Source organism: Erysipelatoclostridium sp. AM42-17 (genome assembly GCF_003480255.1).
In the GTDB taxonomy this organism is placed as follows: Bacteria; Bacillota_I; Bacilli_A; order Erysipelotrichales; family Coprobacillaceae; genus Faecalibacillus.
The window spans coordinates 1-57,671 of sequence record NZ_QUIN01000012.1; the positions used below are offsets into that span (position 1 = coordinate 1).

Here is a 57,671-nt window from a genome sequence, read left to right on the forward strand (position 1 = left end):
CTTAATTGACGTTGTGTTTTATTCGTTTACTGTTTAGTTTTCAATGATCTCTCACTCATACGTCTCTCGCTGAGTGCTTATTTATACTATCACGGTTTTTATGCTTTGTCTACTCTTTTTTGTTATTTTTTTAATTTTTTTGTAAAAAAAAAGAGGTTCTAACGTTCAAAAACTTCTTTTTTAATCACTTGCAATACACCTTGTTCGTCATTGCTAGGCGCAATTCCGTATGATATTTCTTTAATCTTTAAAACCGCATTAGCCATAGCATAGCTATATTTCACCGATTTTAATAGTGTATAATCATTCATTTGATCACCAAAAGCCATACATTCTTCTGGTTTTATGTTTAATTCATTTTGTAAAAAACGGATGCCTACACCTTTATTAATGTCTGCATTTTGAATATCAATCCATTCATTGCCAGATGTTGTTGCCTTTAAACTTGTATCAATCCCTTTAGCAATCTGATCAGCATACTGAATAATCTTCCCTTCAGGATCAAAGATAGCAATTTTCATAATCTCATCATTAATATCATGATAACTTTCTACAAATTGATAATTACAATAATATGTAGCCACCTGCTTTTCTAATTCTTTATATTTATTCAGACAGTATGCATTTTTTACTCCAGCAAGAATGATTCTCAGTTCAGGCATCGTCTCAATCATAGAAATTACTTTATCTACTTTATTTTGTTCTATTACATTTTTTGACAGTAATTGACACCCTTTTGCTATATAACTTCCGTTTTCTCCAATAAAATACATACTATTTGACATAGGTAAGAATTTTTGATAAAGGCGATAATATTGATTACCTGAAGCAATAACAAAATGAATTTGTCTCTTTCTAAGTTCATAAAACATATCAATAAATTCTGGTGAAAACCTTTTTTGTGAATCAAGAAAAGTTCCGTCCATGTCTGTCGCGATTAATTTAATCATGATTTTCCTCCTTTATAATCATATAGAGAATAGATCCTAATATTAAAATAGAACCTATGATTTTTAATATTGTCAGTTGTTCTTTTAAAATAAAACAGCCAAAAATAACACTTGTTACCGGTTCAAACATACTAATGATAGAAGCACGACTCCCACCTATATATTTAATTCCCTGCTGTAAACATATAATAGCAATAATAGATGTTAAAATGGCAATCACTAATGCATAACCATATACTTTCAAAGGCAAGACCCATTGAATTTGTCTTGTTAAACCTCCTATTAATAGGATACAGCCCGCAATAGATATAGCAAAATAAAAATTGAGTACATAGGGATTAAGTGAGCCTAATCTTTTTTTATCTACTCCTACAAGATAATAAGCAAAGAACACTCCTGAAGTTAATGCCATAATCATCCCCAAAAAACTACTTTGATTAAACTCAATAAAAAAAGTAATACCTACGGTTGCTAATAAAAGGCACAAAAGTGTGGCCTTACCAAGTGGTTGATGATAATAAAAATAATATATTAAACAAACAAATAAAGGGTACATAAAGTGTAAAACTGTTGCACTCCCGACTCCTATATAACTATAAGATGTATAAAGTAAAATCACAGTCAATGCATTACCAATAATGCCAACACATAAAATATCTTTTAATTGTTTTCTGGTTATCTTTAATGAATAGCCTTTTATTTTAATCATTATCCATAAAATTGGAATAACAATAAGATGTCTTAAAAATGCCATCGTTATACCGTTATTACCTAGTTGATAAGTTATTTTAGCCAAAGTTGGTGTTAAACCAAAAATCACTGCAGATAATAATGTTAAAAAATAGCCTTGTTTTTTCATTAAATAAGAATTCCTTTACAATGATCGATTTCGTGTTGAATAATTTGGGCAGTAAATCCTTCAAATGTTTTTATTTTCTTTTTAAATTGAACATCTAAATAAGATACTTTTATTTTATGATATCTTTGAGTTTGCTTTGCACCAGTGTGTGACAAGCAAGATTCCTCACATTGATAAGTTCCTGTTTCTTTTTCAATAACAGGATTAATTAAAATGAGATATTCATTTTGATTCTCAACTACAATTATATTTTTTAAATATCCGATCATATTAGCAGCCATTCCAACACAATGAGTTTGATGAAACTTGATTGTATCTAGTAAATCATCAACAATATAAAGATCTTCCTTTGTTGCATCTTGGCATACTTGTGACAATATAAAATTATCTTTTACTATTTCTTTTATCATGATTTTTTCCTCACTAAAAAAGATTTCTTATAAAAATCTTTATTTTAAAAATACACGATCAGTATACTCTTTTGTTGAAGAAGAATAAAGATGTATTAATTGTTCTACCGTCATCTTTTTTCTTTCTTCGCCTTCTATTAAAGCAATAATTTGACCATCTTTCATAATCATTGTTTTATTGCCATACTTCAAAGCATCTTCCATATTATGAGTAATCATCATTGTTGTAATATGATGTTCTTTAACTATTTTATCAGACAATTGTAATACTTTTTGAGCCGTTTTAGGATCTAATGCGGCAGTATGTTCATCCAATAATAGTAAATCAGGTGTCACTAATGTTGCCATCAATAAAGTCAAGGCTTGCCTTTGTCCCCCTGAAAGTAAACCCACTTTCATATCTAAACGATTTTCTAATCCCAAATCTAATTCTTTTAAAGATTCTTGAAAAAGAGTGCGATATTTATGTGACATTAAAGACAATGAAAAATGTTTTCCTCTTTGATTAGATAAATGTAAGTTTTCTTCTATTGTCATATGTGGTGCTGTTCCTTTTAAAGGATCCTGAAAAAGTCTTCCTATATGACGAGCTCTTTTATATTCAGGTTCAAAAGTGATATCTTTTCCATTTAATAAAATTTGACCACTATCACTTTCTACTGCTCCTGATATTGTTTGAAATAAAGTTGATTTACCGGCACCATTACTACCAATAATTGTAACAAAGTCTCCTGCTTCCAACTTTAAATTCACATGTGATAGAGCAACTTTTTCATTCACAGTTCCTTTATAAAATACAACTGACAAATCTTTAAGTTCTAACATGACTTTCTCCCTCTTTTCTTACTTTTTAAAGAGCCATTAGTCATAGCTAAAGCAATTACTACTAATACTGCTGATAACAATTTTAAATAACCAGAAGGTAACCCAAATTGTAAGGCAATACTTAAAATACAACGATAAAAAATAGCCCCAAAAACGACTGCAATCAATTGCATTAAAATCTTTTCTTTTTTAATAAATGTCATTCCTACAATAATACTAGCAAGACCAATAACCATCATTCCGGTTCCATTAGTAATATCAGCAAAACTTTGATGTTGAGCAAAGATAGCGCCAGATAAAGAAACTAAACCATTAGCTAACGCTAAACCTAATACTTTCATTTTATCACTATCAATTGAACTTGCTTTTACCATTGCTTCATTATCACCACATGCTCTTAATGATAAGCCTAATTGAGTTCTTAAGAATAAATCAAGTAAAACAACCAAAGCAATAACAAGAGCATAAATAATGATAATTTTAGCATAAGGTGTAATTGTTTCTAATTGACTAAACACTGTTTTATATCCAAATAAAGAGAGATTAGGTGTTTCATTCATAATCATCAAATTAACAGAATATAAACCAGACATTGTTAAAATACCGGCAAGTAATGGCATAATTTTTAATTTTGTGATTAATAAACCTGTTACAATTCCAGCCATAACCCCAGCAATAAAAGATAACACTAACCCCAAATAAGGAGAAGCGTGTAAGGTAACCACAGCACTTACAGCACTTCCTAGAGTAAAACTTCCATCTACTGTTAAATCTGGTAAATCTAACACTTTATAACTGATATATAAACCAAGTGATAAAACTGCAAAAATACCACCTAATTCTAACGCTCCTAATACAACCGTCTGACTCATCATATAACCCCTACATTTCTACATAAGCTTTATCATTTTTAATTGAATCAGGTAATGTAATTCCTAATTCATTTAACACTTTTTTATTAACATAAATATTTAAATTATCTTTAAATACTTTAACTGGAATAGAACTTACTTTTTTACCTTTTAAAACTTGATCAACAATCTTAGCTGTTTCTTTCCCTAAATTTTCATAATTAATTCCTACTGATAAAAATCCACCATCTTGTACCATTGAATCAGCACCTACATATAATGGCTTTTTAGCTTTAGCACATGCTGGTCCAACAATATTCATTGCACTAGCAATCATATTATCATTTGGAGCAAAAACAGCATCACATTTTGTATTTAATACATCAATTGCACTTTGAACTTCATTAACACCTGTTACTGTTGCTTCTTCCATAACAATACCATGACTATCACAGAAAGCTTTCGCTTTTTTAATATTAGTTACTGAATTTACTTCACCTTTATTATAAATTACACCTAATGTTTTTAAATTTGGATTCACTTCAAGTGCTTTATCTAAGATTTGATCGACTTGAATTTCATCACTTGTTCCTGTGATATTTTTATCAGGTTTTTCTAAAGAACTTGTTAATCCTGCTGATACTGGATCAGTTACAGCTGCAAAAACAACAGGTGTATCTTTAGCCATTGTTGCTGCTGACATCGCTACTGGTGTAGCAATAGCGACAACACAATCTTTTTCACTTGATTGGAAACCTTGAATAATAGAAGGTGCTGTATTCATATCTCCTTGAGCATTTTTAAATGTATAGTGAATATTTTCTCCTTCTTTATATCCTAATTTATCCATTTCTTTATCAAATGATTTTTTAATTGTATCTAATGAAGTATGTTCAACATATTGAACAATTGCAACTTCTTTTACATCCTCTTTACTACTTGAACATCCTGTTAATAATCCTACTGTTAAGGCTACTGCCATTGATAATTTTAATAATCTTTTTGCTTTCATTATTTTTCCCCTTTTCTTTGTTTTGATTTTTTTAGTTTTTAACCAAACACCATCGTTTCAATTTCATAAATTAACCCCTTTCTATGAAATCGCATTTTCAAAACAAAAAACACCTGTCCCAAAAGGACAGATGTTATATCTGCTATGCCACCTTAAGTTTTAAAATGCTATCACATTCTTGCCCTGTAACGTAGGCTTACGTCAAAAGATACTCGTTACCTTTCCCCTTTGCCTTCATGGGTCCATTTACCAAGTTGCTTACTATCTAGATTTCACCATCCTAGACTCTCTTTGAGGGCTTTCCTTGTTTTATCTCCCAATCACAAGTTTATGTATGTATATAAATTATCACATTGATACGAACTTGTCAATAATGTCGACATCATTTCCTAGGAAATAACATTAATCTTCAAATAAACAAGCACCGTTTGTTTCAATAACATGTTTATACCAATCAAATGATTTTTTCTTATATCTATTATATGTTCCATTTCCTAAATCATCTGCATCTACATAAATAAAGCCATAACGTTTAGACATTTGTTTTGTTGATTCACTTACAATGTCGATACATCCCCAAGATGTATATCCCATTAAATCAACACCATCTATTTCAATCGCATTTAACATTTCTCTAAAATGAGCATCAAAATAGTCAATACGATATTGATCATCTACAGTACCATTGATTAATTCATCCTTAGCTCCTAAACCATTTTCTACAACAAATAATGGTTTACGATAACGATCATATAAATCTACTAACGAAATTCTTAAACCAATCGGATCTATTTGCCATCCCCAATCAGAACTTGGAATATATGGGTTTTTAATGGCTACATTCGTATTAGCTGCTGTTTTCTTTAAACCTTGGTCATCTTTAGCAACACAACTTGAAGAATAATAGCTAAATGAAACAAAATCTACCGGATATTTTTTCATAATTTCCAAATCGCCATCTTCCATTTTAATATGAAGACCTTCATTTTTAAATTTAGCTAACAAATAAGCAGGATATTCACCAAACACTTGCGTATCGCTATAACAATAAGTGCTTCTCATATCTTGTTGAGCTTGAAGGACATCTTCTGGTTTACATGTATAAGGATAATAAGTCAATTTTGTAAGCATACATCCTACTTTTGATCCCGGTATCTTTTCATGACAGATTTTTGTAGCTAAGGCACTGGCTACAAATTGATGATGCATTGCTTGGAAAATCACTTCTTGGAAATTTCTATTTGGAAAACGATCTTCTATTAATCCACCAGTAGTATAAGGATGACGAATCATAGAGTCTACTTCGTTAAAAGTTAACCAATATTTGACTTTATCTTTATAACGTTCACAAATTGTTTCTACATATCGTACAAACATATCTACAACTTCTCTTGAAGCCCAACCATCATAATTTAATACTAAATTAATAGGTGGTTCATAATGTGACATTGTTACTAAAGGTTCAATGCCATATTTTAAACATTCATCAAAAACATCATCATAAAACTTTAGTCCTTCTTCATTAGGTTGTAAATCATCACCATTAGGGAAAATACGTGACCAGGCAATAGACATACGATATACTTTAAAGCCCATTTCTGCAAACAATTTAATATCTTCTTTATAATGATGATAACCATCCGCACCATGTCTTTTAGGATAAAGAGAATCATCATTTGATTTTAAAGCATCTTCAATATCTTTTGAAGTAACAGCATTTTGTGCTTTATAATCTTGAACATCAACATCTAAATGATGTCTAGCACAATCAGATACTGAAATTCCTTTTCCTCCTTCATTCCATCCACCTTCATATTGATTGGCAGCAGTGGCACCACCCCATAAAAATCCTTTTGGAAATTGTCTTACCATTTTTTATATCTCCTCTTCATTTTTTCTACCCTTCTATTTAAAGCCAATAAAGCTGATTTGACTAGCGATTTTCAAAAAATGCAAAAAAAGAATATCTCTTTCAAGATATCCTTATTTTTAAATTAATTTTTATTTAATTGTTTTCTTAAGTTTTGTGCTGCCGTTATCATGTTGATTAAACTTGCTACTGTTTCATTTTCACCACGTGTTTTCAAACCACAATCTGGGTTGACCCATAAAGATTCAACCGATATCTTTTCTAGCATCACTTTTAATGCCGCTTCAATTTCTGTAACACTTGGAATTCTTGGTGAATGGATATCATACACACCTGGACCTACTTCTGTTTCAAAATCATTTTTCTTCAGTTCATCTAGAATTGTTAATTTTGAACGGGCGGCTTCAAAAGTAATCACATCTGCATCCATATCATCAATTTCTTTAATAATATCTTCAAATTCACTATAACACATATGAGTATGAATTTGAGTCTCTGGATTGACTTTACTATGACATAAACGAAATGCTTTAATCGCAAAGTCTAAATAATCATGATGCCAATCCGCCTTGCGTAATGGAAGTTTTTCTCTTAATGCTGCCTCATCTATTTGAATAATATGAATTCCTGCCGCTTGTAAATCTAACACTTCTTCTTTAATTGCAAGGGCAATTTGATACATCATTTCTTTTAATGAAATATCAACTCTAGGAAATGACCAGTTTAATATTGTAACAGGACCTGTAAGCATTCCTTTTACTTCCTTTTTAGATAATGATTGGGCATACTTGATGACATCAACCGTCATTGGTTTAACTCTTTTAATATCACTAAAAATAATAGGTGGTTTTAAACCCCTTGTTCCATATGACTGTACCCAACCATTTTCTGTAAAGACATACCCTTGTAATTGTTGTCCAAAATATTCAACCATATCATTTCTTTCAAATTCTCCATGAACAAGTACATCCAAACCTATTTTTTCTTGTAATTCAATACATTCTTTAATATGACGTTGCATTTCATGACAATAATCATCATAGCTTATTTTACCTTTTTTATACTTAAACCTTGTTTGTTTGACTTCTTTAGTTTGTGGAAATGAGCCAATTGTAGTTGTTGGTAATAATGGTAAATTCAGTTTCTCTTTTTGTACTAAGCGTCTTTGACTTCTAGGAACTTGTCGAATAAAGTCATCTTCTTTTAATGCTTTTAAGGCATCTTGGACTTGTTGATTTGTTCTTAATACACTTTCTTTAAATAAATTTTGATTTTGAATATAAAGTTCATTTTCTTGATAATGTTCATCTTCAAATAATTGACATATTTCATCCATCTCTTTTAATTTTTCATAAGCAAATGAAAAATGCTTTTTAATATTTGAATCCATCTGTGTTTCATTTTCAATTGTATAAGGAACATGTAATAAAGAACATGATGCATTTAAAATCACATTTTGATTTTCACTTAATTGTTTTAATTGTCTTAAAATATCTTGATAATTTGCTTTCCAAATATTTTTACCATTAATTAATCCTGCAAATAAAATCTTATCTTTTGGTAAAGGTGTCTGTTTAACTAAATCATATGTTTGTTTTCCTTCAACAAAGTCAAGACCTACCCCATCAAAATTGAGTCCACAAATTTCATGATAACAATCTCTTACATCCCCAAAATAAGTTTGTAATAAAACCTTAGTTGTTCCTTTATATTTTAATATTTCCTGATAGAAATCAACGAATAACGCTACATCATTTTGATCCATATCTTTAACTAAAGAAGGCTCATCAATTTGTAACCATGCCACCCCTGCTTGATGACACTGTTCAATAATATCAATATAAGCTTTCTTTAAATCTGTAACATAATCTTTTTTATCTTTAGTTCCATTTACTTTAGCTAAATCTAAAAATGTATAAGGTCCAATAATAACTGGTTTTGTTTCAATACCTATTGATTTAGCCTGTTTATATCCTTGTAGAAAATCAAGATTTCTTAATTTAATACATGTATCATCTTCTAGTTCAGGAACCATATAATGATAATTAGTATTAAACCATTTTTTCATTGTATGTGCCTTAACATCACCTTCTTTTCCTTGATAACCTCTAGCCATAGAAAAATAAGTCTTTAAATCATCTACATTTAAATCTAAATAACGCTTTTCAATTGCATTTAACATCACGGTCGTATCAAGCATACCATCATATAAAGAATAATCATTGGATGGTATAAAAGATACATGATGTTCTAATTGCTTATTCCATTGTAATGCTCTTTGTTCTCTAACAAATTCAAGATATTGAATTTGTGTAATTTCGTTTCTAAAATATTTTTCAGTTTCAAATTTTAATTCTCTATGAATTCCAATACGTGGAAATCCAATAATTGAATATTTCATATTTTCCCCTCATCTTTCTTTGATAACTCAAGTATAAAATGCTTCTTTATCAACGTAAAATATAAAATAAAAGCGGTTGATTATAGTTTAAAACTATAATCACCGCTTATTTTGTATATTCAATAAGTGTTTCTATATAATGCTTACCAAACTGGTCTAAAACGACTTTATTATGCGTAATGTAACCTATTTCCATATAATCATCCACCTCTAAAGGTATCGCTACAATATTCTTTCCATTCAATTGTTCATTAATAATACCACTACATATTGTATAACCATTTAACCCAATCAACAAATTAAAAAGCGTAGCTCGATCACACACCATAATATCTTTTTTACTATCTAAAGTACTTAATATTTCTTCAGAAAAATAAAATGAATTATGCTCACCCTGTTCATAAGATAAACGAGGATAAGGCTCTAAATCTTCTAATGTAACTAGGTTTTGTTTAGCTAATGGGTTATCCTTACCTACAAAAACATGAGGTTTAGCTACAAACAGTGAATGAAACTGTAAATCATTTTCCTTTAACGTCTTTTTGATGACTGTCTCATTAAAACGATTTAAATATAAAATACCAATTTCACTTTTTAATCTAGCAACATCTTCAATAATTTCATACGTCTGTGTTTCTCTAATTCTAAAGTCATATTCTTGACCCCCATATTTTTTAATTAAAGAAACAAATGCTTCTACGGCAAAAGAATAATGTTGTGTAGAAATACAAAACTGATGCTTAACTGGTGCTTGACCAAAATATTTTTCTTCTATCAAATTCGTCTGATCAATCACCTGTCTGGCATAACCTAAAAATTCTTCACCTTGACTTGATAAAATCACACCGCGGTTAGTTCTAATAAAAATGGTTATTCCCAACTCATTTTCTAATTCTTTAATTGCTGTAGTTAAGCTTGGCTGAGCAATATAAAGCTGCTTGGCTGCTTCACTAATCGTTCCCGCATTCGCTACGGCAATTACATACTTTAACTGTAATAATGTCATCTTCATCCCCCTGTTTTATTACCAAACAAGGAAACATACATCTGCATGCTTCCGGTTCCGGCAGAAACATCATTTTCTTTTCACGTATCTGACTTATCCTTCATGGCTTCACAGTGACCGACTCGCAGGGAATTACACCCTATTCCGTGTTCTATCAATGATAGATAAAAGAAAATGTTTAATTTTCTCTAACATTATAACACATTATTTTTGTTAAGATTGTGTAATTTTAAGCATAATACTTTAGAATGTTGCTATAATGTTAGTAATGAGGGAGTAGTCTCACAGCTGTGTGATGTTGCCAACAATCGCGAATCTATATTCTGGTGCATCTTAAAGACAAGACTCGTTAAGGCTTATGTTTTAACGATCTTGTCTTTTTTGTAAAATTGTAGGAGGAAATATTATGTACTATCAAAAAACAGTGAATGAAACATTAAAATTATGTCATAGTTCTATTTATGGCTTATCAAGCCAAGATGTGAAATTACATCAAGAAAAGTATGGTAAAAATGTCTTGCTTAAGCAAAAAAATGAATCACCCATCAAAATATTCATTGACCAATTCAAAGACTTACTTGTTATCATTTTAATTATTTCAGCTATTATATCTGGATTAAGTGGTCAATTTGAAAGTACCATTGTTATTATTGTTGTCATTGTCATGAATGCCATTTTAGGTACTCATCAAACCATCAAAGCCCAAAAATCCCTAGATAGTTTAAAAAAACTATCTTTACCTCAAGTTAAAGTCTTAAGAGATCAAACATTACAAATGATCCCCGGAGATGAGTTGACCATTGGCGATATTGTTCAAATTGAAGCTGGCGATGTTATCAGTGGAGATGGTAGAATTATCGAAGCTTCATCCTTGCAAACCAATGAAAGTGCCTTGACTGGCGAAACAGAAAGTATTGATAAACAATGTCACCCTCTATCTAAAGAAACCATGATATCTAATCAAAACAATATGGTCTTTTCTGGCAGTCTAGTGACAAACGGTACTGGTCGCTATGTTGTAACAAGTATCGGTATGAACAGCGAACTTGGTAAAATTGCCCAGTTGCTAAACGATACTCAAGAACGTAAAACCCCACTTCAACAAAATCTAGATCAATTTAGTGGTCAATTATCCATTATTATCATCATTATCAGTATTCTGGTTCTTTTTCTTAATATCTTTTTAGCTAAACAAAAACCGCTTGATGCTTTTATGATTGCTGTAGCTTTAGCTGTTGCTGCAATTCCTGAAGCATTAAGTTCTATCGTCACAATTGTTTTATCACTTTCTACCCAAAAAATGGCAAAAGAACATGCCATTATTAAAAACTTAAGTGCCGTAGAAAGTTTAGGTTGTATTTCTGTTATTTGCAGTGATAAAACTGGAACTTTAACGCAAAATAAAATGACAGTTCAAAATATTTACTTCTATGACCAACTTTACCACTATCAAGATTTAAACAAAGAAAAACATGATCATCTCACTTTATTAAAAACATGTTCACTCTGTAATAATGCTTCCATAAATAACCAACAAAGAATTGGCGATCCTACCGAACTTGCCTTACTTGATCTTGTAAACTATCATCATTTTCCTACTTTATCTCATTTAAATGAACTTCCTTTTGATTCAACCAGAAAAATGATGTCTGTTCTTTCTAAAAACCATCTATATAGTAAAGGCGCTCCTGATGTTATCTTACAAAAATGCCAAACCATTTTAATTCATGGCAAAAAAGAAAAACTCACTCATTTCCATAAACAAACTATTTTAAAACAAAACCAAACGCTTGCCAGCCAAGGTTTACGTGTCTTAGCCTTTGCTTATAGGCCATGTACATCTTTTGGTTTAACAGTAGAAGATGAAAATCAACTTACTTTCATTGGCTTAGTTTCACTTATGGATCCTCCTCGCCATGAAAGTCCACTAGCTGTAAAAGCATGCCGTCAAGCATCCATTAAACCTGTTATGATTACTGGTGATCACATTGTGACCGCTAAAAGTATTGCCTTACAAATCGGAATTTGTGGAGAGATTTCCTGAACTTTCCTTATTTTTCAAGGCTTACAGCCTCTTAGATAGTGAAATGATATGTATTTTCCCTTATTTTTGCCCTTATGCGGAATCCGCAAGGGAAATAAGGGAAATTTTTAGTTAAGCATTGCTCACTACTTTATCAAGAAGTCTTGCGGAATCCCGCTTTGCTTTTCTTGTTGAGTGAGCGTAAATATTCATTGTGGTACTGACATCAGAGTGTCCTAACAGTTCCTGTACATCTTTCGGTGCAGCCCCATTGGAAAGCAGATTGCTGGTGTAGGTGTGACGTAACTGGTGGAAATGGAAATCTTCAAATCCTTCCAGTTTTTTTGACACTGATCTGCATACAATGCTGAGTGTACTCGGCAGTTCCAAAGAGCCATCCGGTCTTAAGCAGACAAAGGAGATTTCTTTGTAATCTGCCGGGACTTCCTGTGTTCCGGCAAGATGATAGTATTCATAATAGACTCTGTTTTTCACATGAACTTCTTTGTAGTAATTGCGGTGATATAATTCGCCATACTGCATCCGGTTTTTGAGTTGTTCCTTTCTGGCAGCTTTTAATATTTCAGTCAGAGTATCGCCAAAATCAACAATCCTTACTTTCTTCCGTTTCGTTGGTCCGATAATGTTTTTGTGTTTTATGCCGTCGTAGCGGATACTGCGTTTTATGGTCAGGCATTGTTCCTCAAGGTTAATGTCCTGCCATGTAAGACCACAGGTTTCTCCGATACGGAGCCCGGCATAATACGCAATCTGAATCGGCAGAATGGCAGGTGGGTTTTTCTTTTCCAGATACTTGATAAGTCGCTCGTAATCCTCGTGTGAAATCGGCTGTGTGCCTTCTTCCACTTCATCATCGGAAAAGAGGTCAACTTCCTCTGCCTGTCGTTTCAGTTTGATATATTGCATCGGATTGAAACTGATTAGTTGTTTTGGAAATACTGCAAAACGGAATGACTGCTGTAACACTGCGGAAAAAGAATGTATATAATCTTTGCTGTATCCCTTTCTTACTTTCCCGTCTGGAAACTCACCACCGAATGTAAGCAGATCAAGAAATGCCTGTAAATGTTCGGCAGTAACTGTTTTCAGTTTGCGGTCTGCAATCGGGTGTTTTTTGATACAGCGGATTGCACCAAGATAATTTTCCACTGTGCCGTTGCTGAGTGTCCCGGTTTTCAGTTCTTCTTCCGCCCACATATCCAGAAGCTCTCCTACCGTAAGGCTGTCTGCCTTTGCGACAAACTTCTTATTTTCGTAATCTTCCAGTGCTTTGCGGAGAAGTTTTTCCGTCTCACTTTTACTTTCGGTTCCAGCATATTCTTTCTGAACCATTTTACCGCTTGCATCTTCTACATAGAAGCGATAGTACCATTTTTTTCCTTTTTTTCTAACAGATCCTTTTGCCATAATCGTATGTCTCCTTTCGATATCAGACAATCGGAACTGTTGAAATGCTTCTTGCGTGTAAGTATATCACAACTCCGGTTGTCTTACTATACCGATTCAGAATCCTCATACATAACTTCGGATAAAAGATTGGCAAGTCTTTGTTCTGCTGTTTCCGGTTTCTTAGAATAGAGTCTTATCACATCTGCCATATCGTTAAATGCGTTGACAGTATGTGTGATCTCCCTGAGAAACATGATCTCGTTATATTCATCTTTCGATTCAAAGCCCATTACTTTGGCAATGTCCGCATCTTTGGTACTGCCCTTGTAATTTTTACAGGCGAACTGAAACGAATCCAGAAACAGTTCATATTGCTTTAACATTAACAGCAGTAAGTCTTTGGAAAATGCGTCTTCTGTTTTATTGAGGTCGAGCGGTAACTGTTTGAGAATATCACTCATCGCATCACGAATCAGTAATTCTTTCTTATCCGTAATATCAGTTTCATATTCATCGGTTTCCCCTTTGAGCCATTCAATCGATACATGAAGTGCTTCCGAAAGACCTTCCAGTACCATCTTTTTGGTATTGTCAATCGAACCATTCTCATAACGCAGGATTGTGGAAGCGGTAACTCCCATCTTCTCTGCGACATAAGGCTGTGTCAGATTTAATTCGAGACGGCGCTGTTTTGCCCTGCTGCCGATCAGCTTGCGTAGTTCTTTATCTTTCATGCTGATGTGCCTCCTTTTTCGGTATGTCATTACTATACCACGCAACAAAATATATTGCAATATGCAATTTAAGAAAAAGAAACATAATTTCATAATGCTTGACAAAGCAATATAAACACGCTATACTGACAGCACAAATGAAATTGCATAATGCAACTAAAGAGGAGGTGGTCATATGACACAAAGAAAGATTGCCTTATCTATTGAGGAAGCTGCTGATTATACGGGAATCGGCAGGAACACCCTGAGAAAACTGGTGGAATGGAAGAAACTTCCGGTATTAAAGGTCGGGAGAAAAGTCCTGATCAAAACGGATATGCTGGAACTTTTTATGGAAGCCAACGAGGGCAGAGACTTGAGGGATAAGGGAAATGTGAAAGCAGTCACAAGAAACGGTTCAACTTAAAAAAGCGGTTCCCGAAGAAACCGCCAAAGGTTCTATCAGACCGGAGTCATGATATACCTACACGCAAACAGATTATACCATGTACTTCGTCTGACAGACAACAGGAAACTTATGTTTGGAAGAAAAAGAAAGGACGATGATATTTATGGCAAGATCAACAAAGAGTTATGAGGAGCGTATGCTCCAGTTGGAAAAGAAAGAACAGGAAAGCCTTGAGAAAGCAAAACAGTATGCAGTACAGAAACGGGAACTGAAGAAACGTCAGAAAGATGTGGAAACCAAAAAGCGGACACACAGGCTCTGCCAGATTGGTGGTGCGGTGGAATCGGTGCTGGGTTCTGCGATTGAGGAAGATGATATCCCAAAGCTGATCGGCTTCTTAAAAAGGCAGGAAGCAAATGGGAAATTCTTCTCAAAGGCAATGCAGAAAGAGCCAGTTGCGAATACGGAGGAAGTGTAATGCCGGAGGGAGTGGATTTTCCATTCCCTTCATTGCTTTTTCATGAAGGGCGCACTTATGGACAACCAGAGGTCGTCCGTATAAGTTTGCCACAGGTGGCAACCGGTCTGCGCTTACGCTTGCCGGGCTCGTTCCGTCGGCGGGCATTTCATGCAGACCTGCTCATGCCGCAGGAGGCACTCTTCGCCAGAGGGGCGCATTCCATGCAGGCTGTTATGCACAGGGCACTCTTACGCAGAGGGCGTTCCGGCAGATACCATTTTCTTTTTGGGAAAACGTTACCTGCCGGAAATCAAAGCCGGATACGGCAGAAAGGGGGAAACGGATCATGGCGATTTTTCATTATACAGTAAAGATTGTTGGACGCAGCAAAGGAAAATCCATCATATCGGCGTCTGCTTATCTCAATGGCGATGTGATGAAAAATGAAGAAACAGGCAGGATCAGCTACTATACTTCAAAAAAAGAAGTCGTTTATACCAGCCTGCTGATGTGTGAAAATGCACCACAGGAATGGCAGAATGTACCTGCTGAAAATATCAGACGGTTCCAGAAATCTGTCCGATATAAAAGGGCAGATAACCAAAATGCTGCACTGGAAAAATTCAAACTTACTTTTCAGAAGCAGCGTTTATGGAATGAAGTCTTGAGGATAGAAAAAAGTTCAGATGCACAACTCGGCAGGTCATTTGAGTTCTCACTTCCGAAAGAATGGAGCCGACAGGAACAGATTGATTATACAACTGAATATATTCAAAAGACCTTTGTAGATAAGGGAATGTGTGCGGATTGGAGTATCCACGATAAAGGAGATGGTAATCCCCATGTGCATTTACTGGTGACGATGCGGCCATTCAATTCAGACCACTCATGGGGTAACAAAGAAATCAAGGATTGGGAGTTTGTCAGAGATGAAAATGGAAATATTGTGGTGGATGAATCCCATCCGGACTGGTGGCAGGATAAAAAGAACCCTGACCGTCATGGAATCCGAATCCCCGTACTTGATGAAAATGGAGTCCAGAAAGTCGGGACAAGGAACCGCAAACAGTGGAAACGTGTATTAACCGATGCTACCGGGTGGAACAATCCGAAAAATTGTGAGCTATGGCGGAGCGAATGGGCAAACGTCTGTAATGCACATTTGAAAACGGAAAATCACATTGACCACCGTTCTTATGCAAGGCAGGGAAAATTAGAGATACCGACGATCCATGAGGGCGCAGATGCCAGAAAAATTGACGAGAAATTTCAAAACGGACAGACATCCTCTACTTCATGGAAAGTAGAGGAAAACCAGATCATAAAAAGACAAAATGCACTGCTGGATAAAATACAGATTTCTTTCGGAAAGGTATCCGGTGCATTGACACAATGGAAGGAGCGATTGGATGACATTAGAAGAAAGCCGGGAAGTCATTCCCATGATGGAGACAATGATAAACCAGATCGAGGAACAGCAGAATCTTATGGCAGCGATGGTACAGGAATTGCAGGAACGGGATCGACAGCTCCTGTCTTTTCAGGAGCAGAACCAGAGTTTAAAAAGCTTAAACAGCGAATTATCCAGGCTGCTAAATCTTTTGCCAGATACAGAAGAACTGCTCTCACAGATCGAGCAACAGAAAACCAGAATCGAACAGTTGGAAAACGAGAATCAGCAATGGCAGGAATTAACGCAGAAGCTGAACAACGAGAACAGCTTATTGCAGAAACAGAACAGCGAATTGCTGACCTTAAACAGCAGATAGAGAAAGCGAGGGAGATCGATGAGCGAATGCAGAAACTTAGAGAACGTCGGGCAGGTGGAAGAACTTCTGCTGATGACCGAACAGATGCAGGACGAACTGGATCAGAAAGACCAGACAATCCAGGAACTAAACAGGCAGCTAAGCGAATCGCTGACCTTGAACGAGAAATTGAACAGCGAAAACAGAGCCGAGAATATCGAAGCATTGCGGACAAGATTAAGGCAAACAGAGGAACGATTGACCAGCGAGACAGACAGCAGGAAAAGAGCCGACGCAGAAGCCGTGGCATGGAAATTTAAGTATGAAAAAGCAGAGCAGGAAAAACTTTATGCACAGACACACCAAAAGACGGTAGAGGTAGCTGTTGAGAAAAAAGTGCCTTATGAGAAATGTGAAAAATGTGACCGTACTGCTTACCGGAAAGCAAAAGAAAAATGCGATAGCCGTAAAAGCCAGTTAGAAAAGAAATATAAAAATATGACGATTGGTTATGAAAGTATCTTGTTTCTACTGGCATGGTACAGCATAACAACAACACTGTTTACTGCGATTCTTTCGCCGGTTTTCCTTAACGACTGTATCGTCTTTTTCGGTGCGTTAGGAAAAGGAATGGGAAGTTTATTTCGGGAGTTTGTGACAGGTGCAGACTCTTTCGGACAGTTAAGCAGTGGAATACCTAACAGTATTCTTTCCGGGATTGTGTACTGGCTGATTGCCGGTACTGTCATGGCAATTTTATTCGTAATAACCGGGTGGCTGATAATCGGGATTGGTTATCAGGTAGGAAAAATCTACCGGAAATATTGTTGGGATATCATCAGTATCGTGGTAGCGATAACGAGTACAGCTGTTGTAATTTACTTTGGAGAATGGATTAAAAACGCTAATCCGATAAATCTTATTGTATTGCTATTACTGTCGCATATTATTTATATTGGAATCAGATGTTATGTGAAAGACTGGATGGAAGAACGAGGATATTATTAAAAGAGGACAGGGAAATTTCATAATCTTCCTGTCCTTAGTAAGGGACTATTGATTGTTTATATAAAGAAAAAGTATATAAATAAATCTTGACAATTAGTACGAACTCGGACTATAATACAAAAGTCCGGATTCGTACTAATTTAAGGAGGAAAAAGATGAGAAAAGATAATAATATGATAATACAGTTGCAACGATATTATGCTTTATGGAAAGAATGTACAGCAATGTATGAGGAATGGTCAAAGGATCAGGGACTGTCTTCAAATGGAGTTTTTGTTTTGCATTCATTTTATGAAAGTAATGGAAGATGCACGCAGAAAATGATAAGTGAAAAATGGAATATACCTAAGCAAACGGTAAATACGATACTAAAAGATTTTCAGAAAAAAGGATACATCAATATGGTATCTGATGATTCAGACAAGAGAAATAAGCTGATATGCCTCACAGAATCAGGAATGGAATATACGAAAGATATCATAGAAAAACTGCACTCAAAAGAAATATATGTAATCGAAAAAATGGGATTAGAGAATATAGAAAGTCTTAATGATAATACAGAGCTGTTTATCAGACTTTTCAAGGAAGGAGATTGTAAGAAAAATGAATCATAAATCATTATTTTTTAAATATGTTATTCCATCTATTATAGCATTTGCATTATCAGGAATATATGCGATAGTGGATGGATATTTTGTAGGCAATACCATAGGAGATGCTGGACTTTCGGCTATTAATATTGTATATCCGATTGAGGCTTTGATTCAGGCTCTTGGAACAGGAATTGGTATGGGAGGAGCTGTTTATTACTCAATTAATGCAGCAGAAAAGAAAGGAAAACGGGCAGAAGAATTTATTGCTACAAGCTGGTGGCTTCTTGTAATAGTAAGTGTTATCAGTACCATAATTATTTACTCCTTTTCGTCTAAAATTTTAGGATTGCTTGGAGCAGATGGAATTATATTAACAAATGCGACAGATTATATCAAAATTATAGCACTTGGAGCAATATTGCAGATTCTTGGAACTGGAATGATGCCATTCATTAGAAATTATGGAAACTCTTTCTGGTCAATGTTTGCGATGGTTGGTGGATTCATAACCAATATTGTTCTGGATTTTATCTTTGTATGGATATATGAAATGGGCATGAAAGGTGCAGCCACAGCTACAATAGCCGGACAGGGTGTGACTGCAGCAATTGCAATCATATACGCATTATATAATAAAAAGTTTTATGTGTATGTATCCTTAAAAAATGTAAAAGAAATGTGTGGCGCTATATTCAGAGTAGGTCTTGCACCATTTGGGCTAGCATTGACTCCTAATATTTCATTGGTGTTTATAAACCGATTCTCCGCTTCTTATGGGGGAGAAAAAGCTATTGCAACTTATGCATGTGTATCCTATATTATCTGTATCATATATCTCATATTGCAGGGCGTAGGTGATGGAAGTCAACCTTTAATGAGCCGTTTTTATGGTGAGAAGGATCAAGAAAGCCTGAGAGGAGTTCAGAGAATGGCATACATTTTTGCAATAATTCTTGCTGTTTGTGGTGGAATTATCATGTATGTAAACAGAGCAAATATTGGAGGGGTTTTCGGAGCTTCTTATGAAGTAAGTATTGAGATTTCTAAAATTGTACCTATATTTTTAGTGTCATTACCATTTGTTGCGATTACCAGAATAGCGACAGCTGGATTTTATGCTACTGAAAAAAGTGGATTGTCATACATTCTTACATTCATTGAACCAGTATTGATGCTGATATTTATGCTTGTTTTACCACCTTTATTTGGTGGACAGATTATGATATGGTGGAGTACGGTATTGGCACGTGTTTTTTCAGCGATTCTGGCATTCATACTAATAAAATATTGCGAAAAGGGAGATTTGCAATATGGAATACAGAAAATTTAACAATCAGATAGTAGCAAGAATAATCTAGGTTTATCTATTGTATTTTTAAGGACAGCCTCATAGCAATAGGGCTGTCCTTTTAAAATTATGAAGCTAATTTTTAATAAATTCTAGTAGATTTTGATTGGAATAATCATAACTCTAATGAATCTTCAGCATCTACCCACATCTGTAAATTCCCATCAAGATATAACCTTGCATATTCTAATGGCTCATCGATTGCAAGCGATGTCAAAGCACAATCAGATCCAGGTGTGGTTCTTAAATTTTTTTCTGCTTCCCAACAATCAATACGGAGTATATAGCCCGTATTAGTATATACATCAATGCTGTTGCACTGTGGATTGTATTCTGCAAATATTGTTCTCATCGTATCCCATCTCCTTATCATTTAATCAATCAGTAGTAGCAAAAATTAAGAAGCATTTCAATCAGTTCACCATGTCACTTTTATTTTGTGTTATACTGTCTTATAGATTTTTCTTGCCCTTGTATTTGCCCTTATCAGAGTGCATAAACACTGATGGGACGATATAACACAAGGGAAATAATAAGGGAAAGCTCACCTGCGACAAATCCAGTGTTTTCAAGGGGTTGCGAAGAATTTAATAATAAAATATAACAGTTATTAAATTTCTTAAAACAGGTGAAATCTCAATCGGAATTTATCAAGATGGGGATTTATGTTTAGAAGGAGAACAACTTAATCATATATCTGATCAAGAACTAGAAACGATTTTACCAAAAGTAAGCGTCTATGCCCGTGTTGCTCCTGAACATAAAATACGTATTGTAAAACTATGGCAAAAACAAGGCGCCATTGTTGCAATGACCGGTGATGGTGTCAATGATGCTCCAGCTTTAAAACAAAGTGATATCGGTGTTGCTATGGGAATCACCGGTAGTGAAGTTTCTAAAGATGCTGCCAATATGATCCTTACTGATGATAACTTTTCCACTATTGTCAAAGCCGTTATTATTGGTCGTAATGTTTATCGTAATATTAAAAATGCGATTCATTATTTATTATCAGGAAACTTTGCCGGGATTTTATGTGTTTTAATGACTTCTCTCTTTTTCTTACCTACACCTTTCTATCCTGTGCATTTACTTTTTATGAATCTTATTACCGATTCTTTACCAGCTATCGCTATTGGTATGGAAAAAATAAAAGAGGATGTTCTTAATGATCCTCCACGTCATAAAAATAATCATATTTTAAATCAAACTTCTTTAAATGAAATATTAGTTGATGGTACTATTATTGCTTTCTGTACAATGATAGCTTACTATGTTGGGCTAAGGTACGATGCTTTAACAGCAGCCACTTTTGCCTTTGCTACAATTTGTCTATCACGTTTACTTCATGGTTTTTCTTGTCGTAGTAATCAGCCAATCTATCGAATTGGAATAACATCTAACATCAGTAGCATTCTTGCTTTTTTCGTTGGTTTTGGCTTATTACATCTTATTTTCTATATCCCATTTTTACAAGACTTATTCATGATTACTTCATTATCACTATCAAAACTTATCATGATTTATACTTTTTCACTTTTATCTTTTGTACTTATTCAATTTAAAAAAATAATAGTTAAACAATAAAACAACCCTTAGGTTGTTTTATTTGTCTAATATAAATTTTTCAATATAATGACCAATTCCATCATGATCATTATCATCAGTAATATAATCAGCAACACTCTTTGTTTTTTCACTTCCGTTAGCCATAACGACCCCAACACCAGCATTTAAAGTCATATCATAATCATTATCAGCATCACCAAAAGTCACGATATCCTTGATATCAATATCATGTAACTTAAGTGCCTCAATTAATCCGGCTGTTTTCGTCACTCTAGGATCCATATATTCATAAAGTACACTTGCTGTTTTTAATGAAGATGATTTAAATTGATCATTATGGAAAGTTTGACTTCTTGCAATGACTTGATCCATATAATCTTCTTGACAAACAATGATCAATTTTGGTTTAGGTTTTGTAAGATATTCATCGTAATTCACCACTTTATAAGGAACATGGTCCGCTTTAGATAACATTTGAATTAATTCATCATCTTTAGGTGCATATAAAATACCATTTTCCGGAATAGCAAAATTGACTTTCATATCTTGATAATGTTCAACAATATTTTGAATTAATTGACCATCTAAAGGATACTGTTCCTTATAAGTATCTAATTTATAATCATAAATTTCTCCTCCGCCAGTACCAACGATGATATCAACCAATCCATCAATATGCCAATCCTTTAGTAAAGTTTGAATACTATTGACATCTCTCCCTGTTGATAAACCAAATAAAATTCCTTTTTCTCTTGCTTTTTTTATTGCTTCTACTGTTATTGGTGTCACATATCCTTTTGAACAAAGAAGAGTTCCATCAATATCACACATAATTGCTTTTACACTCATAACACGACCTCCTATCTTCATCATAAAAAATGCTATAACGATAAACAATGCAAACTAATGGAAACGAATTATTTTTTCAAAATTATCTTATATTAAAATATAATTTAGAATTCTTTTCTCATTTTATCTTACCTTCTACTAAATTTTCATAATAATATAATTTTCGATCTAAATTATTTTGATAATCTAATTCAAAATAACTTGTATATAAAGTATCTAAAATATAAAGCAAAGAAAGCCTAGTAGAAAAAGATGAAATCTTTTTATAATGATTTTCATGATGTGCTAAATAGAGATGATAATCCGGTTCAATATCTTTAAATGAATAATCTCTAGAAGAAATTAAAACAATAGGTGTCTTCACTTTTGAAAGAATACGTGGTAAAACCTCTGTTAATACACCTCTTCCACCAAAAGTAATAACAACCGCTAAATGATTTTCATCACTGCTTGCTGCTGTTAATCGTTGTTGGTAATCTTCAATAGGTACATGAACATGAACACCTATTTCTTGCATCTGAAATTGAAAATTCAATGCAAAATAAATATTTCCTGCTGAAGTATAAAGATCAATAACTTGGGCTTTTTTCATAGCACTCGCTACCAATCTTAGTTGTTCTAAATCAAAAAGATTTCCCGTAAGATCAATTGTTTGTTTATAATCTTCACCTAAATTATGAACAATTTCATAATGGGTTTGATATTGTTTAACTGGGAAATCAAAATCAAAATCATCATTACACTTCAAATAATCTGGAAGTGAACTGGTAATTTTCATTTTCAAATCAGAAAATCCAGATAATTCTAACTTATCGCATAAACGATAAACAGTTGCTGGTGAAACAAAACAGGCTTGTCCTAATTCTTTATAAGACATATTTAATACTGCTTGTGGTTTTTTTAATATATAATTAGCTACTATTTTTTCATTACTTGAAAAATGGTCCTGTTTTTGTAATTTTAAAAATATATTCATAAATTTCTCCCCATTCATTAGTTTTATTATACCATTATTCATATCAAGATATTTTCAATTTTTGAAATAACCATCATTGTTCTTGACATCAATACTACTTGAACCCTTATAATATCTTTTGTTTTATAAAGAGGGGGTTCATTATGAGAAAACAAGTCGATATGCTTCATGGTAGTCTATGGGATAAATTATTATTATTTGCTTTACCACTTGCTGCTACAAGTATTCTCCAACAATTATTTAATGCAGCCGATGTTGCTGTAGTCGGAAATTTTGCTGGTAATAGTGCTCTTGCTGCCGTAGGTGCTAATGGTCCTGTTATTAATTTATTAGTCAATTTATTTGTGGGTTTATCAGTAGGGACAAATGTTGTAGTCGCTTCATTTATTGGTAGTGATAATCAAAAAAAAGCTAATCAAGCCGTGCATACATCCATCTTACTTGCTTTAGTAAGTGGGATTGTTTTATTAGTGATTGGTATTAGTTGTGCTCGTCCTATTTTAGAGATGATGTCTACACCAGAAGATGTCATTGATCTTGCTACACTTTATTTAAAGATTTATTTTTCTGGTATGCCTTTTATTATGTTATATAACTTTACAGCCGCTATATTAAGAAGTAAAGGTGATACCAAAAGACCACTTATTGCTTTAATTATTTCAGGAAGTGTTAATGTTGTTTTAAATTTAGTCTTTGTTATTATGTTTCATATGAGTGTTGAAGGTGTTGCTATTGCTACTGTGATTTCTAATATTATTAGTTCTCTCATCTTACTTTATTGTTTAACTCAAGAACAAGGTGCATTAAGAGTTAATTTAAAAGAATTAAAATTTCATAAACATATTTTAATTCAAATTGCTAAAATTGGTGTACCAACAGGATTACAATCTGCTGTCTTTTCAATCTCCAATGTGCTTATCCAATCATCATTAAATGATTTTGGTTCTGCTACCGTAGCTGCAAGTGCTGCTGCCTTAAACTATGAATACTTTAGTTATTTTATTATCAGTGCTTTTAGCCAAGCAGCTGTTACCTTTATCGGTCAAAACTATGCTGCTAAAAATTATCAACGTTGTAAACAAATCACTAAATGGACTATTCTTTTAGGAAGTATTGCAACTATCATTATTACAATTATCTTCCTCGTCTTCCATGAATTATGTATTAGTTTCTTTACAAGTGATCCTCATATCGCAGCTCTTGCTTATACCCGTATGTATATCGTTTTATCATTAGAAATTATTAATATGTTTATTGAATTACTATCTGCCTTTATGCGTGGTATTGGTTATTCAAGTACCCCAGCTATTATTTGTGTATTAGGTATCTGCGGTTTACGTATTTTATACATTTATACCCTTTATCCTATGATAGCAAGTTATGATCACTTACTCATGATTTATCCAGTAAGCTGGGTCTGTACAGCTCTTGCTTTAGCTATTGCTTATTATCATGTTCAAAAAAAAGAATTATCTTACTAATAAAAAAATGAGAATTCACTTAATTAAGAATTCTCATTTTTTATTATGACATGATTTGTTTTATCTTTCCCTTGATACATCAAATCATCTGCCTGTTTTAAAGCATCACTTACATGATGGACACCATGAACACCACCGATTGTTACTGATAAATGAATATCAGGGTAGTCATTTATGGTTTCATTTTTAACTGTATTTAAAATGATGTTCAATCTTTCCTTAAATGTTTCTTGAACCATATTTTGGAAAACCAATATAAATTCATCGCCACCATAACGAATTAATAAATCATCATCCCGAATACATGATTTAATTGCACTTGCCATATGTTGTAAAGCTAAATCTCCAACAGCATGACCATAATGATCATTAATATGTTTAAAGTTATCCCCATCAATCATTGCTATTGCATCAATAGTATCAATATGCTTTACAACTTCTTCATAATATCTTCTACTATAACATCCTGTTAAGATATCTGTATAGAATTGACGATTATATTGAGAAATCTTTTCCATAAACTTCGTATGACCGTGTGCACTTAGTAAAATTTCTTCCTTCGTTTTACAAATAATTTCTAAAACCCATGGTTGATTATCAATCTCAATATATTCAGCAATCACACCATAAACATCATGATCAATAAATTCCAACTTAACTGCTTGTCCTTTTTTATCATAAGAATGGCATGAAACACAACTACGACAAGCATGATCATGATTCCAAAATTCGTTGCATTTTTCTGTAGATTCTTCTATTCCTTGACTCGTAATCTTTACCACTTTTTGATTATGAATATCAACCAATCTTACATGATCAAAAATTTTCTTTAATTGTTCAATAATATCTAAAGCTTCTGTAAAAGAACATTTTAAAATATGTTGATTTTGATTTAATTCAACAATTTCACTTTCATTTAAACATGTAATATTTCCAATGACACCTGCATATTGTTGATTTTCCCATAAAGAATCCGCATGAATTTTATACCAATTCTTAGTATGATTGAATTCTAATTGAAATTTCATTTCAACAGTGGTATGTAAACTGTCAGTTTGTCGTAACTTAGAAACTAATTTTTTTATGTTTGATTTTGTTAAAAAAGACTGATCATCATTAGCAGGATGAACAATAACTTGATCTAATCCTAAACTTGCAGCTCCTCTAGAAGAAATATAAACCGTATCATCAGCCAAATCATATTTGAAAGTAATTCCCAACTGTTGCTCTATAGGAAGATGTGATTTAGATTCAATTTGGCTTATATCCTTAGTGAGTTGATTTTCAACAATTTCATCAGTGATTTTTGAAACAACCTGACCATCCACTCTTACATAATCATTTTCTAATTCCCTTTGGATAACTTCTTCTATATCACATAAACAATCTAGCAATAATGGATTAAATGTTCCACATTGCCCATTTAAAATCATTTCCATTGCCTGTTTATGACTATAAGCTTTTTTATAGCATCTTTCACTCGTTAAAGCATCATATACATCAGCTAAAGCTACAACTTGTGCCCAAATAGGAATTTCTTCACCCGTTAAACCATCAGGATATCCTCTACCATCATAACGTTCATGATGCCATCGACAAATATCATAAGCATATCTAAGCATCGCATCATTTTTATAACTAGGAATTTGTTGAATCATATTAGCACCAATAAGTGAATGTCCTTTAATGATTTCAAATTCTTCAGCAGTTAATCGCCCTGGTTTATTTAATATTTTGTCATCTATTGATATTTTTCCAATATCATGTAACGCCGAAGCTGTACTAATCAATAAAACATGATATTCATCTATTTGATATTGATCTGTTTTTTGAATTAAATACATTAATAACATTTTAGTAAGCGACTGAATATGTTGAACATGTAAACCACTTTCACCATTTCTAAATTCAACAATATTAGCAAGAACCTTAATCAGCATACTATTATTATCTACTCTTTGTTGTACTTGGTCTTCAACTAAATTAAGTAATTTCTTTTGTTTTTGATATAACCTAATCGTATTAGAAATACGTCGCATAATAATATACTTTTCAAATGGTCTTGTGATGTAGTCTGTTGCCCCTAACTCATAAGCTCTTTCTACAGTTGATGAAGCTCCTTCAGAAGAAATCATAATAACTGGAATATAATCTATAAAATGAAGTCGATTCATCTCTTCAAGAACTTCATATCCATCGACTCCAGGCATAATAATATCCAATAACACCAAATCAATACGAGCATCTTGCTCTTTTATAATATTTAAAGCATCTACTCCATTAGTAGCTTCAATCACATTATATCGATCATTTAACAATTCATATAAAACTAATCTATTTAATTGTGAATCATCAACAATTAAAATAGTAGATTTAATCTTTTCGTCCATATGATCGCTCCTTCCATAAAAAACACTTACCTTTTATATATTATACCCTTTTATGTCAAGAATTGCGATAGGAAGTCAACCTTGAAAACTATTTAATTTTTAATTGTTCAAAGTAATAACGAGGTTTATTATTACTCTTTTTACCATATTCAATAGCTTTTACAGGACAATAACATATACAAGCCATACAATGTGTACAGTTTTTATTCCAAACTGGTTTTCCATTTATTAATTTAATATTATTTAACGGACATTTTTTTGCACATTGACCACATCCAGTACATCGCTTATCTACCAAAAATGCATTAGCCTTAACGAAGAAACGATAAAAAACAGGATTAACTGGTCCACTCATAAAACGGTCATAAAGATTGTTTCGTGGTATTGGAAATGGCTTTTCTGCTTTAATAAAAGTAATTGCATTTTCAATATACGGTACTGCTTTTTCTACGATTTGTTTTGTTTCATTAACTTGTGGTGCATTAAACATTGCAATATAGTTTTCTGGCATAATAATTTGCATTGTGCCCATGTATTGTAATTGTTTATCGCAAGCAATCCGTCTGTTATATTTTGCGGCATTGCCAATTTCACCACCGCAATCCATAACAAACCAAATTCGCTTTGCTCCTAATAACTTTGTACTTAAAAGCCAGTTTGATACTATGCGTGGTATTCGCCATGCATAAGTGGGCACAACCACAATTACATGACAGCCTGTTTGTAATGGTGAATAATCATTTTCTTCAATTTTGACATTTAAATCAATGATAGTATCTTCTAGGGTCTCAGCTATTTTCTTAGCAATATAACGACTATTACCCGTTCCCGAAAAACAAAAAATCATATCGTCTTACACCTTCCTCTCATTTTATATACACTAAAAAACATATGCTTAAATTTACTTTTATTATATCATTTTAATAAAAAAGAGCATTCGATATCCTCGTGTATGCTCCCTATATATTACATTAATCAATATTGCCATCTATTTTCCATGATTACTTTGCATCAACAATTTGGAAAATATAAAATTTTAAATATGATGTTTCTTCCATGGTCCATAATATTGGATGATCAGCATTTTGTTGAGTTACTGAAACTTGTTTTAAAGTCACATGCGCTTCTTGGGCAGCATCTTTTAACATTTGTTCAAAATGACTTGTTTCCATAAAACGTGAACAACTACATGTAAGCAAATAACCGTCATTCTTTAATAACTCCATCGCTCTTTTATTAATTCTTTTATATCCTTGATAAGCATGATTAATTGTTCTTCTTGATTTAGTAAAAGCAGGTGGATCTAAAACAATGATATCGTATTGTCCTTGTTGACATTGATCTAAATAATCAAAAACATCTGCTTGAATAAATGACATTCTCTTTTCTAAATGATTTAGTTTAGCATTAGCTAAACCTTGATCTAAAGCTACTTGAGAAACATCAACAGCATCTACATGTTTCGCATTTCCTAAAGCTGCATTTAATGCAAATCCTCCAGTATGACTAAAACAGTCTAATACTGTTTTACCAAAAGCCATATTTCTTAATAAAACACGATTAGATTTTTGATCTAAGAAATAGCCTGTTTTTTGACCATTTTCTACATCTACATTTAATTTTAACCCATTTTCATTAATGATTGTTTTAGTGGGTACCGGTTGTTTCCAATACCCTTTATACATCTTTAATCCTTCTTTTTGACGTACTTGAATATCATTTCTTTCATAAATTCCTTTAACATCTTGACCATCTTCTCTTAATGTTTCTAATAATAAATCATAAATTTCATCTTTGATTTGTTCTAAACCATAAGAACTAATTTGACAAACTAAAATATCATTATATCGATCTACTGTAAGACCAGGTAACTGATCAGCTTCCCCAAATACTAAACGACAATTAGTTAAATTATCTTTTTCTACTGTTTTTCTAAAATCATAAGCTTTTTGTATTCTAGATTTAAAAAATTGATGATTAATAACTTCATTTTGATTTTTAGATAAAATACGTACTGTAATATGACTTTCCTTAGATAAAAAACCTGTTCCCATATAACGATTTGATGTTGTCATAATATCAACTAAGATCCCATTTTCTAAACTTTCATCAACAATAGCGTTATTTTTATACATCCACATTTGACCTTTATCAAGCCATTTTTCCCCTTCAGGACTTAAATATACAATTGGATACTCTCTTTTCATATGATTACCTACTTTCTATGCGCACCTATTCTAACAAATAATAAATCTTAATTCAATGATACAAAAAAGAAGTTATTTTTCATAACCTCTTTTAACCAAATGAAACACCCATTAACTTAGCCCCTGTTACCACTTCGCCTTCAGGATCAACATATTTTAATTTACCTGCACTTTGAGCTAAAGGAATCGCCTTCACTTCTGTTTTATCTAAAACAACCAGCTTACCAAAATCTTGATTTAAAACAAGTCTTGCTCCTTCAATACCAAAGCGTGTTGCCATTAAACGATCATAACTGCTAGGTTGTCCACCACGTTGAACATGTCCTGCAAGCGATACACGAATCTCATTATCAAAATAACCTTCTAATTCTTTAGCTACTTCATAAGCCACCGACATCCCATTTCGACTCGCTACCTTAGCTTTATATTTCTTTTTAGTAAGAAGACTATCTTCTTTACTAATAGCGCCTTCAGCACAGGCAATCACAGCATAATTTTGACCCTTTTTTTGTCTTTCTTTAATTGCTTTTACAATTCCTTTTATATCATAAGGTATCTCTGGCAATAAGATAACATCTGCACCTGATGCTAATCCGGAAGCTAAACAAATATGACCAACTCGATGTCCCATAATTTCAACAACAAAAATACGGTCATGGCTTTCAGCCGTGGTTTGGATTTCATCTAAATATTGACTAGCAACATTAACAGCACTTTGAAAACCAAAGGTATAATCTGTTCCCCATGTATCATTATCAATTGTTTTAGGTAAACCAATCACATTAAGTCCTTCTTGAGCTAACATATTGGCTGATTTTAAAGAACCATTCCCCCCTAAAACCACTAAACAATCTAATTTAAGTTTATTATATGTTTTTTTCATCGCTTCCACTTTGTCAAAGCCATCTTCAATGACTCTCATTTTTTTAAAAGGACAACGCGAAGTTCCTAAAATTGTTCCTCCAAGATTAAGAATATCTTCAAAATCTTCTTCTTTCATCTTTTTATATTGTCCTAACATCAGTCCTTTATAACCTTTTAAAAAACCAATAATTTCAATATCTTTACTTTGACGATAAAGTGTTTTTGCTAGGCCACGCATTGTTGCATTAAGTGCTTGGCAATCACCACCACTTGTTAAGATTCCAACTTTCATCATCTCATTCCTTCCTACTTTACTTCATTTTTGAAAAAATATTCTTGGCTGTTCATCAATGCTTTTTTATTCTTTACACGTTTATATTTTCCATCACTTTCTAACTGTGATGCTTTAACATTGTCTGACAACATAATATTAAACATATTGAGTAACATCTTTTTAAGTTTTGTATCAAGAACTGGCGCTGCTACTTCTACTCTTCTTTCTAGATTACGCGTCATTAAATCTGCTGAAGAAATATAAACCTTTGGATCATCTTTACCAAATATGTAAATACGTGAATGTTCAAGATAGCGTCCAACAATAGAAATAACATGAATATTTTCAGTATATCCTTCTACACCTGGAATTAAACAACATATTCCTCTTACAATCATATCAATCTTAACGCCAGCTTGACTGGCTTCAATTAATTTATCTATCATTTTACGACTTGTAAGAGCATTACATTTAAAACCTATATAAGCTTCTTTACCTTCTTTAGCTAAAGCAATTTGTTCATCTATATGCACAAATATTTTAGAAATCATACAATGAGGCGCAACCATTAATAAATCAGTATGATTTTCAGTTTCTCCAAAACTTAAATGATTAAATACACCATTAATTTCTTCACCAATTTCTTGGTTTGCTGTCATTAATGATAAATCAGTATAAAGTTTAGATGTTTTTTCATTATAATTACCAGTACCAATTTGGCTAATGTATTTTACACTACCTTCTGTTTTATAAGTAATTAAACACAATTTAGAATGAACCTTTAATCCATCTAATCCATAAATAACACGACATCCTGCTTCTTCTAATCGTTTAGACCAATCAATATTATTTTCTTCATCAAATCGTGCTCTTAACTCTACTAAAACAACCACTTCTTTTCCATTTTCTGCTGCTTTTATTAATGATTTAACAATTTTAGAATTTTTAGCAACACGATATAAAGTCATTTTAATACTTGCTACATTAGCATCATGACTGGCTTCATCTAATAATCTTAAAAATGGTGACATAGATTCAAATGGATAACAAAGTAATAAATCATGTTTTAATATTTGTTTAATCATCGGAACTCTATTATCTACTATTGAACTATTTCTTGATTCAAGACGTTTATAGAACATTTCAGGATGGATATATTTTAAATGATCTCTTAATTCACTAATAAAGCCAAAATCTAACGGTGCTTCACTTTCAAACACTTGATTTTTCTTTAAATTTAAGAAATTCATTAACATCAATACTTCAACATCCTCTAATCCTGATGACATTTCTAAACGTACCGGACATAATTTACGTCTTTGTTTAATTAAAGTTTCCATCATTTCACGATAATCTTCATGTCCTTCTAATGAATGATCATCCTCATCAATATCTGCACTTCTCGTTACCCTAATGAGTCCTTTACTTTTTACAGTGTATTTAGAAAAAATATGGGAAACAAAATGTAAAATAATATCTTCTACTAAAATAAATTTTCCTGGTTGACTAGGCACTGGTATGAGTCTTTCATCCATCGCATTAGAACATGAAACAATCCCCATTTTACGTTTACCTTTTTTAGATTCAAGACGAACAACAGCATACATCTCACGATTATTAATAAATGGAAATGGTTGTCTTTTTGATATAACTTGAGGAGATATTAAAGGTAAAATTTCTCTTTCAAAGTAATCTTGAAAATAGCGACGATCTTCTTTACTCGTAATATCTTTATATTTTAAAACACTCATTCCTGATTCACTAAGTTGATTCATGGTTCTTTGATAAATACGATCTTTTTTCTTATTTAAATAAGCTACTCTTTTAAAACATGCTTTTAATTGTTCTTCACCTGTCATCCCTGTTTTGTTATCCCTAGTATCAGGATAAAACAACATTTGATCATAAAGTGATCCTATTCTTACCATAAAAAATTCATCTAAATTCGTTTGATAAATAGAAATAAAACTTAATTTTTCTGCTAAAGGAACACCTCGATCCTTTGCCTGCATTAATACACGATCATTAAACTTTAACCATGATAATTCTCTATTTTCTTTGCAATTATTCATTCGTATTCCCCCCTATGATTCTATTATACACTTTTATTGCCAAAATAGATTATATAACATCTGGTATTATGTGAACTATCAAGATTGTGTAAAGAAAAGGACTTATTTTAATAAGTCCCTATTTAAGTAATATTTCTCCATTAGATTCAATAATTTCTTTATAACAAGAATAAGAATCTTTTAATTTTCTTTCTAAAGTTCCATGACCATCATTAAAACGATCAACATAAACAAAACCATAACGTTTTTTCATTTCACCCGTACCGGCTGAAACAACATCAATAGGTCCCCAATATAAATATCCACGACAATCTACGCCATCTTCAATAGCTGCATGAACATTTTTAATATGTTCTTCAATATAATGAACTCTAAATTCATCATGAATATGTCCTTGTTCATCTAAATTTTCATCTAAACCAACACCATTTTCAACAATATATAATGGTAAATGATAACGATCATATAATACATTTAAAGTATAACGAAGACCTACAGGATCTACTGCCCATCCCCAAGGTTGAGGTGCTTTATCTTTTAGATATGGATTATCTCTACATGTAAGACCACCTGTATCCACTTTTAAATTCACTTCACGATCATAAGTTGTAGAACGATAATAACTAAATGATAAGAAATCTACTGTATTTTCTTTAATAAGTCTTAATTCTTCATCACTAAAGCTAACTGTTACTTGATCTTCTTTCCATACTTTCTTTAAATAAGTTGGTACAATACCTAAACAGAATGGATCGGCCATATAAAAGATATTCATTCTTTGCGTATCTAATGTTCCTACTACATTTAAAGGATCACAGTTATAAGGATAAGTTGCAACAGAAGAAGCTGTCATCATACATCCAATTTGATTATTTGGATCAATTTCATGACCAACTTGTACTGTTTTAGCATTAGCAACTAATATATTATGATAAGCATCCCATTGATCTTGTTTAGTTGTTGAACCAATAGGATCATTTGGATCTTGAGGATCTTTGATAGTAAGAACACCACCAGCTACTAACGGCATTCTAAATAAAGCATTCACTTCATTAAAAGTAAGCCATAATTTAACTTTACCTTTATAACGATTAAATACTGTTGTTACATAACGTAACCAGAATTCAATCATTTTAGGATTAGACCATCCACCATATTCAGTCATCAAATGTAATGGTGTTTCATAATGAGATAATGTAATAATTGGTTCCATTCCAAGTTCATTCATACAATCAAACATATCATCATAATAAGCTAATCCAGCTTCATTAGGTTCAGTTTCATCACCATTAGGAAAGATTCTTCCCCATGCAATAGAAGTTCTAAAACTATTAAATCCCATCCCTTTCATTAATTATAAATCTTCACGATAACGATGATATCCATCAACAGCATCATGAGATAAATATACTTTATCTGGATTTAATGCCATTTCATATTTTTTCTTCGTTTCATTCCATTTAATACCAGGATCTTTAGACATAATTCCTACTAAAACATCTGTCACATTAGGTTGTTTACCATCTTCTAGCCATGCTCCTTCATATTGATTAGCAGCAATAGCTCCACCCCATAAAAAATTCTTTGGAAAACTCATAACTCTACCTCCATCTTTTCTAAAAAGTATTATAGCACTTGAATATCACCATAGATGTAGCTTTCATTTTTTGAAAAAAAGCATCATTAAGATAACTTAATGATGCCTATATTATTTATATTTATAGAACCCTTCTCCTGAAGCCATTCCTAGTTTTCCTTCATCTATATATTTCTTTAACATTTTAGCCATTCCTTTAAAATTATAAGGAGCTAAAAATGATGGAACCTTTAAGTACATAGAAACAATATTATAAGCTGTTGTTAAACCTACCGTATCTAAGATTTGGAATGGTCCTTTAGGTGCTCCTGTACCTAATGTCCATGCTTGATCAATACTTTGAGGATCACTAATACCATTAACATATAAATCCATTCCTGAAAACAATAAAGGAACTAACATAGAATTTAATAAATAACCTGATTTTTCTTTCTTTACTGGTAAAGGAATCATACGTATCGCTTTAGCAAATTCCATGATTTCATCAAAATACTTTTGTTCAGTTTGTTTTTGTGCCATAACTTCTGTCATATTATTTTTCCAAATACTATTAGCAAAATGTAAAGATAAATATTTGTGAGGACGTTTTGTATACTTAGCAAACTTAGATGGCAACAATGTTGAAGAATTTGTCACAATAATTGTTTTTTCTGGTAACATATCTGCCATCTTTTTATAAATAGCTGTTTTTTGTTCAACATTCTCTGCCATTGATTCGATAATCAAATCTGCATCACTAACTGCTTTTTGTAAATCTAATTCTAGCTTAATTGAATCATAAGCATGATTTGCTTTTTCAATGCATTTATCAAAATCAAAGTCATCATAATCACTAATTCCCATTGCCCAATTTTGAGAAGTCTTCCCTTCATCACTATTCATTAAAGCAATTGTTTCATGATAAACTTCTTTTAAATGATCTAATTTAGGTTGACACCTACCAATACTCCCTTCACTTCTTAGCCATATTGTCACATCAAATCCACAATAAGCTGCCTGATAGGCAATTTGGCTTCCTAACACGCCACCACCAATAACGACTACTTTTTTTATATTCATAATTTATTCCTCCTACTTTTATCTTATCATTTTGTGAAATATTTAACAAAACATTAATCATAAATCAATTTGAACTTCATAACAAAAAAAGGTCTAAATCTTTCGATTTAGACCTTCATTTTTTATTCATGTGATTTTGTTCCATTTACTTCTTCAAATACTTGAGGGAAAACATGTTTGTTTTCTTTATTTTTGAATTTGAAGTAAACAACTGTTAACACTGAACATACAACGATAATTCCTACAAAGACAGCAATTTCAGCTGATAATGAAGGATTTGTCATACTAATCACTTTTCTGAATCCATCAACACTATATGTGTAAGGAACAAATTTATGAATGACTTTATAAATCATAGGTCCAGTTTCTAATGGATAAGTACCAGCAGAACCACCTAAGTTAACAATCATAAATACTAATAATAAGAAGTCGCCAATATAACCTGTAGTTAAACTTAATAAGATAACAAGTGACATAAATGCAGCCGATACTAATATCGCAAGTAAATATGTCATTCCTAAATTAACAGGTTCAAATCCATTGATCAATCTTAAAGCTGTAACCATGATAATTGCAGCTAATGTAGAAACTGTATACATAACAGTTGCTTTGCTTGCCCAATATTTTAAAGCATCTTCTGCTTTTTTAATACCATGTCTTAATGGATACATTAACGCAAATGCTAAACATGTTACATATAATCCAACTGACATCATATATGGAGCCATAGCATGACCATTATTTTCTACTTTAGAAATTTCTTTGTGTTTTGTATCAACTGGTGCAGCAACCATATCTGTAGTCTTGTTTGTAGAATCAATCTTACTTTCTTCAGCTCCAGATTTTAATGCATCATTTAATGTTGTTACACCATCTGCAGCAGTAGTAATACCTTCACCTAAAGTATCAGAACCAGCAGCTAACTTACCAGCACCATCACTAATTTGACCGGCACCATCAGCTAATTGATTAGCACCACTCATCAAAGTTCCATTGTTACTTACAAGTGTTGAAGTACCAGCATTTAAAGTAGACATTGCCTCATTAAGTGCTTTGTTATTGTTTGTAAGTGTTGTTAAGCCGTTTGAAATTTGTCCAACAGCAGTAACATAATTATTTACCCCTGTTAATAATCCTTCTTTTTTATCTGTTAACCCAGTGCTAACTTGGCTTAATCCATTATCAACTAATTTACTTGCCTGAATTAAACCGACATTTTTTTGATCGTTAACTGGATCAGCCGATACTTTTGTTAAAGCTTGTTGAATACCAGCTACTCCTTGTGCAGAAGCTAAAGATTTCTTAGATAACTCATTTACTTTTGTTGCTAAGTTGTCTGTTGTATTTAGTAACCCTGGCTTTTCAGAATTTCCTTCTTCACCCAATAAACTTTCATTAATTACATTAGAATATTGAAGAGAACCTGCTAATGCCGTGTATTCATTAATATCAATTTTCCCACTGGCATATAATTGATCAATAATTTTTTTGGAACTGGCATTAGTTTGATTTGAACTAGTTGCTGCTCCTTTTAACTGTTGAGTGCTTGTTTTAATTGTTGGCAATGTTACATTTTCAAAAGTACTTGCCTCTTTACTAAGAGCAGTCAATTCTTCTTGGCTAGGTACTCCTGCTGCTTCAATAGTTGCAGACAATGTTTCTAGCCCTTGTGTTAAAGAACTATTAACTCCTTGTACTTGTTGTACACCTTCAGTTAATTTTTTAACTCCATTAACTAAATCTTGACTTTTAGAATTAAGTTGACTTGCACCATCAGATGCTGTTTTTGTATAATTAGTATATTCGCCAACTTTATCTTTTAATTGATAGACACCGTTGTTAACAGTAACAACACCATCTGTGTAATCTTTTAAACCCTTTGTTAAAGTATTTGTACCATCTTTAAATGTTAAAGAGCTACTCGCTAATACTTTTAAGTTATCACTGATTGTTTTATTTCCGTCTTTTAATTGAGACATCCCATCAGATAATTGTTGAGTACCATCACTGGCTTCAGCAAATCCATCAGACATTGTACCAATTGACGTAAAAATTGTTTCAGCATAAGTTTTTGTTACTGAAGAAGAAACCTCAGCTTTAATTTTGGCGATAGCTGAATCGTCCATTTTTGATGCAACATAGTTTGTTCCAGGATTTGTTGTATACTTCAAAATCATCTTTTGAGGTTCCTTATCCAACAAAGTTGTCGCATTTTTTGAGAAATTACTTGGAATCGTAATGACCATGTAATAATCGCCATCTTTTAATCCTGACATTGCTTTCTTTTGACTAACGAAGTGGAAGTCTAAAGAATCATTATCTTTTAACTTATTGACAAGTTCTTTACCAACGTTAAGATTCTTATCGTTGTAAACAACTGCCTTATCTTCGTTAACAACAGCAACAGGAAGATCTCCACTGTTTCCATATGGATCCCACATAGAACCTAAAAAGACAACAGTGTAAATACTAGGAATAGCGATTAAAGCAACTAATACTATTTTGATCCAAGTATTGTGAAAAATATTTTTCCACTCTTGCTTAATCATAAATATCCTTCTTTCTATATACTTTGTCTATAGACATTTTACATCTATGGATATATAATGTCTATAGTGTATTATAAATTATTCATTATAAATGTCAATAATCTTGATACAAAAATTAACTTTTTTGATAAAATAAACAAAAGGGATGAAAAGGAAATGAAAATAAGAAAAAGTTTTGAACAAGCAATATGTATTCTATTGCTTATTGGGACACATGACGGTCCTTTAAAAAGTCATGAATTAAGTCAAATATTAGATGTATCTGATTCTTATTTAAAGAAAGTAACAAGACAACTCGTAGTAGCTGGTCTCATTACTTCTAAAGCAAGCAAATTAGGTGGTTTTGTTTTAAATAAAAAAATGGATGATATTTCCTTCTTTGATATCTTTGAAGCCATTGAAGGAAAAGAAAAATTTATTCAAACAACACATCTAGTAGATAAAGTATTTGATCCTGCTTTTAATGTAAAACAAACAGAAAGTGTGATCATGAATTATTTAAATGATGCTGAATATCAATATAAATCAAAATTAAAAGAGATTAACTTAGCTGAAATTACTAAGTTTGCTCATAAAGGTATAATATAAAATGGACACCATATCATATGATGTCCATTTTATATTATGTATAAGTCATTAACTGTTATAGATATCTTCGTCAAACATATTTTCTTTTTTAGCCACAATAACCGAGGTTGAAGAATCCCCCACAACATTCAATGATGTCACTAACATTTCAATAGGTCGATTAATTGCTAGAATCAATGAATAAGCTAAAAGTGCTGCATCATTGGTATATCCCATTCCTGTTAAAATCGTAAATAAGATGACGGCTCCTGCTCCCGGTGCTGCCGGTGTACCAACAGAAGCAATTAATGCAAGTATTGCGATAATAGCCATCGAAGTAAAAGACACTTTATATCCCGAACTTACAGCAATAAACATTGCTGCAATCACTTGCATAATAGCTGTTCCATCCATATTAATCGTCATCCCTAATGGTAAAGTAAAGGATGCGATTTCTTCATGAACTCCTAATTCTTCTACTGTTGTTTTCTTGTTTAAAGGAAGTGTAGCAGCAGAAGATGATGTTGAAAAACCAAATACGGCTACTTTAGCAGCTTTCTTCATAAATGGACGAGGATCAACATGAGCCATCGTCATTAAATAAATTGGATAAGCAATAAATAAATAAGCAAATAAAGCAAAAACAACGGAAACAACATATGCTAAGGCTGGTTTTAATGAATCAACACCATAAATAGCAAATGTTCTTGTTAGTAAACAAAAGATTGCATAAGGTGCAAATTTGGTAATAACAAATGATAAACATACAGAAATAATATCAGCAATTTCTAACATTAATTTTTTTAATGTTTTTGTTCTTTCAGGAATTTGATTCATTGCTAAACCAATTGCAACGGCTAAAAAGACAATCGCTAATACATTTCCATTAGAAGTAAATGCACTGACAAAATTATTTGGTACAATAGATAAAATAATATTCAACGGATTCGATCCTGTTGTTCCCTGTTGAAGCGTCACATGACTAGCATCAACTCGATTAAATAATCCTAATTTATAAACGACAAAGCCTACTACACCAGCCCACGCTAAAGCACAAACTGTTGTTTTTAAAAATGTAAAAATTGTTTTTGAGGAAATTCTTCCTAATTTCTTAGTATCTGTAATCGCACAGATTGCTAATGAAATAGAAACAAAAACCATCGGAACAATAATAAGTTGTAATGAATTAACAAATAATTGCCCAATAATATAGAAAATACCAACTGAACTTGTTGCTCCTTCAGCTGTAATATCTTGGAATAACAAATTATTAATTGTTTTCCAAACAGCTGCTTGTCCATGACTGTTTAAATACTCTCTAAGTAAAATACATCCAAAACTAGCAATAAGCCCGCATACTAATGCAATTAGCATCTTTTTTGCTAATTTCTTTCCATCTTGACTTGATTTCATAAAGACCTCCTCGAATTTTTTCCCAAATTATCAACATTATATAATAATATTTTAAATTTACAAGATAAAAATTTACATTTATAAAAAAAATGAGATTTTCATCTCATTTAAGCATATCCCCAAGTTAATAATTCCCATTTACCATGTTTTGTTCTTGCTAGAAACCACTGCCAATCTGTGTATTCCTCATGAGATTCAAATCCCCCTTCAACATCTTTAGAAGTATGAAAAGAACTAGAAAAAACAACAGCTTCCTGATAATCTTTCTTCTTTAAAGAACGACAATACTTTAACTCATTTTTTGCTTTTTTATCTCCTAAATATTGAAGATGACGTAATGAACAACCATTCCACGTATTAAATTCTTTCAAAATAATTTTAACAGCTTGCTTTAAGTCTTGTTTACTATAAAGGCTTGAATGACCATAATCTACTGTATAGTGACTTTGACAGCCGCTTATCAATAATACACAAATAAAAATTAAACTTGTCTTTTTAATCCATATCATACATTTTTCCAGTTTCATTTTTTCGACACTCATGTTTTTCATAATAACCTATAACTTGTTTATTTTCATCTCTTAAAGCTATCATATAAATATCTTTATCTTCTTTACTGTTATAAGAAGTATAAACACGATTATGATCTTCACTTTCTTTAAACCATGTTAATATTTTTCCGATTGCTATCTTAGATTTTTCACCATGACAATTCAATAAACTTTGACCAATTAATGATTCACCACCAAATTTTTGATATCTATTTATAGCTACAGGGTTCATATAAATAATTGTATGATGCGTGTCACATAAAACAACTGGCACTAACTCTTGATCAATAACACTTTTAAAAAACATATCTAATTTCATTTTACTTATCCTACACTTTTAACAATTTTTTTAACTAACACTTCTGAAACCATATCATAGTCATTTTCATGGGGTTGGGGCGCATAACTATAACTTACATTTTTACCACTGGTTGTTTCATCACAACACCAATCTTTACATGAACTATGTACTTGACTAATTCCTGTTTGTTCCATCATTGTTTTAGCATTAGTCGCATTGATGCCACTTCCAGCAAGAATCTCTATTTGACTGCCGTAACGTTCTTGTAATGTTTTAATCACTGCTATGCCATCCATGGCTTTTGCTTGTAATCCACTGGTTAAAACACGATTAACCCCTAATTGAATAAGCAATTCGATTGCTTGATAAGGGTCTTGAACACAATCAAAAGCACGATGAAAAACAACTTCACCATGATATAATTGAATAATAGAAACCATTTTTCGAGTTTGTCTTTCATTAATTGTCCCATCTTTATTTAAACATCCAAAAGCAATCCCATCACTACCATGTTCTAATAAAAGTTTTGCATCTTCTTTCATTACTTCAAATTCTTTATCACTATAACAGAATCCAGCTCCTCGTGGTCTTACCATTGAAATGACTTTTAAATCAGTATTCTTTTTAATTAATGTTAAAGTCGCTAAAGATGGCGTTAACCCACCTAAATACAATGCACTATTAAGTTCTATTCTTTTCGCACCACCTTTATAAGCATTCAATCCATCTTCATAACTACCACAACATATTTCTACTATTCTTTCCATCTTATTCACCTTCACTTTTTACATAAACCCATTTACCTGATAGATATTCATAAAGATTTTCTTCAGTCGCATCACTTGCTTTTTTTACTTTTACATAGACTTTACCATTTTCACTGTATGGTAGCCCAACGTAAGGACATTGATCAAAAGACTGTAACATAAAACTCTTACCACCATCATTCGTTACATAAAGTGATGTTTCTTCACTTCCTCCATGTCCTAATAAAATAAAGCCTTGATTTTCATCAATAAAATATATGCCTTTAGCTTGACCACCTTCACCATTAAATGGATCTTGATTAATTACTTCATCATTTTTATTAAAAGTATAATAACGTGTTCCTAAAGCAGCATCACTCACAACTAATTTATAAGTAATAGAATCATTATAATAAAGTGTTACTTCATCACTTTGATCAATAACCATTTCACCAGCGTTATGTTTTTCTTCAGTTTGACTTTCATTTATCATAGCCGGCTGATAAAAACAACTTACTGTATCTTGGTATTTTATTTGTAAACAATAGCCAGATACGTGTTCATATAAATGTTGCTGATCACATTGAATATACTGATCATCATTTTCATAATAATCCTCTTTATTTAATACAGCTTCTTGATAACCTACGTATTTAATACGATATGTTTGTCCTTTTAATTGATTAAGCTGTAAACTCATATGATCAATCATATTAAACATTTCATTTAATTTATCTTTTTGTTGGTAAGTTTTGTTTACTTCATTATCTATCCATACTGTCATATCTTGTCCCTTATAATCAAGTAAATAACTATGTTCATGATTATAAATGAGACCTTCAATCTTTGTAATCTTCCCCTTTTTATTAACATCGACGATAAAAGAATCACTTATATAAAGATCATCATTTATTGAAATATTTAAATCTTTAAAGATACCCTTTATCCCTGTTTTATAAAATTGTAAATGTTTCATTTCTATTTGTTTTGAAGAATTTTTTCTTTCTAGATACCATGATAAATGTCCTTGATAAGGAATCGCTGTTTGATAAGTTCGATAGCCAAAAAAACAAGTCATCACAATCATCACGCATAATTCTATAGTTAATAATGGTTTGCACTTACTTATCAGTTGATCAAAAATATGCAAATCTTTCTTTAATATAAAGTAATAAATCGTCCAAAAAAGAAACCATATTCCTTCAATCAATATTAAAGGAACAATCACCATCAGATGTCTTCTTAATCCACCATTTAAACATAATAAATAAATTTGATATAAACTAAAACAATAAATCACAATGAATAAAGGATTCAATAATACTTGAAAATATCTCTTTTTATTCATCTTTTAAACCCTTTGTAAAAATAACTTTATCATCATGATCTTTAAATCCATTTTTTTGATAAAAATGATAAGCCGGTATATCCCTTTCTGTAAACAATACAATTCCTTTTATCCCTTGTTCTTTTATTGCCTTTTCTACTTCTTTCATAAACAAAGAACCTGTTCCCTTGCCTTGATATTGATTAAGTACACCAAATTCATCTATCCAATATTCAATTCCTTCATACCAATGTTTTATTCTTCCTATACAAAAACCAACTAATTGATCTTGATCATATAAACCATAAGATAAAGAACTTTTATTATCCATTTCATCTAGTAAATAGAGTTCTAACTGTTTTAAATCATCCCATTGATCATTCCATGGTTCTACTGTAAAAACCTGATAAAAAACAGCTTGTACTTCTTTTACATTATTTGCATCTATTAATTTTATTTCCATATTATCCTCTTTTCTTTTATTATTTTATCAAAGAATAATTAAAAAAAACATATGAATTACTTCATATGTTTTACCAAGTCATCGCAAATTCAACAAATTCTGGTTGATTAGCTTTCCCTATTTGAATTTGCTTTCGATCTATCGCTTTTACTTTATTCATTTCTTCTTCAGTGAGCATAAAATCAAAAATACTGATATTTTCGATCATTCTTTGTTCATGAATTGTTTTACAAATCACGATTTGGTCACTTTGTGTTAAATAACGTAAACAAATTTGTGCAGGCGTTTTTTGATATTTTAAGGCTAATTCTTGAATGATCGGTATTTCAAACATGTCTTGGAGTTGTCCTTGACCAAGTGGTGCATAAGCAAAATGAGCAACTTGGTATTTATTTAACCATTGATGTTCTTCTTGTCTTTGACAAAGAACGTGCGTTTCAATTTGATTAACAGCAGGAACAACATGATTAAAATGGATTAAATCAATCATACGATCCATATCAAAATTAGAAATACCGATTGCTTTAATTATACCCTGATTATATAAATCTTCTAAATCACGCCAAGCTTGATAATAATGACCAAAAGGCCAATGTAATAATACTAAATCTAAATAATCTGTTTGTAAATGCTCTAAAGATTGTTTTATAACTTCCTTCGTATTTTCATAAGAAGTAAAATTGACTTTACTTACAATGAATAATTCTTTTCGTGATACGTTGCTTAATCGAATGGCTTCACCTATTTCTTTTTCATTACCATAAGCTTCTGCTGTATCAATCAAACGATAACCCTGTTTAAGTGCTTGTAAGACGCTCTCTACACATTGCTTCCCACTGATTTGAAAAGTGCCAAATCCTAATACCGGTATTTTAATACCATTATTTAAAGTTTTATATTCCATACTCATTCTCCAATCCATATACTCTTTTCATACTTTCAATTCGATAAGCACTATCTTCTATTCTACCTTGATCTAACTTAGATATAATTGTCATATCTTCTTTGCTTAATTCAAAATCAAAAACAGCTAAATTCTCTTTAATTCTCTCTTTTGAACTTGATTTAAAAATAACAATCTCATTTCTTTGTAGATGCCATCTTAAAACAATTTGTCCTACACTTCGTTGATAACGCTTAGCGATATCTTTTAAAACATCGTTTTCAAATATATTTTGCTTGCCTGATGCAAAAGGTGACCACGCTTCAACTTGGACATTCATTTTTTGATGAAAAGCTAATTCATCTTTTCTTTGCAAGAAAGGATGAATTTGAATTTGATTAATAGCTGGTTTAACTTCTTGATGATAAATAAGATCATATAAGCGATCATCAAAGAAGTTAGATACACCTATTGCTTTTATTTTTCCTTCTTTATATAAATCAGTTAAAGCACGATAAGCCCCATAATAATCCCCTAAAGGACGATGAATCAAATATAAATCAATATAATCTAATTGAAGTTTATGTAACGATTGATAAAACCCGCGTATTGCTCCTTGATAACTATTATCACTTACCCAAAGTTTTGAAGTAATAAAAAACTCTTTTCGATCAATACCACTTTCCTTAATAGCCATTCCTAAAGCTTCCTCATTTTGATAAATGGCAGCTGTATCAAACATTCTTACTCCTTGTTTAATCGCCTCTAAAATAATATTTTTACATCCTAATAAATCACTGAATCCACAAATGCCAAATCCTAAAGCCGGCATTTTTACACCATTATTTAAAGTTTTATATTCCATATGCCCTCCTCCTACAAAAAGCATAACACCCTAGAGTAACTCTAGGGCAAGACATATTTTAATATTTCTTTTTACTTGGATTTTGTTGATCAGGAATGATATGTTTTAAAATCTTTTCTTCTTTTTCAATTTTATGTTTTAAATACTGAACCCGATTTTGTGCTTGTTTCAATTCTTCATTGGCTTTGATAAGTTGATCTTGTAATATTTGTAATCTTTGTACAATGGCTTCATCGCCATCTTGCATGCACAAATCATGAAACTTTTTAATAGATTCTAATGACATGCCTAAACCTCTTAAATACTTAACTCCTCTTAGCCAATCTAAAGCCTGCTCATCAAAGACTCGATAATTATGTTGATCTCTTTTTACTTCAAATAAATTTAAATCTGTATAATAACGTACTGTATGTTCTGACATTTCTAATATCTGACATACTTCTTTAAGTGTGTAATTCATTGTTCATCCCTCATTTTTTATATAACATATTTTATCATAACTATGATAAAATATAGATAATAAAGGAGGTATTTTTATGGGATTTATGGATAAAGTCATGGAAGAATCTTCATATTCAAAAGCATCCGGCAATGATTTACAATATGTTGTTCTTCAAGTTACTTTAAAAGAAAAGTTATTTGGTACTGGCTCTGGTAATCTTGTTGAATTAGAAAATGTCATTAATGAACAAGCCAGCAAAGGCTATCGCCTACATACGATTTCTACATCAAATGGTGGTAGTAAAGGATTAGGTGGTGGAGATCGTATTCAAGCAACAATGGTATTTGAAAAAATATAGACCTTAACAGGTTTATATTTTCATGTTATGATTCAATCATTTGATTTATATTCAAAAAATCCTAACTTGAATACCGATTTCCCTATCTTAATTCTAGATGTCAATCATGATTACTGTATTCCTAAAAGATCTCATTTTCATGAACTGCACTGGCATGATGAAATCCAAATCATCTATGTATTAAAAGGTCACATTACAGTCAGTACCCTTCAACAAAATATCACTGTTCATGAAAAACAAGCTATTTTTATTAATTCCAAAGTATTGCATATCATCAAAGATAGCGTTCATGGTCATTATCGTACTTATTTGATTCCCTTAAATTGTCTTTTATTTTAAGAGGAAAAATTAAATAAACAAATCTCTTCTTTTTTAAATCAAAGTCATACTACCCTTTATTTAATAAAAGAAAAAGAAATATTAGAACTCATTTTCAAACTTCCACAATATCAAGATATTTATATCTTATGTTCCCTTATTTCTTTAATTATGTCTTTATTAATTAAAAAAGTGCCTCAAATAACTTCTTCTGTTCACTATCTTCAAGAAAGAAATATTGAACAATGTATTATTTTTATTCATCAACACTATCAAGAAGATTTAAGTTTAGCTGATATCGCCTCTTTTTGTCATTTAAGTATTGGCTATTTAGGAAAAATATTTAAATCATCTTTAAGTGTTTCTCCTTATGAATATCTCATTCAATATCGTATCAATCAAAGCCTAACATTACTTGCTCATCCTCAAAATAATATTACTGAAGTAGCCTTACAAGTAGGCTTTAATAGCGTGAGTCCTTATATTCAAGCCTTTAAAAAATATATTCATATTACCCCTAAACAATATCAAAAGGAACTATTCAAACAATAGTTCCTTATTCTTTATTTAAACTTTCTTCTAATTCTTCAATTTTTTTCTTTAATTCATCTATTTCTTGAACAAGTGGTTTACTTTGTTCATCAAACACATCACTTTGTGTTAAAACTTGGTAATACAATTTACCTAATTCAATATACTTTTGATCCAAATCTGCTTCTGTACTTTTAATACTCACTTTAGTTTTAGCAGTTCCTGCTAACTCAGAAGATTTTTCAATTGTTTTCTCTGTTAACTTGGCTGCTTTTTTTGTTAAATCATCAAATAATGCCATAACCTTTCCTCCTTATATTATTAAGATATTTTATCACAATATCACTATTTAGCCAATTGAAAATAATTAACCTCACTCTTTTTAATAAAGTAACGATAATGAAAATACATTGATAATATAAATGTTAATAATTCAGCTACCGGTATAGCTAACCATGTTCCAGTTAAAGCAAAGATGGCAGATAAGATAATGAGTGAACTACCTGTAAATACTAATGTTCGGCAAAAAGAAATGATTGCTGAAATCTTTCCATTAGATAAAGCAGTAAAAAATCCTGATGTTGTAATATTAATTCCACTAAAAAGAAAATTAAATGCAAAAATTTTAAAACCTTCTACAGTTAATTGATAAGTTTGGGGGACTTGGGTAAACACTCCAACAAGCTCGCGTAGCGATGCAAAAGCAATCATTGTAATCACAAACGAAGAACATGCAACAAAAATAAATGACACCTTATAAATATGTTTCAATTCTTTTTTATCTTTAGCACCATATTTATAACCAACAACCGGACTAATTCCCATTGAAAATCCTAAATAAAATGCATTAAATAAAAATTCAGCATATAACAAAATCGTAATCGCAGCTACTCCGTTTTCTCCTGCTAATCTCATTAAAACAATATTAAACAAGAAAGTCATAATCGCATTAGATAACTGGGTTACCATTTCTGACGAACCGTTATAACACGCCTCAATAATCACTTTAATATCAAATTTGAATTTTACAAAATATAACTGATCTTTATTAAAAATAAAAAGAATCAAACCAGTGATTGCAGGAATCATTTGTCCTAAACCAGTAGCTAAAGCTGCTCCTGATATACCTAAATGTAACTTAGCAATAAAAATATAATCTAAAACAACATTTGTAATACCCGCAAATATAGATAGATTTAATCCTAAAGAGGGTCTATTGGCAGCAACAAAATAACACTGAAATAATGCCTGTAACATCGCTGCTGGCGCAAAATACATCATTGTCGATAAATACTCATTACATTGTGGCAATAGTTTTTGATTAGCCCCTAATAATAAAGAAATAGGCGTTAAAAACAATTGTGTCATCACCATTAAAATAAAACTAATGATTAAACCTAAAACCACAAATTGAGTTAAACACTCTCTTGCAGTTTGTTCATTTTGTTCTCCTAATTTTCTAGAGATAATCGCCGTTCCACCTGAGGCTAGCATCGTCGCAATCGCTGTAGCTAAACTAATAACAGGGTAAACGATATTAAGTGAAGAAAGAGCTGAACTTCCTAAAAATCGAGAAATAAAAATTCCATCTACGATTGTATATAAAGACATAAAAACCATCATTAAAATCGAAGGAAAAGCAATTTTAAAAAGTTTATATGTCGTAACTTGATTATAAATTGACTTATTCATACATTCCTCCTTGACATCCTCAAGCATATACTATAGGGTTACCCTATAGTCAAGAGGAGAAAGTAAAAAAATGAAACATAATAACTATATGACAACCGGTGAACTTGCAAAAATCATGGGTATTACAAAACATACTCTCTTTCATTATGATGATATCGGTCTTTTTAAACCACAAATGAAAGATGAAAAAGGGTATCGCTTTTATTCTGTAGAACAAATGGAAACTTTAGATACGATTCTTGTTTTAAAAGATTTAGACATCCCTTTAAACGATATTAAAAAATTAATGAAGAATCGTAATCATGATCATATCGTTGAGATTTTAAATAATCATCAACATCAAATTCAAAATCAAATCCAAAAATTAAATAAAATGAATCATTGGATTGAACAAAAAAAGAAAAGTATTCTTACTTCTTGCCAAGAAGATTTCTCTAACATCACTATTAAACACTATCCTTCACGTTACTATCTTTATAACACGATATCTGACGACTCTAATCAAAATTTTTACAAAGCTACCAATGAATTAATTACTCACTTTGTCCAACGTCATCCTTACCATTTCTATCAAGTTGCTTATATACAATATGATCAAGACTTTCAAAATAATGATTTTGATATTTATAATAATGTTTCTTTATTACTTTATGATCCTCCTCAAGAACAAAACTATAAAATTTTACCAGAAGGTCAATATCTTGTTGCCTATCATAAAGGAAATTGGAAAAATATTAAACAAACAATTCAAAAATTACTAGACTACAAAAAAGCTCATCACCTTATCTGTGATGAACTTTATGTTGAACATTATGTTGTTGATCATCTATTAGTACAAGATCCACGTGATTATATTACTGAAATATCAGTAAGAATCATTTAGATATCATGTATTATCACAGTTGAGTTGTATAACTTAACATATCAATAACACTAATTCCTACCATTCTTTCTATGTCTAATGGTGTGATATAAAATTTATAAATGTGTATTTCGATTTATATTATTAAATAAGTTTTAATATATCTAAAGGATGTTCAAATACATAATCACAATGAGAAAGATTACCAATGACACTTCCCCATTTAGCATACCCAAAATCAATACCAGCATTCATAGAAGCTTGTTGATCAGATAAAGCATCACCTATATAAATAGCTTCTTCAGGTAAAATATTTAATCTTTTTATACATTCTAATAATGGTTCTGGATCAGGTTTATGTTTTGTTGTATCATCAGCTAAGACAGCTGTTTCCATATATTGGTCTATTCCTTTGGAAACCACATCTATTTGATATTGTTTTAATGTTTTAGCAGAAACAATTGCTTGTTTTATTTTTTGATTGTTAAGGATTTCAAATACTTCATTAAAGCCCTCATATAAAGTAGCTCCTTCTTCATATTCGTTTACATATTGAACCCATCTTGCATAAGTTTTTTCTTTATCCTTAATATTTAATTCTTCCATGACTTTCATACCTGGATAAGGGGCAAATTTTAAAACCTGTTCAAAAGTCCAATCTTCTCCTGTTTCTTCTTTAATAATTTTCATTAATGGATACATATTCATATTAAGCGTATTTAATACTGTTCCATCTAAATCATAAATAAACGCTTTATATTTTTTCATTATTTTCTATCCTTTCCTTCATTAAATTAACTACCCCTGTATATAACAATCCTTCAAATAACATTTCTTGATAATCACCGTCATAACAAATAACATGATGTCCTAAATAATTTTTTAACCTTTCATCTATTTTTTCTTTTTGATATGTAAATTGATGATGAATAGAAATATCTATAAGTTGAGGATCAAACATCGTTATAATCATCTCTAAAATAAAATAAACATACTGATTAAATTCATCTTGTGATTGGCATTGCCTTATCAATTGATTTAAAGTTATACCTTGTTTATGTATTAACCCCATTTCTCCTGACAAACCATTTTTCCCATAAAGAGGACCATCATGTTCAAAATAAGATCCTCCTATTCCTACTTCATTAATGTGAACATAATAACTATGATTTAATTGATGATGAAAATAACGCCCTTGATGCATCATCTTAACATCATTTTGTAAGTAAACCGGTATTTTCAATTTATCTTTTAAATCTTTAATCCAGGTATGGTTTTCTATTTGATTATGATGATCAGTAATATACATATCTCCCTTAATAATCCCTTCAACTCCTATGCATACACAATGAGGATTATATTGATGAACTGTCTTTTCAATAAGAACTGTAAGATCCTGATTTTTATCATAAAGAATTTCTTCTTTAACAACAATTTCATTAATGTATCTTAATTCAAGGTCAATCATGTCATGTTTAATATATAAACATAAAATATGATATTGATCTTGATTTAAAGCAAAACGGGTTGGACATCTTCCTCCACTAGATTGATCATTACCTATTTCCATAATTGCTTGACTATCTTGAAGATATCGAACCATATTTCGTATACTAGGCTGTGATAAATTTAATCGTGAAGATAATTCATTCATTGTTGAACTTTGATGTAAATAAATATCTTTGATAATAGCGTATAAATGTTGTTTCTTGATTTGTTTTAAAGCATTTGTCATAGCATCACCTTTACTTTTATTATAGTATAACAAAAGTAAAGAATAAAGAAAATCATGAAGTTATACACCTAATAATTTTCTTAAAAATGAATGTTTTTCTACATACTTTTTACAATGTTTTTGATAAAGGCGATGAGAAAAAAGCCAATTCCTTAGTTTACTAGAAGAACGTGTTAAACAAATCGCTCCAGCAAGCAAAAAGGGAATTTGCGGTATAACCGGTAACATTAATCCAATTAATCCTAGTATAATGAAAATAACACCTAATATAAACAAAACAGTTTTATAAACTACTTTTATTGTGTTAGCCATATCCTTTACTCCTTGATTTCATCATAACAAATCATTATGAATGAAACGTGAACAAAAAAAGATTGGCTAACCAATCTTATTTGTATTTTTCTTCTAATTGATCAATTAATTCAATGGCTTCCTTAATCATGGCATCACAGTGTACTTTTTTAATACCACCTTTTTTGGCATTAGCTCTTAATAAGTCACTACAATTAACCATTCCATCATGATTATTCGCTATTGCATTTTTAAATTCACCAACAATTTTAGGAAAATCTAAACCTTTTGCCCCTAAAACCATAATTCCTCCAGTGATGGCACCACACACACTACCACACTTCATACCACCGCCAAAGTTACAAGCTAACTTTGCTGCTAAATCTTCATCTAATCCTAATTCACTGGCATAAGTTCTCATAATAGCTTGTGCACAGTTATTGACCATGGGCGTTGCATTTCTTAATGCCATTGCTTTTTCTACATGTTTATTCATATTATTACCTTCCTTATATCTAAATAAAATCATAACACAAGTATAATTTTAATCAATCACAATGCTTATTTATTAAATAATTTTCTCTAGGATTATCTAAATGATATTGTTTAGCCCATTTTCTAAAATTCCTATTAATATAATTGTTTAATACTACTAAATCTCTTTTTTCTAAATAAATATTCATTAAATTTAAAGGATCTTCTATCTTTATATTTTTTTCTTTAATGATTTCCATCATTGAAACCACTTGTTCGTTATTCATAATTTGAAAACTATAAGTATGTAATGCTATCACAATATCTAAATCTACATAATAATTCATAAATACTGATATCAAACCTCGGGCATGACCTATCGCACTGGACATGGATAATTTAAAATATTGAATATCTTGATAAGGAATCATAACATCATGATATTTGATAACTTCTTGATTAAAAAACAAATAATCTGTTGTATCTTTATCATCTTGGTCTTGACTAAGTGATACTTTAACTTTTCTTCTTTTAATAAACTCATTTATTTTTTTATCTATATCCTCTAATTTGAGATGCTGTTGTTTTATGAGTTCTTTTTTATCTTTTAAAACATCAGCTACAGATAGTTCTTCATTAAGAATTTGTTTAATTTCATTAATTGAAATATCCATTGATCTAAGTAATAGTATATATTTCAATCTTGTTATGTCATCGTAGCTATAATGACGATAATTATTATGATCTCTACCCGGTTTAAGTAATCCTTCATTTTCATAATAAATAAGTGTTTTTTTAGTCACATTATATTTTTGTTCTATTTCATGTACTATCATGTTTATCCCACCTTTTATCTCATTATAACACTATGACCTGAGGATATAGTCAAGATGAAATCACAACAATTTTTATCATATTTCTTGATGATATTAAAAATACAACTAAGCCACGCTAAACTATTTATTGTATAATTTTTTGAACCTTTATAAAAACAATATAAAATACATTTTATTTCCCCGGCAATTTTCGACATATTTACTTTTACCTAAATTAAATAAATTTGCGTCATTAGGTTACTCTGTATCAAAACTAAAAACCCATGATTACACGTTTCATTCACATGTATTTCATAGGTTTTCATTATTTATATCAACGAAATTTCATACTTTCGTAATTGACTTGGTGGAGATGAGGGGAATCGAACCCCTGTCCAAAAGCAATTCCTCCAAAGCGTCTACAGTTTAGTCCATTGAATAATTTAACTTGGCTACAATCAATGAACAATTTTACACCAAGCGATTCTTTAAATTTTCGTGGTTAAAGTCAAGACTCCCTTAACCCTTATCCTAAAAGTTATAATACTAACAAAAAGCTATAGGCTCGCTTAATGTCAGCAGCTTTCATGTCTATGTCGACTAAGCGAAAGCGTAATTAGTTTGTCTGTTTCCAGTTATTTTTTGTTTGAGTTTAACGTACTCCAACGACTGCAGCTAAGGTCAAACATACCCCTGTCGAATCCAAGACATCCCCAGATTAATAATAATTCTTTAACGATCTTTCAATATCTCTTTTGGCATCTTTTTCTTTTAAATCATTACGTTTATCATAAAGTTTTTTCCCTTTAGCGATAGCTATCTCAAGTTTAACTTTACTTGATTTATTAAAATAAAGTTTAGTAGGAACAACTGTTAAACCACCTTCTTTTAATTTATTAGTAATCTTTAAGATTTCTTTTTTATGAAGTAATAGTTTTCTGGTTCTTTTTGGATCATGATTAAAGATATTACCATGATCATAAGGAGAAATGTGCATGTTTTCAACGAATACTTCATTATTTTTAACACGCACAAAGGAATCTTTTAAATTCACTTGGTTTTGACGAACAGATTTAATTTCAGTTCCTTTTAATTCAATACCAGCTTCATATGTATCTAGGATAAAATAATCATGATATGCTTTTTTATTATTAGATACAATCTTCATTCCTTTTCTCCTTTACTTTATTTTTTATTTCTTTTCTTTCGATAGAATCGTTTTTGATCTTGGCGTTTTCTTTTATGAACGTCTTGATGTTTACGATGCTTATCTATTATAACAGTTTTTTTCTTCTTTTTGTTAGATTTCATACCAACAATTTCAAAATCTATTGTTTTTTCTTTTTTAGAAGCTCCTTTAACTCTGACTTTGACCTCATCAGACATCTTAAAACGTTTACCTGTACGTTGTCCTATTAATTGAAGACTTCTTTCATCATAGAAATAATAATCATCTGATAAATCTTCCATTCTAACAAGTCCTTCAACTGTATTATCAAGTTCAATAAACATACCAAAGTTAGTAATTGAAGAAACAATACCTGTAAATTCTTCATCTATATGACTTTCCATATATTCAGCCATTTTCATATCATCAACTTCTCGTTCAATATCAATGGCTTTTCTTTCTTGGAATGATGTATGTTCAGCTATTTCTTGCATAATTGAAGCATAATGAGTGAGTGTTTGTTCATCTACTTTCTTTTCAAACAAGTATTTACGAATCAAACGATGAACCATTAAATCAGGATAACGACGAATCGGCGATGTAAAATGAGTATAATATTCATCAGCTAAACCAAAGTGTCCTAAACATTGTTCATCATATCTGGCTTTAGCCATACAACGTAATAATAAGGTTGAAATAATTTGATGTTCAGGTGTCCCAATACTTGCATCAACAATAGCACTTAATTCATGAGGATAAACATGTTCTAAAGAACCTTTGATGGTGTATCCTAATGTTTTAGCGATTGTTGAAAATTGTTGAAGTTTTTGTAACTTAGGATTTTCATGAACACGATATATAAATGGTAATTCTAACCATTTAAAATGTTCAGCTACAGTTTCATTAGCTACCAACATAAAGGATTCAATCATTCTTTCACTGACTCCTCTTTCTCTTAAAACAATATCAGTTGGGATTCCTTTTTGATCGACGATGACTTTAGCTTCATTAGTATCAAAATCAATGGCGCCACGTTTTTTACGATGTTGAATTAATATATCCGATAATTCTTGCATTAAAAAGAACATATCTTTAACATGATGATATTGCTTTTGTCTTTCAATATCACCACCTAATATTTCATTGACATGGCGATAAGTCATTCTTTCAGTTGAATGTATCACGGTTGGTAATATTTCATGTGAAATAACCTCACCTTCATGATTAATTTCCATTAAACATGAAATCGTAAAACGATCAACATGAGGATTAAGTGAACAAATACCATTAGATAACTTATGAGGCAACATCGGAATAACACGATCTACTAAATAAATAGATGTTGCTCTTTCGTAAGCTTCCTTATCTAAATCAGTGCCTTCTTCTACATAATAGCTCACGTCTGCAATATGTACCCCTAATTGATAATGACCATTAGCCAATTTTTTTAATGAAATGGCATCATCTAAATCCTTAGCATCATCACCATCAATTGTAACAATAGTTTCATTTCTTAAATCCACTCTTGATTTAATGTCTTCTTTATCAATCTCATTAGGAATATGACTCACTTGTTCAAGAACTTCTTTAGGAAAATCAATATGTGCTTCATGTTGGTAAACAATAGAAGCCACATCTACACCAGGATCATTTTTATGACCAATAATCTCCACAACATTTCCTTTTAAGTAAGGTTTATACGTTTTGATTTCTGCAACAACTTTATGTCCTGCTACAGCACCATGACTATGGGCCTGATCTATATAAACAGGTTTATCAAATAAAATATCATCACTCACTAAAACAAGTTCACGTTTTCCTTTTTTTAGTTCACCAACAATTCTCGTTTGTCCTCGTTTGATGACTCTTTTAATGATTCCTTCTTCACGTTGACCCTCACTATGCTTTTTTAACTCAACTAGAACAGTATCTCCTTCAAGAGCATCTTTTAAATCATGCTTACCAATAAAAATATCATCATGTTCTTCATCTAATCTTACGAAACCAAAACCTCTTTTATTCATACTTAATGTTCCTATATAAACATGAATTTGTTTTGGTAAATAATATAAATTATGTTGACTTCTTACAATTTTTCCTTGATCTTCTAAAGCATTTAAGGCTTTCATCACCGTTTTAAATTCTTCACTGGTATCTAAACCTAATTGTTTCATAATACCATCTAAGTTACGCTCCTTAAATTCTATGTTCCCTAATAAATCTAATATTCTTTCTTCCATAACTTCACCTCCTTAAAATAAAAATAGGACTTGCGTCCTATTCATTATCCCATACGTAAAATGATTGCAATAACGAAAAATGCAATTCCAAGAACCATCGTCATTCTTGACATCACTAAATCAATTCCTCGTTCTTTTTGTTGTGCAAACAAATTAGAACTTTGACCAGTTAATGCATTAACAATTCCGTCTGACTTACCACTTTGTAATAGACATAATATAATAAGCGCAATAGAAATAATAACTAAAAGCACATTTAATACTGTTGTAAACATAATATACCTCCTTAAAAGTATTTTGATACATTGCTTTAAAATAATACCATAATATATTTTAAAAAACAACTACGATTTTACTTGATATGATCAAGATAATATTCTAAAAATCGTTTTGCTAGAGAATCAGGCATAATGGCTTTTCTTGCCTCTTGTAAAGGAAACCATTTAGCTTCATCTACCTCATCATTAATTTGAAAATTCATTTGATCAACAATACAAGTAAAATTCAACATCAAAGTATTACTTCTTTTAAAATATTCACTCTTATTATAATTTAAAGAAACCACATCTAAATCAACCTCTTCTTTAACCTCTCTCACTACTGTTGATTCTGCATTTTCACCAATATTTACATATCCTGAAACTAAAACATAATGTTTTGTGCCATATTGTTTAATCAGTAAAACATGATCTTTTTGTTTATTCAAAACAATCATACTACATGCCGTAGAAAAAACAGGAAAAATAAATTGTTTACAAGTCTGACAATAAGGGATCATTCCCTCTTTTTCTAAATATCTTTTTTCTAACTTTGTTCCACAATGATAACAATAATCCATTTTATTCACCCTCTATGCATGATCTATACCGCAAACATAAAAACGTTTATTCTTTTTTACAATTGTGACATTAATAATATTATTAAAGTCTTCAACATCTTCATTAAAAGTAATTTCAATTAAAACATTATAATAATCTTGGTCTTCTAATCCTTCGATTGTCACTTTAGAAGGAGAATAAGAAACAATATTATAATGGTCAACTGCTAAATCTTTATTCTTATTTGTATAAAAAGAATTTTTAGCGTAAGTAGAAAAACTATCACGGATCGTAGGATAAATATAGTCAATACCACCTATTGCTTTTTTACTTTGATCTTTTAAAGTGAAATAATCACAAACAAAATACGCTGCAACTAACTGTAATTCTTCTATTTCATCTTTTGATTGGTGAGCACGGTCTAAACGTTCATATATATTTGTAAGTAAAGTCGTTTTATTTTCTTGAACATAAGGTGTCTTTAATGATGTTGATGTATTCATTGGTGGTTGGTTACCAACAAAGTAATATGTACAGCCACCAAAAATCATCATCAATGATAACAACAAAATAAAATGATCTCTTTTTTTCTTTTGTGGTGTTCTGTTTTTTCGATATTGTTCTAGAATACGGATTTTAGGTAATTGATCACTTTGAATAAAAACATTCATAATTGTAAGTAATGGTTTATATTTACGTCCTATCATATCAGTAATTTCAACAAAGATTTCAAATATGATCATTAAAACAATAAACATTAAAATTCCAATCGTTGGATCATAATAATAAATATAAGATGTTAAAGAAAATAAAAATGTAACAGCGTATAAAACTAATACACTTTTTTTCTGTCCTAAATTTAACTTAAACATTAAATTATGATGTAAGTGAGAACGATCGGCTTCACTAAATTTTTTATGATTTAACTTTCTTCTAACAATCGCAATTAATGTATCCATAATAGGAACCATTAATACCACAATCGGTGCCCCTAAAGTAAAGAAAGCCGACATACTATATCCAAAGCC

Annotated in this window: 56 protein-coding genes, 1 other RNA gene and 1 pseudogene (1 of these 58 running past the window's edge); 14 read left to right on the plus strand and 44 right to left on the minus strand. The window is 31.4% G+C overall.

The annotated features are described in order from the left end of the window. Nucleotides 1-158: 158 nt before the first annotated feature. The 9 genes from DW911_RS05815 to DW911_RS05855 form a co-directional block, all read right to left on the minus strand. Nucleotides 159-950 carry a Cof-type HAD-IIB family hydrolase gene (locus DW911_RS05815; RefSeq protein WP_118607578.1) on the minus strand — a complete coding sequence of 264 codons (792 nt, stop codon included), beginning with the start codon at nucleotides 948-950 and terminating at the stop codon, nucleotides 159-161. After that, a complete protein-coding gene (locus DW911_RS05820) occupies nucleotides 943-1,809 on the minus strand; it encodes a DMT family transporter (protein ID WP_118607579.1) in 867 nt (288 codons plus the stop codon). The genes DW911_RS05815 and DW911_RS05820 overlap by 8 nt, the downstream gene beginning before the upstream one ends. Beyond that, the gene (locus DW911_RS05825; RefSeq protein ID WP_118607580.1) at nucleotides 1,809-2,219 is read right to left on the minus strand and encodes a peptide deformylase; all 411 of its coding nucleotides are present in this window, start codon (nucleotides 2,217-2,219) and stop codon (nucleotides 1,809-1,811) included. Before DW911_RS05825 ends, DW911_RS05820 begins: the two co-directional genes overlap by 1 nt. Nucleotides 2,220-2,258: 39 nt before the next feature. Continuing rightward, nucleotides 2,259-3,044, minus strand: a complete 786-nt coding sequence (locus DW911_RS05830; RefSeq protein ID WP_118433081.1) for an ABC transporter ATP-binding protein — start codon at nucleotides 3,042-3,044, stop codon at nucleotides 2,259-2,261. Continuing rightward, nucleotides 3,038-3,916: an ABC transporter permease gene (locus DW911_RS05835; RefSeq protein WP_118433083.1), complete on the minus strand. Its 879-nt coding sequence runs from the start codon at nucleotides 3,914-3,916 to the stop codon at nucleotides 3,038-3,040. Before DW911_RS05835 ends, DW911_RS05830 begins: the two co-directional genes overlap by 7 nt. A 10-nt stretch (nucleotides 3,917-3,926) precedes the next feature. Further along, nucleotides 3,927-4,907, minus strand: a complete 981-nt coding sequence (locus DW911_RS05840; RefSeq protein ID WP_118433085.1) for an ABC transporter substrate-binding protein — start codon at nucleotides 4,905-4,907, stop codon at nucleotides 3,927-3,929. Nucleotides 4,908-5,309: 402 nt separating this feature from the next. Then, nucleotides 5,310-6,779 carry a glycoside hydrolase family 1 protein gene (locus DW911_RS05845; protein WP_118433087.1) on the minus strand — a complete coding sequence of 490 codons (1,470 nt, stop codon included), beginning with the start codon at nucleotides 6,777-6,779 and terminating at the stop codon, nucleotides 5,310-5,312. Between the two features lie 122 nt (nucleotides 6,780-6,901). Beyond that, nucleotides 6,902-9,178 (minus strand): 5-methyltetrahydropteroyltriglutamate--homocysteine S-methyltransferase, encoded by a 2,277-nt coding sequence (metE, locus tag DW911_RS05850; RefSeq protein ID WP_118607581.1) that lies wholly within the window; start codon nucleotides 9,176-9,178, stop codon nucleotides 6,902-6,904. Between the two features lie 106 nt (nucleotides 9,179-9,284). Then, entirely contained in the window at nucleotides 9,285-10,184 is a 900-nt protein-coding gene (locus tag DW911_RS05855; RefSeq protein ID WP_118433091.1) for a LysR family transcriptional regulator, read from the minus strand. A 406-nt stretch (nucleotides 10,185-10,590) separates the two neighbouring features. Between DW911_RS05855 and DW911_RS05860 the strand changes: the two genes are divergently transcribed. Then, nucleotides 10,591-12,228, plus strand: a complete 1,638-nt coding sequence (locus DW911_RS05860) for a cation-translocating P-type ATPase (RefSeq protein ID WP_118607582.1) — start codon at nucleotides 10,591-10,593, stop codon at nucleotides 12,226-12,228. A gap of 111 nt (nucleotides 12,229-12,339) precedes the next feature. On the opposite strand, the gene DW911_RS05865 is transcribed toward DW911_RS05860, so the two are convergent. Both DW911_RS05865 and DW911_RS05870 read right to left on the minus strand, forming a co-directional pair. Further along, on the minus strand, nucleotides 12,340-13,635 hold the full coding sequence (locus tag DW911_RS05865; protein WP_108817231.1) for a tyrosine-type recombinase/integrase: 1,296 nt from the start codon (nucleotides 13,633-13,635) through the stop codon (nucleotides 12,340-12,342). An 86-nt stretch (nucleotides 13,636-13,721) separates the two neighbouring features. After that, nucleotides 13,722-14,351, minus strand: coding sequence for a helix-turn-helix domain-containing protein (locus DW911_RS05870; protein ID WP_108817232.1), 630 nt, complete (start codon nucleotides 14,349-14,351; stop codon nucleotides 13,722-13,724). Nucleotides 14,352-14,526: 175 nt separating this feature from the next. Between DW911_RS05870 and DW911_RS05875 the strand changes: the two genes are divergently transcribed. The 6 genes from DW911_RS05875 (at nucleotide 14,527) to DW911_RS05905 (ending at nucleotide 19,878) form a co-directional block, all read left to right on the plus strand. After that, a complete protein-coding gene (locus DW911_RS05875) occupies nucleotides 14,527-14,757 on the plus strand; it encodes a helix-turn-helix domain-containing protein (protein WP_002578307.1) in 231 nt (76 codons plus the stop codon). A 145-nt stretch (nucleotides 14,758-14,902) separates the two neighbouring features. After that, the gene (locus DW911_RS05880; RefSeq protein ID WP_117705064.1) at nucleotides 14,903-15,217 is read left to right on the plus strand and encodes a relaxasome subunit MobC; all 315 of its coding nucleotides are present in this window, start codon (nucleotides 14,903-14,905) and stop codon (nucleotides 15,215-15,217) included. 328 nt (nucleotides 15,218-15,545) lie between these two features. Next, entirely contained in the window at nucleotides 15,546-17,267 is a 1,722-nt protein-coding gene (locus tag DW911_RS05890) for a MobA/MobL family protein (protein WP_118607583.1), read from the plus strand. Then, complete coding sequence (locus tag DW911_RS05895; RefSeq protein WP_021369328.1) at nucleotides 17,251-17,955, plus strand: DUF6040 family protein; 705 nt, start codon at nucleotides 17,251-17,253, stop codon at nucleotides 17,953-17,955. Before DW911_RS05890 ends, DW911_RS05895 begins: the two co-directional genes overlap by 17 nt. Before the next feature lie 155 nt (nucleotides 17,956-18,110). Continuing rightward, nucleotides 18,111-18,569, plus strand: a complete 459-nt coding sequence (locus DW911_RS05900; protein ID WP_117485166.1) for a MarR family transcriptional regulator — start codon at nucleotides 18,111-18,113, stop codon at nucleotides 18,567-18,569. Beyond that, complete coding sequence (locus DW911_RS05905; RefSeq protein WP_117485164.1) at nucleotides 18,559-19,878, plus strand: MATE family efflux transporter; 1,320 nt, start codon at nucleotides 18,559-18,561, stop codon at nucleotides 19,876-19,878. The genes DW911_RS05900 and DW911_RS05905 overlap by 11 nt, the downstream gene beginning before the upstream one ends. A 133-nt stretch (nucleotides 19,879-20,011) precedes the next feature. Here the strand turns inward: DW911_RS05905 and DW911_RS05910 are convergent, their stop codons facing one another. Continuing rightward, entirely contained in the window at nucleotides 20,012-20,248 is a 237-nt protein-coding gene (locus DW911_RS05910; protein WP_002578301.1) for a DUF6061 family protein, read from the minus strand. Between the two features lie 365 nt (nucleotides 20,249-20,613). Between DW911_RS05910 and DW911_RS05915 the strand changes: the two genes are divergently transcribed. Beyond that, a complete protein-coding gene (locus DW911_RS05915) occupies nucleotides 20,614-21,483 on the plus strand; it encodes an HAD-IC family P-type ATPase (protein WP_255415285.1) in 870 nt (289 codons plus the stop codon). Between the two features lie 18 nt (nucleotides 21,484-21,501). On the opposite strand, the gene DW911_RS05920 is transcribed toward DW911_RS05915, so the two are convergent. Together DW911_RS05920 and DW911_RS05925 are read right to left on the minus strand one after the other, a co-directional pair. Further along, the gene (locus DW911_RS05920) at nucleotides 21,502-22,314 is read right to left on the minus strand and encodes a Cof-type HAD-IIB family hydrolase (protein WP_118433095.1); all 813 of its coding nucleotides are present in this window, start codon (nucleotides 22,312-22,314) and stop codon (nucleotides 21,502-21,504) included. A 118-nt stretch (nucleotides 22,315-22,432) separates the two neighbouring features. Then, on the minus strand, nucleotides 22,433-23,290 hold the full coding sequence (locus tag DW911_RS05925) for a MurR/RpiR family transcriptional regulator (protein ID WP_118433097.1): 858 nt from the start codon (nucleotides 23,288-23,290) through the stop codon (nucleotides 22,433-22,435). Nucleotides 23,291-23,433: 143 nt separating this feature from the next. Here DW911_RS05925 and DW911_RS05930 point away from each other — a divergent pair, with 143 nt between their 5' ends. Further along, on the plus strand, nucleotides 23,434-24,771 hold the full coding sequence (locus tag DW911_RS05930) for an MATE family efflux transporter (RefSeq protein WP_199589133.1): 1,338 nt from the start codon (nucleotides 23,434-23,436) through the stop codon (nucleotides 24,769-24,771). Nucleotides 24,772-24,794: 23 nt separating this feature from the next. Here DW911_RS05930 and DW911_RS05935 read toward each other — a convergent pair whose 3' ends face one another. The 8 genes and pseudogenes from DW911_RS05935 to DW911_RS05970 form a co-directional block, all read right to left on the minus strand. Beyond that, entirely contained in the window at nucleotides 24,795-27,161 is a 2,367-nt protein-coding gene (locus DW911_RS05935; RefSeq protein ID WP_118607585.1) for a diguanylate cyclase domain-containing protein, read from the minus strand. A gap of 88 nt (nucleotides 27,162-27,249) precedes the next feature. Continuing rightward, nucleotides 27,250-28,008: an EFR1 family ferrodoxin gene (locus tag DW911_RS05940; RefSeq protein ID WP_118607586.1), complete on the minus strand. Its 759-nt coding sequence runs from the start codon at nucleotides 28,006-28,008 to the stop codon at nucleotides 27,250-27,252. Nucleotides 28,009-28,162: 154 nt separating this feature from the next. Then, entirely contained in the window at nucleotides 28,163-29,368 is a 1,206-nt protein-coding gene (locus DW911_RS05945) for a class I SAM-dependent rRNA methyltransferase (protein ID WP_118433103.1), read from the minus strand. Between the two features lie 91 nt (nucleotides 29,369-29,459). After that, a complete protein-coding gene (locus DW911_RS05950) occupies nucleotides 29,460-30,527 on the minus strand; it encodes a 6-phosphofructokinase (RefSeq protein WP_233543025.1) in 1,068 nt (355 codons plus the stop codon). Between the two features lie 11 nt (nucleotides 30,528-30,538). Next, nucleotides 30,539-32,578 carry a polyphosphate kinase 1 gene (gene ppk1 / locus DW911_RS05955; protein WP_118607587.1) on the minus strand — a complete coding sequence of 680 codons (2,040 nt, stop codon included), beginning with the start codon at nucleotides 32,576-32,578 and terminating at the stop codon, nucleotides 30,539-30,541. Between the two features lie 118 nt (nucleotides 32,579-32,696). Next, nucleotides 32,697-34,175 (minus strand): annotated as a pseudogene (locus tag DW911_RS05960) (glycoside hydrolase family 1 protein). A gap of 111 nt (nucleotides 34,176-34,286) precedes the next feature. Beyond that, on the minus strand, nucleotides 34,287-35,234 hold the full coding sequence (locus tag DW911_RS05965) for a 3-hydroxyacyl-CoA dehydrogenase (RefSeq protein WP_118433109.1): 948 nt from the start codon (nucleotides 35,232-35,234) through the stop codon (nucleotides 34,287-34,289). Between the two features lie 122 nt (nucleotides 35,235-35,356). Beyond that, nucleotides 35,357-37,783, minus strand: coding sequence for a YhgE/Pip domain-containing protein (locus tag DW911_RS05970; RefSeq protein WP_118433111.1), 2,427 nt, complete (start codon nucleotides 37,781-37,783; stop codon nucleotides 35,357-35,359). A 156-nt stretch (nucleotides 37,784-37,939) separates the two neighbouring features. Here DW911_RS05970 and DW911_RS05975 point away from each other — a divergent pair, with 156 nt between their 5' ends. Then, nucleotides 37,940-38,371: an Rrf2 family transcriptional regulator gene (locus DW911_RS05975; RefSeq protein WP_118433164.1), complete on the plus strand. Its 432-nt coding sequence runs from the start codon at nucleotides 37,940-37,942 to the stop codon at nucleotides 38,369-38,371. A 48-nt stretch (nucleotides 38,372-38,419) separates the two neighbouring features. Here the strand turns inward: DW911_RS05975 and DW911_RS05980 are convergent, their stop codons facing one another. The 9 genes from DW911_RS05980 to DW911_RS06020 all read right to left on the minus strand — a co-directional run bounded on the left by DW911_RS05980 (nucleotide 38,420) and on the right by DW911_RS06020 (nucleotide 45,359). Beyond that, nucleotides 38,420-39,763, minus strand: coding sequence for a dicarboxylate/amino acid:cation symporter (locus DW911_RS05980; RefSeq protein WP_118433113.1), 1,344 nt, complete (start codon nucleotides 39,761-39,763; stop codon nucleotides 38,420-38,422). 107 nt (nucleotides 39,764-39,870) lie between these two features. Next, complete coding sequence (locus tag DW911_RS05985) at nucleotides 39,871-40,272, minus strand: hypothetical protein (protein WP_118433115.1); 402 nt, start codon at nucleotides 40,270-40,272, stop codon at nucleotides 39,871-39,873. After that, the gene (locus DW911_RS05990; protein WP_118433117.1) at nucleotides 40,259-40,633 is read right to left on the minus strand and encodes a PAS domain-containing protein; all 375 of its coding nucleotides are present in this window, start codon (nucleotides 40,631-40,633) and stop codon (nucleotides 40,259-40,261) included. Before DW911_RS05990 ends, DW911_RS05985 begins: the two co-directional genes overlap by 14 nt. A 5-nt stretch (nucleotides 40,634-40,638) precedes the next feature. Beyond that, nucleotides 40,639-41,382, minus strand: a complete 744-nt coding sequence (locus DW911_RS05995) for a copper homeostasis protein CutC (protein WP_118433119.1) — start codon at nucleotides 41,380-41,382, stop codon at nucleotides 40,639-40,641. A gap of 1 nt (nucleotide 41,383) precedes the next feature. After that, nucleotides 41,384-42,709, minus strand: coding sequence for a hypothetical protein (locus DW911_RS06000; protein ID WP_118433121.1), 1,326 nt, complete (start codon nucleotides 42,707-42,709; stop codon nucleotides 41,384-41,386). Further along, nucleotides 42,702-43,151, minus strand: a complete 450-nt coding sequence (locus tag DW911_RS06005) for a GNAT family N-acetyltransferase (protein ID WP_118433123.1) — start codon at nucleotides 43,149-43,151, stop codon at nucleotides 42,702-42,704. The genes DW911_RS06000 and DW911_RS06005 overlap by 8 nt, the downstream gene beginning before the upstream one ends. A gap of 70 nt (nucleotides 43,152-43,221) precedes the next feature. After that, on the minus strand, nucleotides 43,222-44,055 hold the full coding sequence (locus tag DW911_RS06010) for an aldo/keto reductase (protein WP_158568211.1): 834 nt from the start codon (nucleotides 44,053-44,055) through the stop codon (nucleotides 43,222-43,224). Next, entirely contained in the window at nucleotides 44,045-44,899 is an 855-nt protein-coding gene (locus DW911_RS06015; RefSeq protein WP_118433127.1) for an aldo/keto reductase, read from the minus strand. Before DW911_RS06015 ends, DW911_RS06010 begins: the two co-directional genes overlap by 11 nt. Before the next feature lie 58 nt (nucleotides 44,900-44,957). Then, nucleotides 44,958-45,359, minus strand: coding sequence for a MerR family transcriptional regulator (locus DW911_RS06020; RefSeq protein WP_118433129.1), 402 nt, complete (start codon nucleotides 45,357-45,359; stop codon nucleotides 44,958-44,960). 76 nt (nucleotides 45,360-45,435) lie between these two features. On the opposite strand from DW911_RS06020, the gene DW911_RS06025 reads away from it, so the two are divergent. The 3 genes from DW911_RS06025 to DW911_RS06035 all read left to right on the plus strand — a co-directional run bounded on the left by DW911_RS06025 (nucleotide 45,436) and on the right by DW911_RS06035 (nucleotide 46,569). Continuing rightward, nucleotides 45,436-45,699 (plus strand): DUF4177 domain-containing protein, encoded by a 264-nt coding sequence (locus DW911_RS06025; RefSeq protein WP_118433131.1) that lies wholly within the window; start codon nucleotides 45,436-45,438, stop codon nucleotides 45,697-45,699. 27 nt (nucleotides 45,700-45,726) lie between these two features. Further along, nucleotides 45,727-46,038: an AraC family ligand binding domain-containing protein gene (locus DW911_RS06030; protein WP_118433133.1), complete on the plus strand. Its 312-nt coding sequence runs from the start codon at nucleotides 45,727-45,729 to the stop codon at nucleotides 46,036-46,038. 150 nt (nucleotides 46,039-46,188) lie between these two features. Beyond that, nucleotides 46,189-46,569, plus strand: coding sequence for a helix-turn-helix transcriptional regulator (locus DW911_RS06035; RefSeq protein ID WP_118433135.1), 381 nt, complete (start codon nucleotides 46,189-46,191; stop codon nucleotides 46,567-46,569). Nucleotides 46,570-46,573: 4 nt separating this feature from the next. Here DW911_RS06035 and DW911_RS06040 read toward each other — a convergent pair whose 3' ends face one another. Then, the gene (locus tag DW911_RS06040; RefSeq protein ID WP_118433137.1) at nucleotides 46,574-46,849 is read right to left on the minus strand and encodes a hypothetical protein; all 276 of its coding nucleotides are present in this window, start codon (nucleotides 46,847-46,849) and stop codon (nucleotides 46,574-46,576) included. Between the two features lie 44 nt (nucleotides 46,850-46,893). Then, entirely contained in the window at nucleotides 46,894-48,240 is a 1,347-nt protein-coding gene (locus DW911_RS06045; protein WP_118433139.1) for an MATE family efflux transporter, read from the minus strand. A gap of 70 nt (nucleotides 48,241-48,310) precedes the next feature. On the opposite strand from DW911_RS06045, the gene DW911_RS06050 reads away from it, so the two are divergent. Further along, nucleotides 48,311-49,123: a MerR family transcriptional regulator gene (locus DW911_RS06050; RefSeq protein ID WP_118433141.1), complete on the plus strand. Its 813-nt coding sequence runs from the start codon at nucleotides 48,311-48,313 to the stop codon at nucleotides 49,121-49,123. 123 nt (nucleotides 49,124-49,246) lie between these two features. Here DW911_RS06050 and DW911_RS06055 read toward each other — a convergent pair whose 3' ends face one another. The 11 genes from DW911_RS06055 to DW911_RS06105 form a co-directional block, all read right to left on the minus strand. After that, nucleotides 49,247-49,870 (minus strand): HAD family hydrolase, encoded by a 624-nt coding sequence (locus DW911_RS06055; protein ID WP_118433143.1) that lies wholly within the window; start codon nucleotides 49,868-49,870, stop codon nucleotides 49,247-49,249. After that, entirely contained in the window at nucleotides 49,857-50,837 is a 981-nt protein-coding gene (locus tag DW911_RS06060) for an ROK family protein (RefSeq protein WP_118607588.1), read from the minus strand. The genes DW911_RS06055 and DW911_RS06060 overlap by 14 nt, the downstream gene beginning before the upstream one ends. 60 nt (nucleotides 50,838-50,897) lie before the next feature. Next, nucleotides 50,898-51,149 (minus strand): DUF454 family protein, encoded by a 252-nt coding sequence (locus DW911_RS06065; RefSeq protein ID WP_118607589.1) that lies wholly within the window; start codon nucleotides 51,147-51,149, stop codon nucleotides 50,898-50,900. Nucleotides 51,150-51,225: 76 nt separating this feature from the next. Next, nucleotides 51,226-51,624, minus strand: a complete 399-nt coding sequence (locus DW911_RS06070) for a C-GCAxxG-C-C family protein (protein ID WP_118607590.1) — start codon at nucleotides 51,622-51,624, stop codon at nucleotides 51,226-51,228. Nucleotides 51,625-51,676: 52 nt separating this feature from the next. Beyond that, entirely contained in the window at nucleotides 51,677-52,438 is a 762-nt protein-coding gene (locus tag DW911_RS06075) for a MerR family transcriptional regulator (protein ID WP_118607591.1), read from the minus strand. Nucleotides 52,439-52,782: 344 nt separating this feature from the next. Next, nucleotides 52,783-53,132, minus strand: a transfer-messenger RNA (tmRNA) gene (ssrA, locus tag DW911_RS06080). 3 nt (nucleotides 53,133-53,135) lie between these two features. Continuing rightward, nucleotides 53,136-53,585, minus strand: coding sequence for an SsrA-binding protein SmpB (smpB, locus tag DW911_RS06085; protein WP_118434043.1), 450 nt, complete (start codon nucleotides 53,583-53,585; stop codon nucleotides 53,136-53,138). A 17-nt stretch (nucleotides 53,586-53,602) separates the two neighbouring features. After that, nucleotides 53,603-55,825 carry a ribonuclease R gene (gene rnr, locus DW911_RS06090; protein ID WP_118607592.1) on the minus strand — a complete coding sequence of 741 codons (2,223 nt, stop codon included), beginning with the start codon at nucleotides 55,823-55,825 and terminating at the stop codon, nucleotides 53,603-53,605. A 44-nt stretch (nucleotides 55,826-55,869) separates the two neighbouring features. After that, nucleotides 55,870-56,100, minus strand: coding sequence for a preprotein translocase subunit SecG (gene secG, locus DW911_RS06095; protein WP_118434039.1), 231 nt, complete (start codon nucleotides 56,098-56,100; stop codon nucleotides 55,870-55,872). A gap of 77 nt (nucleotides 56,101-56,177) precedes the next feature. Continuing rightward, nucleotides 56,178-56,663, minus strand: a complete 486-nt coding sequence (locus DW911_RS06100; protein ID WP_118434037.1) for an NAD(+) diphosphatase — start codon at nucleotides 56,661-56,663, stop codon at nucleotides 56,178-56,180. A gap of 12 nt (nucleotides 56,664-56,675) precedes the next feature. Then, on the minus strand, nucleotides 56,676-57,671 hold the 3' portion of the coding sequence (locus DW911_RS06105) for an MraY family glycosyltransferase (protein WP_118434035.1). Its footprint extends 675 nt past the window's final position; only the last 996 of its 1,671 coding nucleotides appear in the window; the start codon falls outside the window, past its right edge — the gene reads right to left on this strand; the stop codon is at nucleotides 56,676-56,678.

Coding starts and splice junctions, on each gene's coding strand:
- DW911_RS06100 (WP_118434037.1), bottom strand. CDS start 56,663: ATGGATTATTGTTATCATTGTGGAACAAAGTTAGAAAAAAGATATTTA.
- DW911_RS05945 (WP_118433103.1), bottom strand. CDS start 29,368: ATGAAAAGAGAGTATCCAATTGTATATTTAAGTCCTGAAGGGGAAAAA.
- DW911_RS05935 (WP_118607585.1), bottom strand. CDS start 27,161: ATGGACGAAAAGATTAAATCTACTATTTTAATTGTTGATGATTCACAA.
- DW911_RS05910 (WP_002578301.1), bottom strand. CDS start 20,248: ATGAGAACAATATTTGCAGAATACAATCCACAGTGCAACAGCATTGAT.
- DW911_RS05950 (WP_233543025.1), bottom strand. CDS start 30,527: ATGATGAAAGTTGGAATCTTAACAAGTGGTGGTGATTGCCAAGCACTT.
- metE (WP_118607581.1), bottom strand. CDS start 9,178: ATGAAATATTCAATTATTGGATTTCCACGTATTGGAATTCATAGAGAA.
- secG (WP_118434039.1), bottom strand. CDS start 56,100: ATGTTTACAACAGTATTAAATGTGCTTTTAGTTATTATTTCTATTGCG.
- DW911_RS05870 (WP_108817232.1), bottom strand. CDS start 14,351: ATGAAAGATAAAGAACTACGCAAGCTGATCGGCAGCAGGGCAAAACAG.
- DW911_RS06045 (WP_118433139.1), bottom strand. CDS start 48,240: ATGAATAAGTCAATTTATAATCAAGTTACGACATATAAACTTTTTAAA.
- DW911_RS05860 (WP_118607582.1), top strand. CDS start 10,591: ATGTACTATCAAAAAACAGTGAATGAAACATTAAAATTATGTCATAGT.
- ppk1 (WP_118607587.1), bottom strand. CDS start 32,578: ATGAATAATTGCAAAGAAAATAGAGAATTATCATGGTTAAAGTTTAAT.
- DW911_RS05815 (WP_118607578.1), bottom strand. CDS start 950: ATGATTAAATTAATCGCGACAGACATGGACGGAACTTTTCTTGATTCA.
- DW911_RS06005 (WP_118433123.1), bottom strand. CDS start 43,151: ATGGAAATAAAATTAATAGATGCAAATAATGTAAAAGAAGTACAAGCT.
- DW911_RS05840 (WP_118433085.1), bottom strand. CDS start 4,907: ATGAAAGCAAAAAGATTATTAAAATTATCAATGGCAGTAGCCTTAACA.
- DW911_RS05930 (WP_199589133.1), top strand. CDS start 23,434: ATGAGAAAACAAGTCGATATGCTTCATGGTAGTCTATGGGATAAATTA.
- DW911_RS06065 (WP_118607589.1), bottom strand. CDS start 51,149: ATGGCTAACACAATAAAAGTAGTTTATAAAACTGTTTTGTTTATATTA.
- DW911_RS05995 (WP_118433119.1), bottom strand. CDS start 41,382: ATGGAAAGAATAGTAGAAATATGTTGTGGTAGTTATGAAGATGGATTG.
- DW911_RS06035 (WP_118433135.1), top strand. CDS start 46,189: ATGTCTTTATTAATTAAAAAAGTGCCTCAAATAACTTCTTCTGTTCAC.
- DW911_RS05865 (WP_108817231.1), bottom strand. CDS start 13,635: ATGGCAAAAGGATCTGTTAGAAAAAAAGGAAAAAAATGGTACTATCGC.
- DW911_RS06010 (WP_158568211.1), bottom strand. CDS start 44,055: ATGGAATATAAAACTTTAAATAATGGTATTAAAATACCGGTATTAGGA.
- DW911_RS05845 (WP_118433087.1), bottom strand. CDS start 6,779: ATGGTAAGACAATTTCCAAAAGGATTTTTATGGGGTGGTGCCACTGCT.
- DW911_RS05905 (WP_117485164.1), top strand. CDS start 18,559: ATGAATCATAAATCATTATTTTTTAAATATGTTATTCCATCTATTATA.
- DW911_RS06060 (WP_118607588.1), bottom strand. CDS start 50,837: ATGACAAATGCTTTAAAACAAATCAAGAAACAACATTTATACGCTATT.
- DW911_RS05825 (WP_118607580.1), bottom strand. CDS start 2,219: ATGATAAAAGAAATAGTAAAAGATAATTTTATATTGTCACAAGTATGC.
- DW911_RS05985 (WP_118433115.1), bottom strand. CDS start 40,272: ATGATATGGATTAAAAAGACAAGTTTAATTTTTATTTGTGTATTATTG.
- DW911_RS06075 (WP_118607591.1), bottom strand. CDS start 52,438: ATGATAGTACATGAAATAGAACAAAAATATAATGTGACTAAAAAAACA.
- DW911_RS05875 (WP_002578307.1), top strand. CDS start 14,527: ATGACACAAAGAAAGATTGCCTTATCTATTGAGGAAGCTGCTGATTAT.
- DW911_RS06020 (WP_118433129.1), bottom strand. CDS start 45,359: ATGAATTACACACTTAAAGAAGTATGTCAGATATTAGAAATGTCAGAA.
- DW911_RS06070 (WP_118607590.1), bottom strand. CDS start 51,624: ATGAATAAACATGTAGAAAAAGCAATGGCATTAAGAAATGCAACGCCC.
- DW911_RS05830 (WP_118433081.1), bottom strand. CDS start 3,044: ATGTTAGAACTTAAAGATTTGTCAGTTGTATTTTATAAAGGAACTGTG.
- DW911_RS05890 (WP_118607583.1), top strand. CDS start 15,546: ATGGCGATTTTTCATTATACAGTAAAGATTGTTGGACGCAGCAAAGGA.
- DW911_RS05925 (WP_118433097.1), bottom strand. CDS start 23,290: ATGAATATATTTTTAAAATTACAAAAACAGGACCATTTTTCAAGTAAT.
- DW911_RS05940 (WP_118607586.1), bottom strand. CDS start 28,008: ATGATTTTTTGTTTTTCGGGAACGGGTAATAGTCGTTATATTGCTAAG.
- DW911_RS06055 (WP_118433143.1), bottom strand. CDS start 49,870: ATGAAAAAATATAAAGCGTTTATTTATGATTTAGATGGAACAGTATTA.
- DW911_RS06015 (WP_118433127.1), bottom strand. CDS start 44,899: ATGGAATATAAAACTTTAAATAATGGTGTAAAAATGCCGGCTTTAGGA.
- DW911_RS06050 (WP_118433141.1), top strand. CDS start 48,311: ATGAAACATAATAACTATATGACAACCGGTGAACTTGCAAAAATCATG.
- DW911_RS05975 (WP_118433164.1), top strand. CDS start 37,940: ATGAAAATAAGAAAAAGTTTTGAACAAGCAATATGTATTCTATTGCTT.
- rnr (WP_118607592.1), bottom strand. CDS start 55,825: ATGGAAGAAAGAATATTAGATTTATTAGGGAACATAGAATTTAAGGAG.
- DW911_RS05920 (WP_118433095.1), bottom strand. CDS start 22,314: ATGAGTGTAAAAGCAATTATGTGTGATATTGATGGAACTCTTCTTTGT.
- DW911_RS05900 (WP_117485166.1), top strand. CDS start 18,111: ATGAGAAAAGATAATAATATGATAATACAGTTGCAACGATATTATGCT.
- DW911_RS05820 (WP_118607579.1), bottom strand. CDS start 1,809: ATGAAAAAACAAGGCTATTTTTTAACATTATTATCTGCAGTGATTTTT.
- DW911_RS06025 (WP_118433131.1), top strand. CDS start 45,436: ATGGGATTTATGGATAAAGTCATGGAAGAATCTTCATATTCAAAAGCA.
- DW911_RS06030 (WP_118433133.1), top strand. CDS start 45,727: ATGATTCAATCATTTGATTTATATTCAAAAAATCCTAACTTGAATACC.
- DW911_RS05835 (WP_118433083.1), bottom strand. CDS start 3,916: ATGAGTCAGACGGTTGTATTAGGAGCGTTAGAATTAGGTGGTATTTTT.
- DW911_RS05965 (WP_118433109.1), bottom strand. CDS start 35,234: ATGAATATAAAAAAAGTAGTCGTTATTGGTGGTGGCGTGTTAGGAAGC.
- DW911_RS05970 (WP_118433111.1), bottom strand. CDS start 37,783: ATGATTAAGCAAGAGTGGAAAAATATTTTTCACAATACTTGGATCAAA.
- smpB (WP_118434043.1), bottom strand. CDS start 53,585: ATGAAGATTGTATCTAATAATAAAAAAGCATATCATGATTATTTTATC.
- DW911_RS05980 (WP_118433113.1), bottom strand. CDS start 39,763: ATGAAATCAAGTCAAGATGGAAAGAAATTAGCAAAAAAGATGCTAATT.
- DW911_RS05990 (WP_118433117.1), bottom strand. CDS start 40,633: ATGAAATTAGATATGTTTTTTAAAAGTGTTATTGATCAAGAGTTAGTG.
- DW911_RS05855 (WP_118433091.1), bottom strand. CDS start 10,184: ATGACATTATTACAGTTAAAGTATGTAATTGCCGTAGCGAATGCGGGA.
- DW911_RS06000 (WP_118433121.1), bottom strand. CDS start 42,709: ATGAATAAAAAGAGATATTTTCAAGTATTATTGAATCCTTTATTCATT.
- DW911_RS05880 (WP_117705064.1), top strand. CDS start 14,903: ATGGCAAGATCAACAAAGAGTTATGAGGAGCGTATGCTCCAGTTGGAA.
- DW911_RS06040 (WP_118433137.1), bottom strand. CDS start 46,849: ATGGCATTATTTGATGATTTAACAAAAAAAGCAGCCAAGTTAACAGAG.